A 57671-nucleotide genomic window follows, 5' to 3' on the forward strand; every position below is an offset into this window, starting at 1 on the left:
GGTTCAGGCCGCGCATCCAGGTCTTGCCGTCTGTGGCCAAGGCTCCGGATGAGCGCTGGGCGACAGATTTGTGCCGCGTCTGGACAGGCAAGGACGGATGGGCCTCTCTGGCTCTGGTGATCGACTGCTACAGTCGGGAACTGCTGGGCTGGCATCTAAGCCGCAGCGGCAAGGCCAGAACGGCAGAAAGTGCGCTGGAACAGGCCTTGATCGCCCGCTATGGCTGTTTGGGCAAGGTCAAGCAGCCGTTCTTGCTGCGCTCGGACAATGGGCTGGTGTTCACCAGCCGCAGTTATACGGCGCTAGTCAAAAGCTATGGGCTGCAGCAGGAGTTCATCACGCCGTACAGCCCGGAACAAAACGGCATGGTCGAGCGTGTGATTCGCACGCTCAAAGACCAATGCGTGCACCGCCACCGGTTCGAGACGCTGCAACACGCCAGCCGTGTGATTGGCGACTGGATCCGCTTTTACAACTACCAGCGTCCACATCAGGCGCTGGGCATGAAGACCCCCGCTGAGGCTTATGCTTTAGCAGCCTGATCTGTGCAGAAAGGGCTGGGTCAATACACTTGATACAGACAACTTTTTTACCCATTAGAGAACCCCAATAAGCCCCATGATATGAGTTTGTAACGATACACTTGGCATTCGCTAAATTGACGAAAATATCATTATCATCATCAACGGTTGTTGTGTGACGCATGTTTCCAAAAGCCCTCAACAATTTTGACTTATTGAATCCGCCATTCAAGTGCAAAGCAAAATTTTCCTCACCAAACTCGGTCCCATTTTTAAAATCCATCATTCCATCAAAAACGGGATGCATACAAGACGCACAAGGAACATAAAAAACCTTCTTGTCATCAATAAGAGGGCTTCCCCTCTCCCTGATCCCCAGCAACGTAAACTGGGAAACAAGTGCCTGGAGATCCTGTCGTACATCCATGCCAATACCCCAAGCAATAACAGATTTGGCACTCTTGATCATCTTGTTCAATCGAGGCTTATTTTGCATAAAGAAAATACCGCCACCAATGATCAGACTATCACCAGTTGTAAAATTCGTTGGTTTGTCGCCAATGATATTTTCATCCCATGATATTTTTTGGGAGTCATTGAACTTGAAATAGTGATATGGTCCTGAAATGACATCTCCTCTATTCTTTCTATCATGATGGTGCATGAAATACGTGGTAGGAGTCGCCTTGTCCGTTGTCGCAGGCAAGGGAGAAGAACTGGCTATAGGCTCTGAACCTTCTGTTGCCAACTTCACGCTCAATTCAAGACAATCACCCACCTGAAATTTTTCAGATCTCAAGTAAATTGGAGAAACATTCAAAGCATCATGAAACAAAGCCTTGAGAGTCAGGTATCTCCCCTTTCCCTCGCCATCAACTTGAACGGTAGAAACCACCTTGTATACATCTTTAGTCATTTTCTACCCCTTTCTCGAAACATATATTTAGCAAAAAAATTATTGATCGATGATTTTGAGTCATCGAAAAATTTACCTGGTGTTTTTTTCAATTTCTCCCGCTTCTTCTTGCTCATGAATGGAGCCACCATGTAGGTATATGGCCTCAAAAACCAAGTGGGCTCGTAGTACTGATAAGTTGATAACTTTTGGCCCGTTTTTTTGACATCCATGACCTGCTCTGCAGCAGCATCTGACGTGAGTGCTGATGAAACATCAGTGGATAGGGTTTGTCCCTTTGCTTTGGCCTGTACATCAGATTTTACTGGTACAGTTTTTTTCTCCAACTGTTGTCGTCTGGCAAGATACAGGGATTTCGCATACCGATCAAGCAAAATTGAATTATCACTCAGAGCATAAGAAACAGGAAAATATTTTCTACCCTGATCAGGCAACTTTATACTGGAATATTCAATGCTTTTCAAAATATTTTTCTTGACGCCAGCCACCGTAACAACCTCATTTTCCACAGTAGCAAAACTATAAAAATGATGCAATAAAAAATAGAAAAATTGATGAACTTTATCAGCATCAACAGACACTTCTCCAGAAGACAGCCTGTTTTTTAGATATTCAGCATCTCGGAAAAATTCGTTGACACCCTCTATGGCATAAAAACATTTACCATAATAAAAAACTGGTTTATCGAATGCCATGGAAATTACACCGCAGCCTGAGTTGAACAAGACAACTGCAGAAGCCACTTCCAACAAGTCATTGATATGGCAGTCATCTGCAATGATGACACCTGGGGACTCATATTGCTCCACTGCTAACGGATGGTTTTTGACGACCAGCACCCAGTCCTTGGGCAACATGCTTTCCAGTTTTCGTATTTCTTCCAAGAAAGCTGTGTATGTTCTCTCTCCATCAATATAATATGTAGTAACGGTGTCTGTAGACAACTGCAAAGGACAAAACAATATTTTTTTCTTTTTATTAATTAGTCCAAGCTTAAGACGAAGATGACTAGGTAACAACCTATCGGCTTGAGCCTCCAGAGCCTTGTTGCCGTAACGCAATTCTTCAATAAAGCTGTCTACCTGCTGCTTTCGCTCATGATAGTTCTCTTCATTCTCATAAGAAATATTATCAAACTTCTGATAAGAATCGCTTTCAATACAAAAACCACCCACATCGAAATAGTAGGATTCTGGCAACGCACCTCTTTCCACCACCACTGTCTTGTAACCACAGGACTGTAGTGCACGATACAATTTGAGTTTCCACTCAGTGCCATAAGAATTCCAGAAATAAACCGCCGACACATGCTTCATATTCTGGATAAGTGCTAGAGTATCCTCAAAGGGGATTCTTCTATTATCATCCAGTATACAAACGTTATCCAATTGCCCCAGGACATAGCCGTTAATCAGGTAAGGATTGTTTCCTATGATGACATTGACAGGCTTGTCCGCATCATAATTCGGGAATATTTTCTTTGATTTATACGCCTCCACAGCTTTCGCCTTGGCATATTCAATATTTTTCTTGGTATCTACACGCTCACGCCATTCCAGCTTAGGGTGGTACAAGTGAAATCCATACAACCCCTTTAGTGTGAGATAGTCACCCGTCAAGCGATATAATGAACGCCAACCTTCATAGTCAATAGTCTTGTTTAAATTCCAAGATTTCGTTACATCGAATTGGCGCGGGTAGATACTCTTCTTATCATCATTAAAAACAGACATACGGAAAGCAATATCTCTGTCCTCACCTCCCCAGCCATAAAATCCTTCATCATAACCCCCCACCAAATTGAAAAGTTTTTTTCGGGCTACAAAGAGTGCCGTAGCGGGAGAGTAGGATTCTACGACAATATTAGCGTCGCCACCGCGGGGATCCTCAAACTGAAATGCAGTCAGAATTTCAGGGACAAATGGATCAATAACACCACGATCAAATACCCGCTTGCTAATCTCTTCCTTCAAATAGATTACTGGTATAGTCAGAAAGTTGAAAGGCGTTCTATCTATCAGATCAACTTCAACAGCTATTTTGCTATAAAAGTCCTTCGTGTAGACAATGTCAGCATCCTCCATCACGATCCATTCGCAGGAGGCAGCAGAAATCCCAGAATTTCTGGCACGACTTAGAGAAAAGATCTCACCTGCTGTATCCAATCTTTTATATAGAAATTTATTCTCCTTGCAAAACTCTTGGATTTCATATGAAACCGACAAGGGACTACCGTCATCAATAATAACAGTTTCTACCTGACTCAGATCCATCTGAGTCCTCAGGATCAGTCTCTCCAAATAAAATGAAAAATCATCAGTTCGCAAAGGAATAATGGAAGATATTTTTTTCATGTCCACAATATATATATTTACCACCCTAATTCAAGTCACTGAATTAGAAGAACTTAGCATCAGAATTTAATTCCACCTGCTGCTCTCTTAGCAGCCTTGTTTGGTTTCATATTTTCACTTTGCCATTCACAAATCGAAGACAATCTTCGCCCCAACAGCAATCTGATAAAGAATTTGTGTCAACTCTTTCCAGAACTGTCGCTTCTTGTCATCCACCCTGGGCAATACCAAAATTTGATCACCAGCATTGATTGTACTGTTAAAGCCACTTTGGCCTTTTTGCTGATAGCTGCCATCGCGCTTCGCCACCACCACACGTGCATTGCTGGCCTTTTGAAGATACCCCCCTGCACGACTGATATACTCATCCACACTCATGCCTTGCTGATAGGCCACCGCATTAGGAAATAGCACCTCACCACTCACCAGCACCAAATCATCCTTCCGTGGAATACGGATCACATCGCCATTTTCCAACAGCATCATGTCGCGCTGCTGCGCGTTGGCAATAATCACCTGCCCTAGTGGTTCCACCTTGCGCGCACGCTCAATCCACTGCAAAGTCAAGTCCGCCTCTTCCTTGCGTAGACGCGCCTCTTCCGTGCTGCTGCTACGCGCTGACAACACCGACATTTCCAAATTACGCAAGCTTGTATTCAGCAATTCCTTCTGGCGCAGCTTTACGCTCTGGCGAAACAGTTGCGCATTCTCCAGCTCGGAATTACCGTCCAACGTAACCTGCCCCAACACATCCCCCATACGGGCACCATACGGTAGCACATACTCCTGAGCGCTCAAGTGCTCACCTTCCACCCGTACAGTGATATTACCAATCTTCTTATCGGCCGTGAATTCGATCTCGTCACCATTCCCAACCATTACGCCGCGAGCCTCGGCCAGTGCATAATATTCCACATGGCGTGTGGTTCCCGTATTTCGCGTTACACGTACATGTGTTGCGACTGCCGTCGGTTTCGCCATCTGGGCAATTTCATCCACTGTAGGCTGTAGCTCACGGTAAAACTCAAAGCGCTTGGCGTTCTCAGCCAAGCCCGTTACCTTGACCGTATTCTGTCGCGCCCCCACAAACACCACATCACCATCATGCAGCTGCACCGACCCCATATTGCCGTGCAGCAAGAAATCGTACAAGCTCACACGCGCCCGTACCGTATTACCTCGCTTGACCTGCACATTGAGGTAGGAACCACGCTCTGGATCAATACCACCAGCCTGATCCAAATACTGAAGGACACTGTCCGAACTCGTACCGTTGTACAAGCCAGGACGATGCACGTAACCACTCACAAATACCCGAACCGGCTGTGCCGCTGCCAGACTAGCATAGCTCTGCACATTATTACGGAAGGTACGGTTCAGCGCCGTGCTCACAGTACGCTGCAAATCTTGGTTGCGCACCCCCACCACCCGTATCGGCCCCACATACGGCAGAAAGATATTGCCACGCGGATCTACCGTCAGTGTGGACTCATATTGAAAGGCACCCCAAAGTCGCACCTGCACCTGGTCTCCCACCGACACAATATGGTTGGGATTGAACTGTGCGGCTCCATCACGCGCAAATGCACCAGTAAACAGGTTGCCACCAAACACATCACTGTCCAAGTTGCTTGAATAATCAAACATGGGAGGCATGCCGGCCTGCACCGTAGGTGCAGGCCCATCTTGCGTTACCATGCCTGCCGGCATTTGGGAGGGCGGCACCACCGCACTAGGTGGCACCGCATTCGGTGTAAAAGGCATCGTTGGGTCAAAGGTATTCTGTGCCCCAGCCAGCGAAGCCACCATCAGACTGGCGGCCACGCCAGCAAAGCGCATACGGCGCAGTAATTCGGAAACTCTCATTTTCTGCATCAATCCTTGTGATCCTGAACAATGGCGCGCAACAGCAGGGCCACACCGGCCAACAACCAGATCACCAATACGTAAACCACCATGTTATAGATACGGCGTGGCTCCACTGCCTCCTGCGGATCTAGGGGCGCCTGCACCACTGACAACTGCTTCAGCATGCGGGTAGCTTCAAAGCGTCCTTTCTCCAGTGCCACCAAAGCCGTCTTGTAAACATCCTGAGCAAACGTAGCCTCCATTTCCAGACGCTGGTACTCTTCCACCGTCTGGTTTAGCGAAGCCCCTCGGCTAGAAGCCAGCTTGTTTTTTTCCTGCTTGATTTGACGATCCAGCGCCTGAATTTGCTGTGTCAGCATCACAACACTTGCATGATCCTGTACCAGGTAGGCCATCAAGGCACGGCGCTGGGCTTCCAGTTCGATGCGTTGACCTTCCAATCGTGCTACTACCGCTGAAATATTTTCAGCACTGGCCTGCGGCGAAATCATGCCGTGCTTGTTCTGATATGCCACCAGCTCCTGGCGCGTAAACAGTGCCTGATCATACAGGCGATTCACCTGCTGCTGCAGAAACTCCACCTGACTACCAGCCAACCTCTGAGCTGCCTGGTTCATGAAGATTTCACCTTCCTTCAACAGAAACTCAGCTATCTTTCGTGCCGTATCTGGGTCGTAGGCTTGAGCACGAATCACCAGCACCCCCGTGTAATCATCAAATTCGATGCTCACGCGCTTCAGGAGATATTGGTGAAAGCTTTCGATGGATGCATTCTTGTCAGAAAGTCGGGAAAAAATATCATGCTTGCTACTGCTGTAATGTCCACGCAAGCGCAGCGTTCCATCCATCTTGATCAGCATGTCTTTAGAGCGCAAGAAATCCCGCAACAGCAACTGATCGGCACGCGTACCACTTGCTGTACCGCTCAACAGACTGCTGAAATCCATGCTTTGACCACCCGCCAAATTGGTCCGCTCAATGATGATGTGCGACTCCGATACATAACGATCAGAAGCCCATAAACTCCAATAAAGGATCGATAGCAGTGAAGCCAATACCGCCAACGTCACCAGTTTGTTGCGGCTGATGAGATGGCCGCAACGTTTGATCTGACGCTGCGCTTTTGCCTTGGACGTTAGCGAAGGATTATCAAAATCTGCACCAGCTTCAGACGAGCTAGCATCCGCAGCAGATTGAGACTCAAACTTCGTTTTAACTGTTGTCCCACCGGTCTGCTGAGCAGACATAGGAGCAACTGAGCTGGTATTGTCTACAGGCTTGCTGGCCATTGCTGCAGAAGAGCCTGAGGCAACCGGTTTCTCGGCAGGACTTGTCGCCTTCGCTGTTTCGACAGATTTGCGAGGCGCTGCAGAGGCAGCGGAGGTGGCTTTCGCAGAAACAGCTGCGGGTTTTGTGAGACCGGGCGATTTACTAGCAGCAGGTGTCGGTGCAGCAGACTTGGCAACTTCAGCACCTTTGCTGTCTGCAGTTGCAGTGGATATAGGCTTGACCGGTTCAACGGGCTTGCTGGTTGCCGAAGCAACTGTTTTCACGGAGCCTCCGCTTATTTCACTCGCCTGCTTGTCGGCTGCTTCGCTTTCCACGAGTTTGACCGGAGTCGCTGATGTCGGAACCTCTGAAGACTTTTGCGCCTCAGAAGACACATTAGGCTTTATCACCTCAGGTTGGGTCTTATCGACCGGATCAACCGGTTTGGGATTAACGGAGTCACTCATTTTTTCAAACTTTGCTTATAAGCTTTTAAAGCGTCATCTATACGGTCAAACCAAACAGCCTTGCCCGCATGCATCCAGACTCCAGCAGTACAAAACTGTCGAAGCGTACCTTCACCATGTGACACCATGATGAGGCTCGAACGATCTGCAATGCGTTTGAAGGCATCTGCAGCCTTCTTGCGAAAGGCAGCATCTCCGGTTGCAGTCACTTCATCGGAAATGTAAACGTCAAAGTCAAATGCCAACGACAAGGCAAACTGCAAGCGGGATTTCATACCCGAAGAATAGGTCTTCACCGGCTCATCAAAGCTACTGCCTATTTCGCAAAACTCCTGGATACGCACAATCTTTTCCGGGATCTCGGTTTCGGGGACACCGTGGATCCGGCAGACGAACTTTGCATTCTGCCGCCCACTCAGCGAGCCTTGCAGGCCACCACCAAAACCCATCGGCCAAGATACGCGACAATCCCGGATTACCCTTCCCTTATTGGGATAGTCCACCCCTCCAATGATGCGCAACAGCGTGGACTTGCCGGCTCCGTTACGTCCGACCAAACCCACACTGACATTTCTGGGAATGGTGAATGACACCCCCTGCAGAATCCATTTACCTGCCCCATGTGTGGTCTGATAGCGTTTGTGGACATCATCTACGATGATCATCGTGTTACCAACCTTTGTGCATAGCGCCTATGGAGTACAAGACCACAAAACAGAAGACCCAATGCCCAGAAGTAAAGATACGGAATACTTAGTTCTGGCACCGCATGGTAATACGGAGCAAATCCCAAACGCACGGCCTCAACACCATGAGCCACCGGGTTGTACATCAGCCACTGCCTGTATGGAGGCGGCACCATGGACAACGGAAAAATCACACCTGAAATCAGATACATGGGCATCATCACAAAGCCCAGCACACGTCCTGCCTCCGGCAACAGCTTGCTCAGGGTAGAGGCAAATAACCCATAGCCCAAGCCCAACATCCACATACCAAACAGCGCTTCTACAACTGCCAATGGATCCTGTGGCAACGGCTGAACGCCAAACAGATAGAGCAGCAGCAACATGGTGGCGATCACGAACACCATCAGGAAAGCTTCAACGAACGAGCGGACCAAAACGGTATCAACCGGCTTAACTTGCCTATAAGTAAATAGTGCCTGGTTTGCGCTTAACGCATTGGATGACTGAGTTGCCACTCTATTAAACATAAAGTACGTTAACATGCCGCACGCCACCCACAGTGCGGTATGAATACCACCTACGTGACGTACTCGCACTACCGAAAACAGCACGGTCACATATGACACATGAAATACCGGTTCTGCCAACAGCCAGAACCAGCTGGCTCGTCCACCGAACAGCCGGCTCAGTACCTCGCGCAGGAACAGAGCCTTCCAAACGTGGAAGGTGGATTGCAATGGAGTCATGTCAAGTTGAGCATCGTGGCATCAAACACGCCATCAGGCCCAAGGGCAAATAGCGAAAACCGTGAACATTTCACGACATCAATGTGAAACGGAGATGAAGATGACCTTCATTTTACACTTTTCAGTAACGATGTCCCAGCATGCCGACGACACAAATAACAAACGCAGAGGGAGTCACCAAGTGTGACTCCCTCTGCGTTACGACGCTTTAACCAGAAAATTTCGTTCTTGCGATCAGTAAGTATCGCCCAGCTGACCCAGGATCGCCGGGTTCTCCAGCGTGGAGGTGTCCTGCGTGATTTCCTCACCCTTGGCCAGGCTGCGCAGCAGGCGGCGCATGATCTTGCCGGAACGGGTCTTGGGCAGGTTGTCGCCAAAGCGGATGTCCTTGGGCTTGGCGATCGGGCCGATCTCGTGGGCCACCCAGTCGCGCAGCTCCTTGGCAATGCGCGGAGCGTCTTCGGGAGACGGACGACCCTGCTTCAGCACCACGAAGGCGCAGATGGCTTCGCCGGAGACTTCGTCCGGACGGCCGACCACGGCGGCCTCGGCCACCAGATCGCTCTTGGCCACCAGGCAGGATTCGATTTCCATGGTACCCATGCGGTGACCGGACACGTTCAGCACGTCGTCGATACGGCCGGTGATGCGGAAGTAGCCACGGTCTTCGCTGCGCACGGCACCGTCGCCGGCCAGGTAGTAGCCACCCAGCTCTTCGGGGAAATAGCTCTTCTTGAAACGCTCCGGGTCACCGTACACGGTACGGATCATGCTGGGCCACGGACGCTTGATCACCAGGATACCGCCCGAACCATTGGGCATGTCCTGACCGGCTTCGTCCACGATGGCCACTTGCACACCCGGAATCGGCAGCGTGCAGGAGCCCGGCACCAGCGGCGTGGCGCCCGGCAGCGGGGTCAGCACGTGCGAACCGGTTTCGGTCTGCCAGAAGGTGTCCACGATCGGGCAGCGCTCGCCACCGATGTTCTTGTAGTACCACATCCAGGCTTCGGGGTTGATCGGCTCGCCCACGCTGCCCAGGATACGCAGGCTGGACAGGTCGTACTGGCTGGGGTGCACCTTGGGATCGTTGTCGGACGCCTTGATCAGCGAACGGATGGCCGTGGGTGCAGTGTAGAAGATGGTGACCTTGTGGTCCTGGATCATCTTCCAGAAACGGCCGGCATTGGGGAAGGTAGGCACACCCTCGAACACCACCTGGGTGGCGCCGGCAGCCAGCGGGCCGTAGGCGATGTAGGTGTGGCCGGTAATCCAGCCGATGTCGGCCGTACACCAGAACACGTCATCCGGGCGGATGTCAAAGGTCCAGTGCATGGTCAGGTTGGCACCCAGGATGTAGCCACCGGTGCTGTGCTGCACGCCCTTGGGCGTACCGGTGGAACCGGAGGTGTACAGCACGAACAGCGGGTGCTCGGCCTCGACCGGCACCGGCTCGCACTCGGTGCTCTGGCCTTCCAGCACCTGCGAGAAGGTCTTGTCGCGGCCTTCGACCATGTTGCACTTGGTGGGCGTACGCTCGAACACCAGCACGCTCTTGACGCACTCGGTACCCTTTTCCTTCAGCGCCTCGTCGACAATGGCCTTCAGGGGCAGTTCCTTGCCGCCGCGCATCTGGTAGTTGGCAGTGATCACGCAGACTGCGCCTGCGTCAACGATACGCTCCTGCACGGCCTTGGAAGAGAAGCCGCCGAACACCACGCTGTGGGTTGCGCCAATGCGGGCGCAAGCCTGCATGGCCACCACGCCTTCAATTGTCATCGGCATGTAAATGATGACGCGATCACCCTTTTGCACGCCTTCGGCCTTGAGCGCGTTGGCAAACTGGCTGACACGGGCCAGCAGTTCCTTGTAGGTGATCTTGGTGACTTCACCGCCGTCAGCCTCGAAGATGATGGCGGTCTTGTTTTCGGTGGGAGTGCCGATGTGCTTGTCCAGGCAGTTGGCGGAAGCATTCAGCTCGCCGTCTTCAAACCACTTGAAGAAGGGAGCATTGGACTCGTTCAGGACCTTGGTAAAGGGCTTGTTCCAGACCACATATTCCTTGGCCAGGCGGGCCCAGAAACCCTCGTAGTCTTTTTCGGCCTCGTCGCACAGGGCCTGGTAGGCATCCATGCCCTTGATGCGGGCACCGGCCATGCTGGCCTCGGACGGGGGGAATACGCGGTTTTCAACCAGAACCGATTCGATCGCACCAGATTGTGCTGTCATGCTTGTCTCCTTTGCCTTGGGTTTGCTTTTGGCGGCGCTTTTTTCTGCAGGCCCGCTCAGGAAAAGAATGGTAACACCTGTGAAGTGTCGAGCCCATGACATTTTTCAAGTCGGCGGGCGGGAAAAACCCTAGGGCAAAAAGGACATGTCAGGATCCCGGACAGGCCGACAGACTGACATGGCCTGTGCTGGTCAGGGGCAAGCTGCGCTGGCTACAATTCCTGATCTACCCCGCTGCCACGCGCAGCCGCCTATCTATATCTACAAGGAAAACGACATGACACGCATGGTTCAATGCATCAAGCTGGGCAAGGAAGCCGAAGGCCTGGATCGCGTCCCCTATCCCGGCGAGCTGGGTCAGCGCATTTTCAACAACGTCAGCAAGCAGGCCTGGGCCGAGTGGCTCAGCCACCAGACCATGCTGGTAAATGAAAACCGCCTGAACCTGGCCGATGCGCGCGCCCGCCAGTATCTGGCCCGCCAGATGGAAAACCACTTCTTTGGTTCCGGCGCCGACCAGGCCGCCGGCTATGTGCCGCCGCAAGCCTGATTTCCGCTTTCCGTGCCGCATGCGCTGACGATTCTTGCGCCGGGGCCTGCTGCCCTGCCGCCGTCTGCGCCTGCACCTGCGGATCCGTCGGGCAGTCGCCATCTGGTCTGGATCTGTCCGCATGCCCCCGAGACAGACTGGCTGCAGCAGGCCGGCCAGTCACTGGCGCAAACACCGGAAGAGCGGACGCAGATAGAACAGGCGCTCCGGCAACAGGCCTGGGGCTTGCTGCCAGGCTGGCACCGGCTACCGCTACTGCCAGGCCGGCTGGTGCTGCATCTGGCCATCGGCGATCCCTGGCAGCTGGTGCGCGAAGCCAGCGGCCACTTTGACCACATTTCCCTGTCCACCGACCTGCTGCGGCAAGCCGACGCCAGCCAGCGCGAAGGTCTGGCCGCCGGGCTGAGTGCGCTGGCACGGCATGGCAGCCTGCTGCAGCCCAATCCGCCCTGCTCCGCGTTGCCTGATGACTGGCTGCCGCAACTGCGCTCCCGCGGCTGGGTGCCAGCAGATACAGCAGGCCTGGCTCCCGGCAGCATGCGTTTTGCGCCGCGCTGGCGCGATGCCACGCCGCCGGCGGCTGTAGCGCGTGAAGCCACGGTCATCGGTGCCGGTCTGGCCGGCAGCGCCGTAGCCTACAGCCTGGCCGAGCGTGGCTGGCAGGTCACGGTACTGGATCGCGCCGCCACCCCGGCAGCCGGAGCCTCCGGCCTGCCGGTGGGTCTGGTGGTACCGCACAGCTCGGCCGATGACACCCTGATCTCGCGCGTGATCCGTGCCGGTATCCGCAGCACACTGCAACGCGCGGCAGCCTTGCTGCAGCCTGGCCAGGACTGGGCCGCCACCGGCGTGCTGGAGCACTGCGTGGATGGCAAGAGCAAGCTGCCACGCTCCTGGCAGGCCAACGCCGCCCATCCCCCGGACTGGATCAGCGCCAGCCGCCCCTGGGCCAGTACGGCTACCCCACTACAGCTGCAGCAGGCCTGCCTGCCAGCCGATGCCGTGGCGGTCTGGCACGAGTGCGCGGCCTGGATCAAACCCTGGCGACTGGTGCAGGCGCAGCTGGAACACCCGACCATCCACTTTGTCGGCAACACGGCAGTACACAGCCTGCAACGCCCTGCTGCCGATGCCCCATGGCAATTGCTGGACGACACCGGTCAGATGATCCGGCAGACCGACCTGCTGGTACTGACCGCCGGATTCGAATCACGCCAGCTATTGCAGTCGCTGCAACAGCCTCTGCCACTGAACCCCTTGCGCGGCCAGATCGCCTGGGGTTGGCAGCAGACCTCGCACCTTGGCCTCCCTGCCGTGCCCGTCAATGGCAAAGGCAGTCTGGCCTGCCATGTGCCCTGGCAGCAGTCAGCGCAGGCCGGATCCATCTGGATCACCGGATCTACCTTCTCCCGATCTGACAATACACCTGATGTGCGCGAACAGGAATTTCCCGAGATTTGGCAGAAACTGCAAATGCTGCATCCGGCTGCGGCCGATCAGCTGCAGGCCGATTTCGCTCAGGGCCGGGTACAAGGCTGGGCCGGCGTGCGCGCCACCCTGCCGGATCGCCTGCCTGCGGTAGGTGCGCTGGCGCGCAGCCGTCACGGCCAGCCAGCAGATCTTCTGCAGGGGCTGCAGCTCAGCTGTGGCATGGGCGCGCGCGGACTGAGCCTGTCGGTACTGGCGGGCGAGCTGCTGGCGGCGCAGTTGCACGATGAACCCTGGCCACTGGAAAAACGGCTGGCGCGCCTGCTGGCGGCCAGCCGCTGGCTGGACAAACCGGTCTGACCCGACTTACTGCCGGCCCGTGGAGCCGTAGCCGCCCTCGCCGCGTTCGCTGCTGCCGGAAAACTCCTCTACCAGCGTGAACTGCGGCTGCACCACCGGCACGATCACCATCTGCGCCACGCGCTCCATGGGCTCGATCACGAACGGGCTGTCGGTGCGGTTCCAGAGGCTGACCATCAGCTGGCCCTGGTAGTCACTGTCGATCAGGCCGACCAGATTGCCGAGCACGATGCCGTGCTTGTGGCCCAGGCCAGAGCGCGGCAGCAGCATGGCGGCGTAGCCGGGATCGGCCAGGTGAATCGCCATGCCGGTAGGCACCAGCTGCCAGGCGTTGGGGGCCAGTTCCAGCGGCGCATCGATGCAGGCGCGCAGGTCCAGCCCGGCGCTGCCGGGCGTGGCGTAGGCCGGCATCTGCTGGCGCAGGCGGGCATCGAGGATCTTGAGTTCGACTTGGGGTTGCATGGTCGTCAGGGAATGGACAAAAAGGAAAGCGCCGGCGCACACGCGCCTGCAGCGGCCTGCCTCAGGACTGCTGGTCCTGCAGCAGCCAGTTGCGCAGCGGCGGGATGAACATGGCTGCCACGAATCCGGCCACCGGCAGCGGTTTCAGGTCTTCCGGCAGCACGATCAGCAGGACGACCAGCACCATCATGATGGAGGGCATGCGTGATTTGGTGCGTCGCACAGCCGGCGTTGCCGGTGCCGACACACTTCCTGGTGGAGGCGGTGGCGGCGATGCCGGCGGAGCTGGCGGGAGAGCCGGCAGGCCAGCGGATACCCCCGGCTGGCCACGCTGCATCGCCCACTGCCGCAGGCGCCAGCGCGTGGACGAAGGCCCCATCTGCCCGGCCTGCTGCTGCACATCCTGCAGCAACGCCCGGTTGCTGTCCTGCACCAGCTGCTGCGCATAGCGCTCGAAGTCGCCGTGCGCCGGCGGCTCCCAGGGCTGACCGGCAGCGGGAGTCTGCCCGACGGACAGTTGTTGCAACAGGGACTGGATCGGGTGGGATGCCATGACAAGGGCCAAGGGGGCCGGCTGGACAAACAGCGGGCAATTGAGAGTAAAATAGGGGTTTGCAGCAGGTAAACTGCCGCCCTTCCAGCGCCCATCATACTGCACGGGCGCTCTTTGTATCAGCCGCCCCACGCGCGCGGCACAACCCAGTTACTCATCATGAAAATCGCACAAGAAATCCGCGCCGGCAACGTGATCATGCACGGCAAAGACCCCATGGTTGTCCTGAAGACCGAATACGCCCGTGGCGGCCGTGGTGCGGCTACCGTGCGCATGAAGCTGAAGAGCCTGCTGAACAACTTCGGTACCGAAGTCGTGTTCAAGGCCGACGACAAGATGGACCACATCATCCTGGACAAGAAGGAGTGCACCTACAGCTACTTCGCCGATCCGATGTACGTGTGGATGGATTCCGAGTACAACCAGTACGAAGTCGAAGCCGAGAACATGGGCGACGCCCTGAACTACCTGGAAGAAGGCATGGAAGCCGAAGTCGTGTTCTACGACGGCAAGGCGATCTCCGTGGAGCTGCCGACCAGCGTCGAGCGTGAAATCACCTGGACCGAGCCGGGCGTCAAGGGCGACACTTCCGGCAAGGTGCTGAAGCCGGCCAAGATCGCGACCGACTTTGAAGTGTCCGTGCCGCTGTTCGTGAACCAGGGCGACCGCATCGAAATCGACACCCGCACTGGCGAGTACCGCAAGCGCGTATAAGATGACAGGTGACAGCCGTCACCTAGACATCGTGAACAAAAGGCTTCTCCGGAAGCCTTTTGTCGTTTTGGGCGCCCTGCGCGCCAGCCAAACCCTGAAAGCCGCTTTCGCATGGAACAAACTGTCAACCTGAGCCAGGAACGCCTGGCACGTGCCTGGAACGACCTGCAGACCCTGACCGACCAGGGCACGCTGCTGCATCCGGATTCGAATCGTCTGGCCTTTGCCGATCCGGAATTCCTGCTGCGCCATGAGACCCGCAGCATCCGACTGCAGATCGAGATGCTGAAAACCGAACTGGAACTGGACAAGCGCGAGATTGACCACACCATCGTGGTCTACGGCAGCGCCCGCCTGCCCTCGCCCGAAATGGCGACCCAGGCGCGCCAGGAAGCTGAACGCAGCGGCGACCCGGCGCTGCTGCAGCGCGCCGAGCACATGGCGCGCGGCGCCGAACACTACCAGGCGGCACGCGCCTTTGGCCGGCTGGTGGCCGAATACAGCATCGGCAAGCCGCGCGATACGCATCTGTATATCTGTACTGGCGGCGGTCCCGGCATCATGGAAGCCGCCAACCGCGGCGCCAGCGAAGCCGGCGAACCGACGATCGGCCTGAACATCACGCTGCCGCACGAGCAGTTTTCCAACCCCTACGTGACGCCGGCGCTGAACTTCAAGTTCCACTACTTTGCGCTGCGCAAGATGCATTTCATGATGCGCGCCCTCGGTCTGGTGGTGTTTCCGGGCGGCTTTGGCACGCTGGACGAACTGTTCGAGGTGATGACGCTGGTGCAGACACGCAAGACCAAATCGGTGCCCATCGTGTTGTACGGCAGCCATTACTGGAAGCGTGTGCTGAATCTGGAGGTGCTGGCCGAGGAAGGCATGATCTCTCCGGAAGACCTGAACCTGATCACCCATGTGGACACGCCGGAAGATGCCTGGCGCTGCATCCGCGAGTTCTACCAGCTCAACTGCAACGATGCATCCACACGCTCCGCCATGCATGATGCCGGTTGCGGGGCGCTAGACGACAACGCCATGGCCTGAGCCCCAGCAGCCTGAACCGGCCCTGTGCCGTCAGGGCTGTTGCGATTCGTCTTCCGGCTCATCGGGACCAAGCAAGGCGCTGGTTTGATCCTGTGGCAGGGCTTCGGCCTGGCGCAGCACGCGCTGCATGGCGCGGTTGCGCACTTCGGCCTGATCCAGCGTACGCAGCACGGTCTGCGTCTGGCTCTTGATGCGCGTGAGCACATCGCCAAACTTGCCGAATTCGGTCTTGACGGCGCCCAGCACCTGCCAGACTTCGCTGCTGCGCTGCTCCAACGCCAGCGTGCGAAAGCCCATCTGCAGCGAGTTGAGCATGGCCAGCAGCGTGGTCGGGCCGGCCAGCGTGATGCGGTATTCGCGCTGCAGGCTTTCCACCAGGCCCGGACGGCGCAGCACCTCGGCATACAGGCCTTCGGAAGGCAGGAACAGGATGGCGAAATCGGTGGTGTACGGCGGTCGCACATAGCGTTCGGTAATCGCACGCGCTTCCTGCCGGATGCGGGTTTCCAGCTGGCGTGCGGCTTCGTCTGCCGCTACGGCATCGGCACGCTGCTGCGCTTCCAGCAGGCGTTCGTAATCTTCATTCGGAAATTTGGCGTCAATCGGCAGCCAGACCGACTGGCTGGCATCGCCCCGCCCCGGCAGGCGGATGGCAAAGTCCACGGCATGACGATCATCAGGGTGAATCTGCACCTGGCTGGCGTACTGTTCCGGTGCAAACACCTGTTCCAGCAAGGCACCCAGCTGCGCCTCGCCGAACATGCCGCGCGTCTTCACATTGGTCAGCAGGTGCTTGAGATCGCCCACACCCTGCGCCAGCGCCTGCATCTCGCCCAGGCCGCGCTGCACCATTTCCAGCCGCTCGGCCACCTGGCGAAAGCTCTGGTCCAGCCGTGTGTGCAGGGTGGACTGCAGCTTTTCATCCACGGTCTGGCGCATTTCCTCCAGCTTGCGCGCGTTGCCTTCCTGCAGCTGCTGCAACTGCGCCTCCAGCGTCTGACGCACACCCTGCAGCTGATCGGCACTGGTCTGGTGCACGCGATCCAGCTGCTGGCCCAGGGTCTCCAGCAGGCGCAGTTGCAACTGGCCCAGCTGTTGCGCCATGGCATCAAGCTGCTGGTGCTGGTTGCGCGCCGTTTCGGCGCCCTGCTGCAAGAGACTGTTCTGGAAGCGTGCCAGGGCATCGCCCTGCTCCTGGCGATTGTTGCGACTGGTTTCGGCCAGCTCCTGGCGCAGTTCGCGTTCCAGCCGCTCGTTGCCATGCAGCACCAGGTCGCGCAGGTCATCGAACAGGGATTCGCGCATCTCGTGCAGCGGTTGACGGTTCTGCTGCCGCCACAGCAGCACCAGCAGCAGGATCAGGTTGAGCAGCAGCAGGAGCAGGCCAGCCAGCAGAAAGGGATCGGTATCGGGCATGAATGTGGCGTCAGGACAAACAGATGGGACACAGGCACAGGCCCGCGCAGGGTGAAAATTGGCGACTAGATACAACATGTTGCAAAGCCGCCGCACTTTTTTTGCTGCATTGCACAAAAACCACTTGATCTGCCCCGCAGCATCTCTATAATACGAGTCATGTTGCAGCGCAACATAAAGAACCGATGGATGCTGTGGCGTCGGTTCGGGGCCTACAAGGATTCCAGACAATCAACCGCAGTTCTTCACCTGATAGTGCATTTTTGGAGATACTACTATGCTGACCGCTGAACAAATCGCCGCTGCTCACAAAGCTAACCTGGAAACCCTGTTTGGTCTGACCAACAAGGCTTTCGAAAGCGTTGAGAAGCTGATCGACCTGAACGTGAGCGCTGCCAAGGCCGCCCTGACCGACGCCGCTGAAACCACCCAGGCTGCCATGGCCGTCAAGGACGCCCAGGAGCTGCTGGCCCTGCAGGCTTCCCTGTTCCAGCCCCTGGCCGAGAAGACCGCTGCCTACAGCCGTCACCTGTACGACATCACTTCCGGTACTGCTGCCGAGTTCACCAAGGTGTTCGAAGCACAAACCACCGAAGCCCAGAGCAAGGTGAACGCCGTTGTGGAAAACATGAGCAAGAACGCTCCGGCTGGTTCCGAAGCTGGCGTGGCCATGATGAAGAATGCCGTGTCTGCTGCCAACACCGCTTTCGAATCCGTGCAAAAGGCCGTGAAGCAAGCTTCCGACGTCGCTGAAGCCAACTTCAACGCCATGGCCAACACCGCCGTGAACGCTACCAAGACGGCCGCTGCTGCTGCCAAGAAGCCGGTTACCAAGTAATTCGGCTCCGTCTTACTGAAAAAACGTTAACGCTGTGGACATTCCGCCGGACTGATCCGCAGCACGACACCAGTTGTCTCCTTGTGTCTCGTTCCCCGGTGCAATGCCGGGAGCAGATGCAATTGGCCCCGCCTTGTGCGGGGCTTTTTTTTGGTGCGTCCAGTATGTGCGCACCACAAAAAACCCCGCTATGACGCGGGGTGAATGGTGATTTATTGCCTACGGGGGCAGGTACTTGCCAGATCTGTGATCATTCCCACTCAATCGTAGCCGGCGGCTTGGAGCTCACATCATAAGTCACGCGGTTAATCCCACGCACTTCATTGATGATGCGCCCGCTGACACGCTTGAGCAGGCTGTACGGCAGTTCCGCCCAGTCCGCCGTCATGAAGTCGCTGGTCTGCACCGCACGCAGCGCCACCACATAATCGTAGGTGCGACCATCGCCCATCACGCCCACGCTCTTGACCGGCAGGAACACGGTGAAAGCCTGGCTGGTGAGGTCATACCAGCTCTTGCCGCTATTGGGTTCCACGGTGGAGCGCAGCTCCTCGATGAAGATGGCATCGGCGCGGCGCAGCAGGTCGGCGTATTCGCGCTTGACTTCGCCCAGGATGCGCACACCCAGACCCGGGCCAGGGAACGGGTGACGGTACACCATGTCGTGCGGCAAGCCCAGCGCCACGCCCAGTTCGCGCACTTCGTCCTTGAACAGGTCGCGCAGCGGCTCCAGCAGCTTCAGGCCCAGCTGTTCAGGCAGGCCACCCACGTTGTGATGGCTCTTGATCACCACCGCCTTCTTGCTCTTGGCACCGCCGGATTCGATCACGTCGGGGTAGATGGTGCCCTGGGCCAGGAAAGTGGCACCCTTGTGGCCGCCGCCGCTGGCTTTCAGCTTCTCGGCCTCGGCCTTGAACACGTCCACGAACAGGCGGCCAATGATCTTGCGCTTCTGCTCCGGGTCGGTCACGCCGGCCAGCTCGCCCAGGAACAAGTCGCTGGCGTCCACGCGCACCACCTTGGCGTGCAGCTTGCCCTCGAACATGTCCATCACCATGTCGCCCTCGTTCAGGCGCAACAGGCCATGGTCGACAAACACGCAGGTCAGCTGGTCACCGATGGCGCGGTGGATCAGCGCCGCCGCCACGGAGGAATCGACACCGCCGGACAGGCCCAGGATCACCTCCTCGTCACCCACTTGTTCGCGGATCGCCTGCACGGCTTCCTCGATGTGGTCACGCATCACCCAGTCGGCGCTGGCCTGGCAGATGTCCAGCACGAAGCGGTCCAGCATCGCCCTACCCTGCACCGTGTGCGTCACCTCGGGGTGGAACTGCACGGCGTAGTAGCCACGCTCCTCGTCGGCCATGCCGGCAATCGGGCAGCTCGGGGTGGAGGCCATCAGCTTGAAGCCGGCCGGCAGTTCGGCCACCTTGTCGCCGTGGCTCATCCAGACTTTCAGCATGCCGTGGCCTTCAGGGGTGGTGAAGTCGGCAATGTCCTTCAGCAGGCGCGTGTGGCCATGGGCGCGCACTTCGGCGTAGCCGAATTCGCGCTGGTGACCGCTTTCCACCTTGCCGCCCAGCTGCAGCGCCATGGTCTGCATGCCGTAGCAAATGCCCAGCACCGGCACCCCCAGCTCGAACACGGCATCAGGTGCCTTGTCCGTCGTTTCCTCGTAGGCGCTGGCATGGCTGCCCGACAGGATCACGCCCTTCAGCTTGCCATCAGCGGCGAAAGCGCGCACCCAGTCGCTGCTCACGTCACAGGGATGCACTTCGCAGTACACATGCGCCTCGCGCACGCGTCGCGCGATCAGCTGGGTGACCTGGGAGCCGAAATCGAGAATGAGGATCTTGTCGTGTTGCATGAAAGTGTCCGGTAAATCAAAAAGGGCTGAGCCACCATGTACGGTGTGTCCCAGCCCGTGTCTGCCTCAAGAAGAATCAGTCCGCGCGGTAGTTCGGCGCTTCCTTGGTGATCTGCACATCGTGCACGTGCGATTCGCGGATGCCGGCTGCGGTGATTTCCACGAACTCGGCCTTTTCGCGCATCTCGTCGATGGTGGCACAGCCGCAGTAGCCCATGCTGGCACGCAGGCCGCCGGCCATCTGGTAGATGATGCTCAGCACAGAACCCTTGTAGGGCACGCGGCCTTCGATGCCCTCGGGCACCAGCTTGTCGGTGTTGGGGTTGCCGCTGCTGCTTTCCTGGAAGTAGCGATCCGCGCTGCCCTGCTGCATGGCACCAATGGAGCCCATGCCGCGGTAGCTCTTGTAGCTGCGACCCTGGAACAGGATGACCTCACCCGGGGCTTCTTCGGTACCGGCAAACATGCCGCCCATCATCACGGTGTTGGCACCAGCGGCAATCGCCTTGGCGATATCACCGCTGAAGCGGATGCCGCCGTCTGCGATCAGCGGCACGCCCGTGCCCCTGAGCGCGGTAGCCACACTGTCCACCGCCATGATCTGCGGCACGCCCACGCCGGCAACGATGCGGGTGGTACAGATGGAGCCCGGGCCGATACCGACCTTGACCGCATCCGCGCCCGCCTCGACCAGCGCCCTGGCTGCAGCACCGGTGGCAATATTGCCGCCAATGACCTGGATGTGCGGGTAGTTGTCCTTGACCCAGCGCACGCGCTCCAGCACGCCCTGGCTGTGACCGTGGGCGGTATCCACCACCACGGCATCCACGCCGGCCTGCGACAGCGCCTCGACACGCTCTTCGGTGCCCGGGCCCACGCCCAGGGCGGCACCCACCAGCAGACGACCGTTGTCGTCGCGCGCGGCATTGGGGAAAGAGGTCTGCTTGTTGATGTCCTTCACCAGGATCAGGCCCTTGAGCTCGAAGGCATCATTGACCAGCAGCAGGCGCTCCAGCTTGTGCTCGTGCAGCAAGGCCTTGGCATCGGCCAGGGAAATGCCCTCGTGGGCGGTGACCAGGCGCTCGCGCTGGGTCATGATGTCCTTGACCTGCACATCCAGGCGGGTCTCGAAGCGGATGTCGCGGTTGGTGACGATACCGACCACCTTGCCGCCGTCCAGCACCGGGAAGCCGGACACGCCCAGCTCTTCGGACAGCTGCTTCACTTCCAGCACGGTGGTGGTGGGGGTGATGACCACCGGATCGCGCAGGATGCCGCTTTCGTGGCGCTTGACCTTGGAAACATGCGCCGCCTGCTCCTGGGCTGTCATGTTCTTGTGGATGATGCCGATACCGCCCTCTTGCGCCATGGCGATGGCCAGGCGGGCTTCGGTGACCGTATCCATGGCGGCCGACACGAGCGGGAGGTTGAGCTGGATGTTGCGGGTGAACTGGGTGCGCAGCGAGGTGTCCTTGGGCAGGACTTCGGAGTAGGCGGGCACCAGGAGAATGTCGTCGAACGTAAGGGCTTTGCCGAGCAGGCGCATGGGGGTTTCCTCCAAAAGCAGGATTCTAACGGTTTCGCCGCAAGCCGTCAGCCGGCAGGCATGCAAATACCCACATCGCGTTGCAGCGCACAAACACCAGTGCGCAAGAACAGATTCACGGCTTGGCCAGCGTGTGCCAGTAGACGGCACAACCAGCCGGCATATTGGCACCCTGGCAGTGCTCCTTGCGCAGCACCGGCGGCTGGTTGAAGACATAGCCCTGGTTGACCATGCAGGCAAACTGTTCGCCAATCGCCTGCTGGCCGATGGCAAAGCGGTCGACATAGCCACAGGTTTGCAGCGCCTGCTCGACCTGGGCACGGCTGGCACCGGGCTTGCTCCAGGTGTCGGCAGCCTGGGGTGGATGCCCCTGGCCGGCGGTACCGGCACAGCCGGCCAACAGGACGGCCGTCAGGGCCAGGGTAGCGGCTGGGGCGATGGGAAATCGGGCCATGGTGTGCTCCTGTGGAGTGGGACGAATCTGTCAGTAACCGGGCTTGGCACCGGCACGGCGGCGTGCAAACAGGCCGGCAGCGCCAGCACCCTGCTTCGCAAAGCGCTCGCGCCGCGCCACCTTGGGATCGACCTGCAGCGGACGGCTGAGCTCGATGCGATCCTGCGCACGCAGCACTTGCCCCGGCGTGGCCTTGCGGCCCCAGATGCTGGCGACCAGGCTGTCGTCCTGTGCCTGCAGCCAGGCCTGCACTGCCGGCTGTTGCGCCAGGGCGCTGTCCTGCACTGCCTGCAGCAGGGTGGTGCCTGCGGCCACTTGCAGCGCTTCCGAGTGCACACTGCGTGGCGCTGGCGACCAGGCCAGCTCGACCGGGATCAGGGTGGAATCAGCCATAGACCTTGCGGGCCCGCTGGATGAAGGCATCGACAAAGCTGCCGGCGATCTTGTCGAACACCGGGCCGACCAGGGCTGCCAGGGCGCGGCTGGAGAAGCCGTATTCCATGTCGAAGTGGACACGGCAGGCGCGCTGGCTGCCATCGCCAACCTTGTCGAAGCGCCAGGTGCCCTTGAGCTGCGAGAACGGTCCGCGCACCAGATCGAGCGTGATCTGTTCGTCCGGGATGTGGTGGTTGCGCGTGACAAAACTCTGCTTGAAACCGGCCAGCGCGATGCCGACTTCGGCCACCATGCCATCAGGGGTGCGCTCAAGGACGCGGCCAAAATCGCACCAGGGCATGAATTCCGGGTATTTTTCGACGTCGGACACCAGGGCGAACATTTCGGCCGGGCTGTACCAGATGAGGACGGATTTGTGTACGTTTTTCATGGATTGCAGTTTTCGACCATTGTAAGCATGGCGGAACTTGGCTCAAGGTCGTATGATCTGATACTTTTGACTGGCGCGCATGCGCCCTGCCCGTTTCCCCATCATTGCACATGGCCACCAAGACCAAGAAAGCCCTCCCTGCCCGTATCGCCGAGAACAAGAAAGCCGCGTACAACTACTTCTTTGAAGACAAGTACGAGGCGGGCATGGTGCTGCAAGGCTGGGAAGTGAAGGCGCTGCGCGAAGGCAAGGTGCAGCTGACCGATGGCTATGTGCTGGTGCGTGACGGCGAGCTGTTCCTGCTGGGTTGCCAGATCAACCCGCTCAAGACCGCGTCCACGCACGTCAGCGCCGATGCCGCCCGCATCAAGAAGCTGCTGCTGCACAAGGACGAGATCCGCCGCCTGATCGGCAAGGTGGAGCAGAAAGGCTATACGCTGGTACCACTCAACCTGCACTGGAAGAATGGCCGCGTGAAGTGCGAGATTGCACTGGCCAAGGGCAAGGCCGAGCACGACAAGCGCGACACCATCAAGGAACGCGAAGGCAAGCGCGAGGTGGAACGCGCCATGAAAACCCGCCATCGCTGACCATCACGCGCCAGCTGCCAACCAGCTACAACAACAAGGCCAGGATGTTTGTCATCCTGGCCTGGCATTTTGGCGCAAACTGCCATCGGCCCATCTTCCCGGATGGACCCCGGATACGCCTTACTCCGTGATCTGCGGCAACGCCTCCAGCGCACGCGCCAGTTCGGTTTCGTCGCAGACATCATCCTTCAGCTCACCCGCCAGATAGCGCGTGTAGGCGGCCATGTCAAAGTGGCCGTGGCCGCTCAGGCAGAACAGGATGGTTTCGGACTTGCCTTCGCGCTTGCAGCGCAGTGCTTCCTCGATGGCACCCTTGATCGCGTGGGTAGATTCCGGTGCCGGCACGATGCCTTCATGGCGCGCAAACAGCACGCCGGCAGCAAAACAGTCACCCTGGCCATAGGCCACGGCTTCCATCAGACCCAGCTCCTTCACGTGGCTGACCAGCGGTGCCATGCCGTGGTAGCGCAGCCCGCCGGCGTGGAAACCCGGCGGCGTGAAGCTGCTGCCCAGCGTGTGCATCTTGGTGATGGGCGTCATCTGCGCCGTGTCGCCATAGTCGTAGGCATACTTGCCGCGCGTCAGCGACGGGCAGGCGCTCGGCTCCACACCGACGATGCGCGGCATCGGGCGCTCGCCGCGCAGGCCGCTGCCCAGGAACGGAAAGGCGATACCGGCAAAGTTGCTGCCGCCGCCCGTGCAGCTCAGCACCACATCCGGCCAGGCATCGGCCATTTCCATCTGCTGCATCGCTTCCAGACCGATCACGCTCTGGTGCAGCAGCACGTGGTTGAGCACCGATCCCAGCGTGTACTTGGTGTCCTCATGCTGCGCAGCGATTTCCACCGCCTCGCTGATCGCAATGCCCAGGCTGCCCGGATGATCCGGGCGCTCGGCCAGCACCTGGCGCCCGTACGCGGTCTGCATGCTTGGCGAGGCGATACAGCGCGCGCCATAGGTTTCCATCACGGCACGGCGATACGGCTTCTGGTCGTAGCTGACACGTACCTGGTACACCTCGACGTCCAGATCGAACAGCGATCCGGCATAGGCCAGCGACGTGCCCCATTGCCCGGCACCGGTTTCAGTCGTGACGCGTCGCACACCGGCCTGCTTGTTGTAGAAAGCCTGCGGAATCGCCGAGTTGGGCTTGTGGCTGCCGGCCGGGCTGACGCCCTCGTACTTGTAGAAGATTTTGGCCGGCGTACCCAGCGCCTTTTCCAGCGCGCGGGCGCGGAACAGCGGTGCCGGGCGCCACTGGCGCAGCACGTCACGTACCGGCTCGGGGATTTCCACCTCGCGCTCGGTCGTCATTTCCTGTTCGATCAGCGCCATCGGGAACAGCGGTTCCAGATCTGCAGCCTGCACCGGCTGTTTCGTGCCGGGATGCAGCACCGGCGGCAGCGGCTGCGGCAGGTCGGCCTGGATGTTGTACCAGTGGCGCGGCATCTGCTCTTCGTCGAGCAGGTATTTGAGTTGCTTGCTCATGGAGCTACCCCACTCTTATTTCAGGAACGCCAGCGGGTGCATGGAGACCGGCCAGGGGCTCTCGTAGAACGCATCCACCATCTCGTCGGTCACGTCCTCGATGCGCGGCGGGTTCCACTGCGGGTTGTTGTCCTTGTCGATCACCAGCGCGCGCACGCCTTCGATGATTTCGCTGGAAACCATCTTGCGGCCCATGTGCTGCGGGAAGAAGCAGTGGCGCACCAGGTCACGTTCCATGCGCAGGTCTTCGGCCACCGTCATGTGGCGGCCACGACGGATCTGCTCGAACACCACGTGCAGCAGCAGCGGCGAGCGTTTGCGCAGCGCGGCGGCGCACTTCTGTGCCCACTCGCTACCGGTATCGGCTTCCAGCTTCTGCACGATCGCCTTGAAGCTGTCGGCACCAAAATACTTCTCGGCTTCGGCACGCGCGGCGGCAAAGGCTTCGGTTTCGGCCGGGGTGGCATCCATCTGCTGCTGGAGCCAGCTGCGCACGGCATCGCCGCTGGCAAACGCCTGCTCGCCCAGCGCCTGCCAGACATCGGCCTGGCGGCTGCTGTTCAGGAAATGGTCGCCCAGATCAATGGCGATACCGTCTGCGCCCAGGATATGGTCGCCGGCCAGCGCCAGCCATTCGCCGGTATGGCCCGGGCAACGGCTCAGGAAATAGCCACCGCCCACATCGGGGAACAGGCCGATCAGGGTTTCCGGCATGGCCATGCGGGTGCGCTCGGTCAGGATGCGGTCGGTCGCACCCTGGCTGATGCCCATGCCGCCCCCCATGACGATACCGTCCATGAAGGCGATGTAGGGCTTGCCCAGGAAGTGCGTCAGGTGATTGAGCGCGTACTCTTCGGTAAAGAAATCCTCGATCTCGGGGTTGCCGTGCTCGGCCTGGTCGTGGAAGAAGCGGATATCGCCACCGGCACAGAAAGCACCAAACACGCCCTCCTTGTTGCTGCCGCGGATCGCCACCGCCTGGATCGCCGGGTCAGCCTGCCAGGCCTGCAGGATCTCGTACAGGCTGCGCACCATGGCCAGGCTCAGCGCGTTCAGCGCCTTGGAGCGGTTCAGGGTAATAAAGCCGACGTTGCCGCGGACCTCGCTCAGGACATCGGGCGTGGCCCACTTCCAGTTTGCACTCATGCTGATTGTCTCCATCCTAGAAATTCATTGATTGCCAGCGCCAGCAGCACTACGCTACCACCGATGACCACATTGGGGCCCGGGACTTCTCCAGCACCCCACCAAGTCAGAAGTATGCCAAAAATAATCTCCAGCAAGGCCAGCAGCGACAGCTCGGGCGCACTCAATACGCGTGAAGCGATCACCGCCAGCGCACACGGAATCGCCAGCTGGAACAGTCCGAGCGCCGCCAGCCAGCCCATATCGAGCCAGGAGGCCTGGAATGGCCAGGCAAACGGCAGGCAGACCAGCGCCGACAGAAAACCGCCAATCGCCAGCGCCGGCACCATGTCTCGCGCCTGGATCGGCGGGGGCGCCAGCTCCAGCGCCGGATTCTGGAATTGCGCCACGCTATCGCCCGGCAACTCTGCGCTGACGGCCTCGGTGCGCTCGCTGATCGCCACCGCATGGGCGCGCTGCGACTGCTCCAGACGCAAGGCGGCGAGCCGCTTGCGTTCGCGGTGCATCAGCGTCCATTGCGCACAGCTGCACACCGGCACCAACAGCGCAATCAGCGAGCCGATCAGCTTGCGGTCGTAGCCCAGCGTCAGGTGGGCGGCATAGATGTAGACAATGCCGGCGGCAGCCACCAGTACCGTGATGCGGGTACGGCGAGGCAGTTGCTCTTTCAGGATGAAGTGGCTGACCAGGGCAGTAAACACCGGCCCGAGCGCCGACAGCACCAGCACATTGGCCACCGTGGTAAAGCTCAGCGCCATCATGAAGGCGGTGAACATGCCGGCCCAGCACAGGCCGGACAACCACAGCATCGGCTCATCCCAGGGAATGCGACGCAGGCTGCCAGGGCCGCGTGTCAGCCGCAGGATCAGCAGAATGCAGCCCGCTGCCAGCAGGCTGCGCCAGAACGTCACCTCGACCCCGCTGGCATCCGTGATCTGGCGCGTCATGACACCGGCCGTGGCCCACAGCAGGGTCACCAGCAGCATGACGACAACGGCCCAGCCGTGGCTGAGCCGTGGTCGCAGGACGGCACGCAACAACATGCCGGTTTACCGCATCAGGCGGTTTCGCGGCTGGCGCGCTTACGCTCGTGTTCCTTCAGGTGGCGCTTGCGCAGGCGGATGCTCTTGGGCGTGATCTCGACCAGCTCGTCGTCCTCGATGAACTCCACGCCGTATTCCAGCGTCAGGTCGATCGGCGGCGTGATCTTGATCGCGTCTTCCTTGCCGGAAACGCGGAAGTTGGTCAGCTGCTTGGTACGCGTGGCATTCACCACCAGGTCATTGTCGCGGCTGTGGATGCCGACGATCATGCCTTCGTACACCGGATCGCCGGCGCGCACGAACATGCGGCCACGGTCGTCCAGCTTGCCCAGCGCATAGGTGAAGATTTCGCCATCGTCCATGGAAATCAGCACGCCGTTCTTGCGGCCACCGATTTCGCCCTTGTAGGGCTCGTAACCGTCAAAGATGTTGCTGATCAGGCCGGAACCACGCGTCAGGTTCAGGAATTCGTTGGTGAAACCGATCAGGCCACGCGCCGGAATGCGGTACTCCAGGCGCACGCGGCCACGGCCGTCCGGCTCCATGTTGACCAGTTCGCCCTTGCGCTCGCCCAGCGCCTGCATCACGCCGCCCTGGTGGCCTTCCTCGATATCGGCCGTGACCAGTTCGATCGGCTCGCACTTCTCGCCGTCGATGTCCTGGAACACCACGCGCGGCTTGGACACGGCCAGCTCATAGCCTTCGCGACGCATGTTTTCCAGCAGGATGGTCAGGTGCAGTTCACCACGACCGGAGACTTCGAACACGCCGTCTTCGCCGGTTTCCTTGACGCGCAGCGCCATGTTGCTCTGCAGTTCCTTCTGCAAGCGATCCCAGATCTGGCGGCTGGTGACGAACTTGCCTTCGCGGCCGGCCAGCGGGCTGGTGTTGACACAGAAGTTCATGGTCAGCGTCGGCTCGTCCACCTTCAGCATCTCGACCGGAGCCGGGTTGTCGGGATCGGTCAGCGTCACGCCAATGCCGATGTCCTCGATACCGTTGACCAGCACGATGTCGCCGGGGCCGGCTTCCTTGACCTGCACGCGGTCCAGGCCCTGGAAAGTCAGCACCTGGTTCACGCGACCCTTGTACTGCTTGCCATCCGGGCCTTCCATCACCAGCACATCCTGCGCCGGGCTCAGGCGACCCGAATTGATACGGCCTACGCCGATACGACCGACGAAGGTGGAATAGTCGATGGCCGAGATCTGCAGCTGCAGCGGTGCCTCCGGATCGCCCTCGTGCGGCTGCACATGGCTCAGGATGGTATCGAACAGGGGCGACATGTCGCTGCCCCACTGCTCACCCGGCAAACCCTCTTCCAGCGAAGACCAGCCATTGATGCCGGAGGCATACACCACCGGAAAGTCCAGCTGCTCGTCGGTCGCACCCAGCTTGTCGAACAGGTCGAAGGCGGCGTTGATCACCTTGTCCGGATCGGCACCCGGCTTGTCCACCTTGTTCACCACCACGATCGGGCGCAGGCCCAGGGCCAGCGCCTTCTTGGTCACGAAACGGGTTTGCGGCATCGGGCCTTCCTGGGCATCGATCAGCAGCACCACGCCGTCCACCATGGACAGGGCGCGCTCGACTTCGCCGCCGAAGTCCGCGTGGCCAGGGGTATCCACGACGTTGATGTGGGTGCCCTTCCAGCTCACGGCACAGTTCTTGGCCAGGATGGTGATGCCACGCTCGCGTTCGATGGCGTTGTTGTCCATCACGGAGTCGACCACTTTCTCGTGCTCGGCAAAGGTACCGGAGTGACGCAGCAGCTGGTCCACCATGGTGGTCTTGCCGTGGTCAACGTGGGCGATGATGGCGATATTGCGGATTTGTTGGCTCATGGGATTGCAATAGGTTGGTAAATCGTCGGTAAGGGGTCAGCTGGCGGCATCGCTTGCCTGTGCCAGCATCTGCTGGATGTCCAGCGGGCTCAGCAGCCGCACCGGAATAAGGTGGCCGGCCTGCACATGGGCCGTGCCGAGCAACACCCGGTCGGGCGGCTTGAACGGCGCCGGACAGTCCGGAGCCGGGCCGTAGACCGCCACCAGCGGCATGTCGGGCCAGGAGCCGCGGCGGCGCAGGCCGGTCAGGAAGCGTGCTGCATCTTCTGCGCCCAGCATGACAGGGCTGTGACCCTGCAGCAGGATGTCGACCGGCTGCAGCAGTTGCAGCCGCTGTTCCGGCGGCATCGCCTCCAGCGCTTCCAGCGTGACGCAATGCGTCAGGTCGAACACGCCGGTCTGCACCCGGCGCAGCCCGATCAGGTGCGCACCACAGCCGAGCGCCTGGCCGATGTCCTCGGCCAGCGTGCGGATGTAGCTGCCCTTGCTGACGCTGGCGTGGATGCGGATCACGCTGCCGGCCGGATGCTGCTGCAGGATCTCGTCCGGCACCGGCAGCCGTTCCAGCCGCGACACCGTGATGCGGCGCACCGGACGCTCGACCGTGATGCCGGCACGCGCGTATTCGTACAGCGGCTTGCCGTCCTTCTTCAGGGCGGAATACATCGGGGGCATCTGGTCCTGCTCGCCCAGAAAGCGCTGCAGCACGGCAGCAAGCGCCGCATCGTCGGTCTGCACCGCACACTCGTCCAGCAGCTCGCCTTCGGCATCGCCGGTGGTCGTGGTCTGGCCCAGACGCAGCGTGGCCACATAGGCCTTGTCGGCATCCAGATGCAGCTGGCTGAACTTGGTGGCAGCGCCAAAGCACAGCGGCAGTACACCGGTCGCCAGCGGATCCAGCGTGCCGGTATGGCCGGCCTTTTCGGCACGCAGCAGCCACTTGACCTTTTGCAAGGCCTGGTTGCTGGAGAGTCCGATGGGTTTGTCGAGCAGCACCACCCCGTGGACAGGGCGACGCTGCACCCTGGTCCGTGGAGCAGCCGTCATCTCAATCCTCGTTCTTGGATCGCGAAGACACGGCCTTGGCGATCAGCGCATTCATGTCCGCCGCACGTTCCTGGGTGCGGTCGTAGATGAAATGCAGCGTCGGCACGGTATGAATGTGCAGGCGCTTGAACAGGCCGTTGCGCAGGTGGCCGGCAGCGTGGTTCAGGGCTTCCTGCGTCTGCTCCGGATCACCGGTGAGCACGCTGAAATAGACCTTGGCGTGGGCATAGTCGGGCGTGACTTCCACGCCCTGCAGGGTCACCATGCCGACACGCGGGTCCTTCAGCTCGCGCTGGATCAGCTCGGCCAGATCACGCTGGATCTGGTCGGCCACCTTGTAGCTGCGGTTGGTAGGAGCTTTCTTCTGTGCCATGCGGGATTACAGCGTACGAGCCACTTCCTTGACTTCGAAGAATTCGAGCTGGTCGCCTTCCTTGATGTCGTTGTAGTTCTTGAGCTTGATACCGCACTCGAAGCCTTCCTTGACTTCGCGCACATCGTCCTTCATGCGCTTGAGCGATTCCAGTTCGCCGGAATAGATCACCACGTTGTCGCGCAGCAGGCGGAAGTTGGCATTGCGCGTGACATGGCCGGAAGTGACCATACAGCCGGCCACGGTACCGATCTTGGATGCCACGAACACGGTGCGGATCTCGGCATGGCCGATGATCTCTTCCTTCTTGTCCGGCGTCAGCATGCCGCTCATGGCCGCCTTCACGTCATCCACGGCATCGTAAATGATGTTGTAGTAGTGGATATCGATACCGTTGCCTTCGGCTGCCTTGCGCGCCTGGGCATCGGCACGCACGTTGAAGCCCATGACCACGGCGTTGGAGGCAATCGCCAGGTTGATGTCGGATTCGCTGATGCCACCAACACCGGCATACACCACCTGCACCTTGACTTCGTCGGTAGACAGCTTGAGCAGCGATGCCGCCAGTGCTTCCTGCGAGCCCTGCACGTCGGCCTTGATGATGATGGGCAGGTGCTTGACCTCGCCCGCCTCCATGTTGGCGAACATGTTTTCCAGCTTGGCCGCCTGTTGCTTGGCCAGCTTGGTATCGCGCATCTTGCCGGAGCGGTAGTTGGCGATTTCACGGGCACGACGCTCGTCGGCCAGCACCATGAATTCGTCACCGGCCTGCGGCACTTCGGTCAGACCCTGGATTTCCACCGGGATGGACGGGCCGGCCGACTTGGTCGGCTTGCCGTTTTCGTCGACCATGGCACGCACGCGGCCCCAGGTCTGGCCCGCCAGCACCACATCGCCGGCCTTGATGGTACCGGACTGCACCAGCACGGTGGCCACCGGGCCGCGGCCCTTGTCCAGCTGGGCCTCGATCACCAGGCCCTTGGCCATGGCATCCACCGGAGCCTTCAGCTCCAGCACTTCGGCCTGCAGCAGCACGTGCTCCAGCAGGTCGTCGATGCCCATGCCGGTCTTGCTGGAGACGGCCACGAACGGCGAATCACCACCGAATTCTTCCGGGACCACCTCTTCCGCAACCAGCTCGCCCTTGACGCGATCGATATTGGCTTCGGGCTTGTCGGCCTTGGTCAAGGCCACCACGATCGGGACACCTGCGGCCTTGGCGTGCTTGATCGCCTCGCGCGTCTGCGGCATGACGCCGTCATCGGAGGCACAGACCAGGATCACGATATCGGTCGCCTGGGCACCACGGGCACGCATGGCGGTAAACGCCTCGTGGCCGGGGGTGTCCAGGAAAGTGACGATGCCGCGCTCGGTTTCCACATGGTAGGCACCAATGTGCTGTGTGATGCCGCCGGCCTCGCCCACCGCGACCTTGGCGCGACGGATGTAGTCCAGCAGCGAGGTCTTGCCGTGGTCGACGTGACCCATCACGGTCACCACCGGAGCGCGCGGCAGCAGTTCTGCGGTTTGTGCTTCCACCTCTTCCACGGTGAAGGCTTCCGGATCGTCCAGCGCGGCCTGTACTGCCACGTGGCCCATTTCCTCCACCAGAATCATGGCGGTGTCCTGGTCCAGCGACTGGTTGATGGTGACCATCTGGCCCAGCTTCATCAGCGCCTTGATCACTTCGGAGGCCTTGATCGCCATCTTGTGGGCCAGCTCGGACACCGTGATGGTTTCGGGCACATGGATCTCGAGCTGCTTGAACTCGGCCGGTGCCTGCGGCTGACGATCTTCCTGGTGGCCACGGCGATCGCCGCGACGGCCACGCGGGCCGGAACGCCAGTTGTTGCCACCACGGCTGTTGGCCGTGGTGTCACCGCGCGTCTTGATCTCGCCGCGCTTCTTGTTCTCGCCATCGCCGGCCCAGCTGGAGGACAGCTTGGCCGACTTGACTTCCTTGGTGCCGGCCGGCTTGTCGGCGCTGGCCGTTGCCGCCGGCTTGGCGGCCTTGTCGGCACCTGCCGGCTTGTGCAGCGTTCCCTTGGTCGGCTTGGGTTCTTCCGGCTTCTTGGCCGTCAGCACCTTGGCCGGCGCACTCATCATCGCGCGGATGGCCTCGGCCTCGGCCAGGGCCTTGCGGCGGCGCTCTTCCAGGTCACGGGCACGCGCAGCCTCTTCGTCAGCCTGCGCCTTGCGGGCAGCTTCGGCATCGGCCTTGGCTTTCACCTTGGCCGCCTCGGCGTCGGCACGGGCACGCTCTTCCGCCTGGGCAGCTTCTTCCTGCTCGCGTTCGCGCTGGGCCGCAGCATCACGCGCAGCCGCTGCACGCTCGACGCTCTCGGCGCGGGCCTGCTGGATGGCAGCCACTTCGGCTTCGGCACGGGCACGCGCTTCGGCGCGGGCCTTTTCCGGATCCTGGGCCGCTTCGGCAGCCTGCTCGGCTGCAGCACGTTCGGCGGCAGCGCGGGCTTCGGCTTCCTGACGGGCGCGTTCCTCGGCTTCGCGGCGGGCGCGCTCTTCGGCTTCGCGCTGACGCGCTTCCTCTTCCTCGCGCTGGCGACGCTTCTCAGCCAGTTCTTCTTCCTGGCGACGGATCAACTCGGCCTGTTGCAGCGCCTCTTCCTCGCGGCGACGCAGCTCCAGCTCTTCGGCAGAAGGCTCGGTGGAAGTCACGATTTCGATGTCTTCACGCTTGATCAGGGTGCGCTTCTTGCGCACCTCGACCGGGATGGTACGGGCCTTGCCAGTGGCATCAGCCTGCTTGATCTCGCTGGTGGAGCGGCGCGTCAGCACGATCTTCTTGCGCTCGCCACCAGTGCCGCCACGCAGGTAATCCAGCAGCATGCGCTTGTCGGCTTCGGTCAGGGAATCGCTGGCGCTGGTCTTGGTCACGCCAGCGCTGTTGAGCTGGGACAACAGGGCCTCGGGGCTCTTGTTGAGTTCGGCAGCAAAATCTGCAACGGTGGTATTTGTCATTGTGTTCGTCCCCCTTTCCTTAGCCCTGGTCCTCGTCGAACCAGTGTTCACGGGCCTTCATGATCAGCGCGGTAGCAGCTTCCTCATCCAGTCCGGCGATTTCCACGAGCTCATCGGTGGCCAGGTCGGCCAGCTCGTCGCGCGTATGCACATTGCCTGTGGCCAGCCTGGCCAGCAGTTCCGGCGTCATGCCTTCCAGGTCACGCAGGTCCAGCGCGCTGTCCTGCACGCTTTCTTCCTGGGCGATGGCCATGGTCAGCAGCGCATCCTTGGCGCGGGCACGCAGCTCGTTGACGGTGTCTTCGTCGAAGGCCTCGATTTCCAGCATTTCCTGCAGCGGCACATAAGCCACTTCTTCCAGGCTGGTAAAGCCTTCCTCGATCAGGATGTCGGCGATTTCCTCGTCCACATCCAGCTTGCTCATGAACAGCGCGCGCATTTCCTGCTGCTCGCTGGCCTGCTTTTCGGCCGACTCGGCGGCGTCCATGATGTTGATTTTCCAGCCGGTCAGGTCGGATGCCAGACGCACGTTCTGGCCGCCACGACCAATCGCCACCGCCAGGTTTTCCTCGTCCACCACCACGTCCATGGCGTGCTTTTCCTCATCGACCACGATGGACTGCACGTTGGCCGGGGCCAGTGCGCCAATGACGAACTGGGCCGGATCCTCGCTCCACAGCACGATGTCGACGCGCTCGCCGGCCAGCTCGTTGGTGACGGCGGTCACGCGGCTGCCGCGCACGCCCACGCAGGTACCGATGGGATCGATGCGCTGGTCATGCGCCACCACGGCAATCTTGGCGCGGCTGCCGGGATCACGGGCGCAGGACTTGATTTCCAGCAGACCCTGTTCGATCTCGGGTACTTCCTGACGGAACAGCTCGATCATGAAGGCCGGCGCGGAACGCGACAGCATGATGGGCGCACCGCGCTGGGTGGTGTCCACTTCCATGATCATGGCGCGCAGGCGGTCACCGGCGCGGAAGTTTTCCTTGGGAATGGTTTCGTTGCGGCGCAGACGGCCTTCGACGCGGCCGCTTTCGACAATCAGGTCACCCTTGTCCATGCGCTTGACGGTGCCGCTGAAGATTTTCTCGCCACGGTCCAGGAAATCACGCAGCAGCATGTCGCGCTCGGCGTCACGGATGCGCTGCAGCACCACCTGCTTGGCAGTCATGGCGCCGATGCGACCGATCGGCAGCGATTCGACCTGCTCCTCGATGAAGTCGCCTTCGATGACGTCCGGCACGCGATCCTGCGCGTCCATCAGCAGTTCTTCGGCATCGGGGTTCTGCAGGCCGGCCTCGTTGGGCACCACCAGCCAGCGGCGGAAAGTGTCGTATTCGCCGGTTTCACGGTCGATGGCCACGCGGATGTCCACCTCGCCCTCGTACAGCTTGCGGGTGGCCTGGGCCAGCGCCATCTCGATGGCGCCGAAAACGACATCGCGGTCAACGTTCTTTTCGCGGGCAATGGCCTCGACCAGCATCAGCAGTTCGCGATTCATGGTGTGGTTCTCCGTTTTTTGTTCGATAGGGTTGGGAGCCTGTATCAGGACTCGGAATCAGGGGTGGCAGCATCGGGGGTGGCGCGACGGCGGCCCTTGAAGTCGACCACCGGAGCCAGTCGGGCCTCGCGGATCTCGTCCAGGGTGAAGCCCAGCGCCTGCAGCGGAGCCGGCGCACGCTTCTTGCTCACACGCACGCCGGGCTTGGGCGGCGGCGCATCGCTCCAGACGACCTGCCAGCCGGCATCGGTTTTTTCAAGCGTGCCACGGAACTTCTTGCGGCTGGCGGCAATGCCGGCGCCGTTCTCGCCAATCGGCTCCAGCAGGGTGATGTCCACTTCTTCGCCGAGGAAGCGCTCGAAATCGAGTGCATGGCGCAGCAGGCGGTCGATGCCGGGGGAGGAAACTTCCAGGCGGTGGTAATCGACCGCCTCGACCTCGAACACGTATTGCAGCTGGCGCGAAACGCGCTCGCAATCCTCGATCGTGACGAACTGATCGGGCAGTTCGGCATGCTCGGGCAGCCATGGCAGGTCGATGGTAATGCGCAACACGCCCCCGGCGACACGCTCGATTTCCACGAGGTCCAGCCCCAAGCCCTGTACGGTTTGTTCCACCAATTCCTGCAATGCCACGCGTATATCCTGATCCCTGTGATTAATTGAATGCTGCAAGCCGTTGATTACAAAAGAAAATTCAAGCAGCCTGCAAGTCTTTCCACCAGCTTGGGCAAAAAAAATGGGCGGTTGAAAACCGACCCACATTGCTTTTATGCTCGATGGTGATAAGCGTGTATTATAGACGATCCGCCTGCACGGGACAAGCCCTGCAGCGATAAAATGATGCACAAGGCCTGTCGCAGCCGCGCACGGGCATCCACAATAGCAAAAAAGGACACATCCATGGGTTTTCTGACCGGCAAGAAGCTGCTGATTACCGGCCTCCTCTCCAACCGCTCCATTGCCTACGGCATCGCCAAGGCCTGTCATGAGCAGGGTGCCGAACTGGCATTCAGCTACGTGGGCGAGCGTTTCAAGGACCGCATCACCGAGTTTGCCGCCGAGTTTGGCAGCAATCTGGTGTTCGAGTGCGATGTCGGCAGCGACGAATCCGTGGCCCGCCTGTTCTCCGACCTGAGCCAGACCTGGCCCAAGTTCGACGGTTTCGTGCACAGCATCGGCTTTGCACCGCGCGAGGCCATTGCCGGCAAATTCCTGGACGGCATGACACGCGATAACTTCCAGACCGCCCTGGACATCAGCGCCTACAGCTTCCCGGCCATGACCAAGGCGGCCCTGCCCTACCTGAATGACAAGTCTTCGGTGCTGACCCTGACCTATCTGGGCGCAGTGCGCACCATCCCCAACTACAACACCATGGGCGTGGCCAAGGCCGCCCTGGAGGCTTCCGTGCGCTACATGGCCGAATCGCTCGGCCGCATGGATGACGGCCGCTGCATCCGTGTCAACGGCGTCAGCGCCGGCCCGGTGAAGACACTGGCTGCCAGCGGCATCAAGGACTTCGGCAAGCTGCTGGCCTACATGGCTGCCAACGCCCCGCTGCGCCGCAACGTGACGATCGAGGAAGTCGGCAACGTCTGCGCCTTCCTGCTGTCCGACCTGGCCTCCGGTGTCACCGCCGAGATCAGCTATGTGGACTGCGGCTTCAGCCAGACCGCCGGCCTGGGTTCCGATTACGACAAGGCCTGATCGCTGCAGCCGCTGCTTGCGCAAAAGCGCCCTGACTGTCTGGTCAGGGCGCTTTTTTGATGGGCTGGCGAAAACGGGTGCCATGGTGGCACCCGGCCGCACTCAGAAGTTGCTGGAGAACGGCGAGTGGTGCTGCGTCTGGATCATGTCGTCCATGGTCAGCGGCGGCGTGGCCTGGCTCGGCTCCCCGTCGGCCACGCAGTCGGCGTAGAAGTGGCGTTCGCCGTTGGCGTCCACCTGCTCGACCAGGCCGTGGATATCGGTCTCGAAGCCGGGGCACTTGCGGGCAAATTCACGCGCAAACTTCAGGTAGTCGACGATCTTGCGGTTGAACACCTCACCCGGGATCAGCAGCGGGATGCCGGGCGGGTACGGCGTCAACAGGCCCACCGTGACACGACCTTCCAGCTGGTCGATCGCGACACGCTCGGTGCGACGGCGCGCGATGTGCGCGTAGGCATCGGCCGGTGTCATGGCCGGCGCCAGCTCGGACAGATACATCTCGGTCGTCAGGCGGGCGATGTCGTATTCGGCGTAGAGCGTGTGCACATGCTGGCACAGGTCACGCAGGCCCATGCGCTCGTAGCGGCGATGCGACTGGCAGAACTCCGGCATCACGCGCCACATCGGCTGGTTCTTGTCGTAATCGTCCTTGAACTGCTGCAGCTCGGTCAGCATGGTGTTCCAGCGGCCCTTGGTAATGCCGATGGTGAACATGATGAAGAAGCTGTACAGGCCGGTCTTCTCGACCACCACGCCATGCTCGGCCAGGTACTTGGTGACGATGCTGGCCGGAATGCCGGTTTCGTCAAAGGTGCCGTCCATGCGCAGGCCGGGTGTGACGATGGTGGCCTTGATCGGGTCCAGCATGTTGAAGCCGTCGGCCAGGTCGCCAAAACCGTGCCAGGACTGGTCGCCCGGCTCGCCGCTGCGGATGATCCAGTCATCGGCGCGGCCCATGCCCTCGTCGGCAAAGCTTTCCGGACCCCAGACCTGGAACCACCAGTCGTTGCCAAATTCCTGCTCCACCTTGCGCATGGCACGGCGGAAGTCCAGCGCCTCGGCGATGCTTTCCTCGACCAGGGCGGTGCCGCCCGGCGGCTCCATCATGGCCGCAGCCACGTCACAGCTGGCAATAATGCTGTACTGCGGGCTGGTGGAGGTATGCATCAGGTAGGCTTCGTTGAACAGGTAGCTGTCCAGCTTGCGCTCCTGGCTGTCCTGCACCAGCACATGGCTGGCCTGGCTGATGCCGGCCAGCAGCTTGTGGATCGACTGGGTGGAGTACACCATGGTCCTGGCCGGACGGCCACGCTTGCGGCCCATGGCGTGGAAGGTGCCATAGAACGGATGGAAGGCCGCATGCGGCAGCCAGGCTTCGTCGAAGTGCAGGTTGTCCACGTAGCCGTCTACCATCTGCTTGATGGTTTCGGTGTTGTAGAGCACGCCGTCGTAGGTGGACTGCGTCAGCGTCAGGATGCGCGGCTTGACCGTGTCCGGGTCCACGCCCTTGAGCAGCGGGTTGGCGGCAATCTTGGCGCGAATCGCCTCGGGGCTGAATTCCTCCTGCGGAATCGGGCCGATGATGCCGAAGTTGTTGCGCGTCGGCTTCAGAAACACCGGAATCGCGCCCGTCATGATGATGGCGTGCAGGTTGGACTTGTGGCAGTTGCGGTCTACCACCACCACATCACCTGCAGCCACGGTGTGGTGCCAGACGATCTTGTTGCTGGTACTGGTACCGTTGGTGACAAAGAAACAGTGGTCGGCATTGAAAATGCGCGCGGCATTGCGCTCGGATTCGCCGATGGCGCCGTTGTGGTCCAGCAGCTGACCCAGTTCCTCGACCGCGTTGCAGACGTCGGCGCGCAGCATGTTCTCGCCATAGAACTGGTGGTACATCTGGCCGATGGGCGATTTCAGGAAGGCCACGCCGCCGGAGTGGCCGGGGCAGTGCCAGGAGTAGGAACCATCTTCGGCATAGTCCAGCAGCGCCTTGAAGAACGGCGGCTGGATATATTCCAGATAGGCCTTGGCCTCGCGGATGATGTGGCGCGCCACGAATTCGGGCGTGTCCTCGAACATGTGGATGAAGCCGTGCAACTCGCGCAGGATGTCGTTGGGCAGGTGGCGGCTGGTCTTGGTTTCGCCGTAGACGTAGATCGGCACGTCCTCGTTCTTGCGGCGCACCTCCTCGATGAAGTTGCGCAGGTTCTCGACCGCCAGGCTGACATCGCTCTCGTCGCTGACTTCAGCGAATTCCTCGTCATCGATCGACAGGATGAAGGCACTGGCGCGGCTCTGCTGCTGGGCAAACTGGGTCAGGTCGCCATAGCTGGTCACACCAACCACCTCGAAGCCCTCGCTTTCGATGGCCTCGGCCAGGGCACGGATACCCAGGCCGGAAATGTTCTCGGCGCGGTAGTCTTCATCGATGATGACGATCGGGAAGCGGAATTTCACGGGGGAGTTCTCCTTGGCATGGCAAAACAGGCCGCAAGAACGGCCTGTATCGAATAACCGCCATCATAGTGGCTGCACAGCGAAACAGGTGCAGAAAAATGTCAAAACCCGCCAGGCTGCCGTACTGATGCTGCAGTGCGACAACGTTGCGGGAACCTGTGGCTGCACCGATGATCCAACAAGGTCGTCACAACCATATGACAATAGGGCATGCCCCTGCAGCCCGCAGGTGCACTGCTGCAACCGGAGGACGCAACACGATGGAAACCTCAACCCTGTGGTGGATTGCCGCCGTCCTGCTGCTGGGCGCGGAGCTGCTGAGCGGTACCTTCTTCCTGCTGATGATGGCGCTGGCCGCCGTGGTAGGCGCGCTGATGGCGCATCTGGGACTGGGGCTGCCGGCCCAGCTGGTGGTGGCCGCCCTGTCCGGTACCTTGCTGACCGTCGGCTGGTACCTGCTGCGCAAGCGGCGCAAACAGGCGGCCGATCCCGATCGCAGTGCCACGCGCAACAAGCTGGATATCGGCAGCACCGTCATGGTCGAGGCCTGGCTGCCGGACGGCACGACCCAGGTACAGTACCGTGGTGCACGCTGGCAGGCGGTGGCGGCCAACCCGCAGCAGCCGACAGTGACCGGCCGCCATACCGTCACCGATATCCGCGGCAGCCAGCTGGTACTCAGCCCGGAAGCCTGATCGTCATACGCCCGGGCTATAGTCGCCCTGCCCCCTTTCGCATTTTCCACAAGGAGTTTTCATGGAATACGCCATCATCCTGCTCGTCGTCGCCATCATTTTCATAGCCAAATCGGTCAAGGTGGTGCCGCAGCAGAGTGCCTGGGTGGTAGAGCGCCTGGGCAAATACCATGCCACGCTCAACCCCGGCCTGAACCTCCTGATCCCGTTCATCGACCGCGTTGCCTACAAGCACAGCCTGAAGGAAATCCCGCTGGACGTACCCAGCCAGGTCTGCATCACGCGCGACAACACGCAGCTGCAGGTGGACGGCATCCTGTATTTCCAGGTCACCGACGCGATGCGTGCCAGCTATGGCTCCAGCAACTACATCGTGGCGGTCACCCAGCTGGCGCAGACCTCGCTGCGCAGCGTGATCGGCAAGCTGGAGCTGGACAAGACCTTTGAAGAGCGCGACATGATCAACGCCCAGGTGGTCAATGCGATTGACGAGGCGGCGCTGAACTGGGGCGTCAAGGTGCTGCGCTACGAGATCAAGGACCTGACGCCGCCGGCCGAAATCCTGCGCGCCATGCAGGCGCAGATCACCGCCGAGCGCGAAAAACGCGCCCTGATTGCCTCGTCCGAGGGCAAGAAGCAGGAGCAGATCAACCTGGCCGAAGGCGAACGCGCCGCTTTCATCTCGCGCTCCGAGGGTGAAAAGCAGGCTGCCATCAACGCCGCCCAGGGCGAAGCCGTTTCCATCCAGGCGGTGGCCGATGCCACTGCCGATGCCATCGAGCGCATTGCCGCCGCCATCCGCCAGCCCGGTGGCGACCAGGCCGTACAGCTCAAGGTGGCCGAGCGCGCCGTGGATGCCTACGGCAAGCTGGCCTCCGAAGCCCGCACCACGCTGGTGGTGCCGTCCAACATGACGGAAATGTCCTCGCTGATCGCCTCGGCCATGAAGGTGGTGCAGGCCCAACAGGGTGACAAGGCCTGAGGCACAAATTTTTTGCGTCAACCTTTGCCGCAGGGCAGAAGTAGTGCTAGAATCCCAGTTTACACGGAGAGATGGATGAGCGGTTTAAGTCGCACGCCTGGAAAGCGTGTGTAGGTTAATAGCCTACCGAGGGTTCGAATCCCTCTCTCTCCGCCAGATACAAAAGCCCCGATGACTTGCAAGAGCATCGGGGCTTTTCTTTGGTTTTTTACCTGGCGGCTCGCAGGCCAGTCTCAGGCCGCCAGCCGCTCCCAGCTCAGATGGCGCGGATCACGCCACTCGCCCTGCAGCTCCTGCCAGGGCTGTTGCGCCTGCGGTGCCGCGGCACTGCGACGCAGGCGCTCGAACAAGGCGAGCGATTCCTGTTCGAAGTCGAAGATGGGTACGGGAATGGCGGGATGAAAACGTGGTGCGGACATGAAAAACTCCTTTTAGCGTTTGGTCTGACTACGGGTGGCAAGTCGGGATAAATCACCCGGGCCGTTTCCCGCCAGACGGCGGACGGGAGGCCAGCTCCGCTATACCGGAAACACCATGCAGAAAGCCCTCGGGCCACAGGCCGGAGGGCTTTCTGTTCCGGCTTGGTTGCCATTGCTGGCCACATCTGCTTGGCAATACCACCTTGCCCCGGGAGGCAGGTTGGTGCGGGCAAGATGCCCGACTCCTGATGTATATGGCTTCATTATGCCGGGCGCCGCAGCAGCGTCAAGTCCGTGCAAACCCGCAGGCATCGCATTGCGGCGACAATCGCCCCATTCCTCCATCCGTACACAGGAGCCCTGCCATGAGCGACATCACCATCTACCACAACCCCCGATGCAGCAGTTCGCGCAACACCCTGGGCCTGATCCGCAACAGCGGCGCAGAACCGGTCATCGTCGAATACCTGAAGACGCCGCTGACGGCTGCCGAGCTGCAGGCCCTGCTGCAGCGCATGGGCTCCCATGTGCGCGACATCCTGCGCGAGAAGGAATCGGTGTACCAGGAGCTGGACCTGGGCAACGCCAAGTGGAGCGATGCCGATCTGCTGGGCTTTGTCGAACAGCACCCGATCCTGATGAACCGCCCCATCGTGGCCACGCCCAAGGGCGTGCGCCTGTGCCGCCCCTGCGAGCAGGTGCTGGAGATCCTGCCGCAAGCACAGCAAGGCCCGTTCACCAAGGAAAACGGCGAAGTCGTGCAGCCCTGAGCCGGCTTACAGCTCGATCACGTTCAGCTGCGGGCCCAGCACCTGCTGCGCCAGCGGCACCAGATGCGCATGGTGCGTCAGGAACAGCACCTGGCGCTGGCGCGACAGCTCGCCCAGCACCTGCAGGCCGGCGGCGGTGCGTGCATCGTCAAAGTTGATGAACACATCGTCGGCAATCAGCGGCAGCACCCGGGCGGACGGCCCGTGCTGCAGCTCCAGTGCGGCCAGTCGCAGCGCCAGATAAAGCTGGTCACGCGTGCCTTCGCTCAGGCCGGACACATCCACCTGCTGGCCGTTGGCGCGCACGCCGCGCAGCTCCGACTTGTTCTTGTCCAGCTCCACGATCAGGCGCTCGAACGCGCCCAGTGTCAGCGTGCGGAACATGGCGGAAGCGCGCTGCAGCATCGGCCCCTGATGGCGCTCGCGGTACTGCCCGGTGGCCCACTGCAACAGCTGGCCCGCCAACTCCAGCTGCAGCCAGCCCCGCATGGCCTCGGCCATATCCGTGATCGCCTCCTGGCGACGTGCCTCTGCCACAGCGGCATCCTGCTGTCCGGCATGGCTCTGCAGACCGGCCTCCAGCGTGCCCGCCTGCCGGCCCAGCTCCGACAGCTGGCCGCGCACGTTCTCGTAATCATCCTGCGCCTGCTGCAAGTGCAACGGCAGACTGTCCAGCTCCTGCGCGGCAACTTCTGCCCGCAGCTGCTCCAGGTTCAGGCCACCGGCATGGCGCAGCAGTTCTTCGCGATCACGTTCACAGCGTTGACGCTGGGCCTGCTGCGCCGTGAAGCGGCTCACTACCTGTGCCAGCAGCGTCATGTCGGACACACCGGCGGCGGCGTAAAGCGGTTGCAGACGCGCCTGCAACTGTGACTGGCGCACCCGAACCTGTTCCAGCTGCCGATGCTGTTCGGCGCACTGGGCTTGCAGCCGCTGCTGCGTCGCCTGCTGCTCGCGCGCCTGCTGCAGGCGCTGGAACAGCTCGCGTGCCATGCCATCGGCGGCCAGGCCGGACAGCTCCGGTGCCAACGGCTGCAACGCCTGCGCCTGCTGTGCCAGGGCATCCAGGTCAGCCTGCATGGTGCCAATGCGCTCGCTGACCAGCTGCTGCATGGTTTGCAGCCGGTTTTGCATATCCATGGATATGTCCAGATAACGCTCTATCTGATCCTGATCAGGAATGGATCCTTTATATCCAGCATCTGCACAGGCTACTTTCCACTGCTGCTGCCAGTCTTCCCAGGCTGTCCGGGCCTGCTCCTGCTCCAGCACGGTTGTCTGTTGCGACACCGCCAGCTGCTGCAACTCGCGCTGCAGACGCTGGCGCTCCCCCTGGCTGCGCTCCCAGGCGGCACTGCGTTGCTGCGCCTGTTGCAGGCAGGCCGGCAAGGATAGGCCCTGCGCTTCTCCACCAAGTGCCTGTTGCAGTTGCGTGCGGCTGCTGTCGAGGGATTGCTGCAGCACCTGCGCCTGCAACTCCTGTTCTTCCAGATCCGTGAGCAGTTTCAGGATCTGCTCCCGCTGCTGCAACCAGGCGCTGGCCTGATCCAGCGTCAGCGCCGGCATGCCGGCAGCCTGGCACAAGGCCTGCCAGTCCTGCTGCAGCTGCACCTGACGCTGTGCCAGTGCCTGCAACTCCTGCTGGCGCTGACGGATGAGCTGCTGCTGTTTTTCCTGCTGCAGCTGCAGGCTCAGGCGATCAGCTTCGTGCTGCGCCGTGGCCATGCGGGTATCGGCCAGCGTATCGGCTGTGCGTACCGATTCGGCATAGGTGTCGGCCTGGGACAGCCGCTGGCTCGGCGTTTGCAGCAACTGCTGCCAGAGGGCATCACGCGCATCACGCGCCGCCTGCACCTGCCCGTGCGATACCGGCTGGTGCGTGCGCACCAGCTGCTCCAGCGTCAGATGGCGGCTGTCCACCTCCTGTTGCAGGCCAAGCAAGGTCTGTTCCAGCTGGCGCTGCTCGCGCACATCATCCCGCTGTTGCTGTTGCAGCTGCTCGATGCGCACCTGGGTTGGCGGCAGCATGCTGCGCAGGGCTTGCGGCGATTCCGGAGCATGTGGCAGCGCCTGCAGCGCGTTGTCAATCTGCTGTTGCAGCTGTTGCAGCCGCAGCGACAGCTGCTGCTGGCGCGTGACGGCATCACCCAGCGCCAGCGCCTGTTGCATGGCTGCGTGCAGTTCGGCGCTGACGGGCTGGAGCGTCAACGCGTCCAGCTCCTGCTGCGCCTGTTGCTGGCGTTGCTGCAGCTGGGAGCAGGCCTTGTTGGCCACCGTCAGCGCATTGGCGATGCCGGAGGCACGCTTGAGCAGTTGCTGCAGGCGCAATCGCACCGGCATGCCGGGCAGGCTTTGTGCAATCGCCTCGGTGCTCAGGCCGCTCCAGCCCAGGTCGCTGGCCAGTTCCTGCAGGCGCTGTTCCTGCTGCCGGTATTCCTGGCGGCGCAGCGGCAGATCGCGTGCGTGGTCACGGTAGCGCTTGCTGTTGTCCTGCAGCGCCTCGATCTGCTCGGCAGCCTGCAGCAAGGCCTGTGGCAGCACGATACCGGCCAGCTGCCGCTCCAGTTCCGCACAGCTGTGTTGCAGACGTTGCTGCTCGGCATCGAGCAGGGCCTGGTCCTGTTGTGCCTGCTGCAGGGTGCTGGCGGCATCTCCGGGCAGGTCCGGTGCCACGCCTTGCGCCAGCAGTGCGTCCAACACCTGCTGCTGTTCATCCAGCAGTTGCAGCGCCGGCGCGGCCTGCCGGATACGGCGCAGGCGCTGGATCTGCTGCTCCAGCTGCTGCATGCGCTCGCGTGCCTGTTGCAGTTGCTGCTGCGTTTGCTGCAGCTCGCCCTGCTGTTTCTTCCAGTCGCTGCTGCGCAGCGTGTGCTCCTTGAGCACTTGCGTGGCGGTCTTGAAGGCGTCTTGCGCCTGGTAGAAGACGCGGTTGCTGGACTTGCGCGGCGCCCACAGCGTATCGGCCTCCTGCTGCAGGCCCTGCACCAGCTGGCCCAGGTGCTGCAGGCCGGCGGCCGACTGGAACAGCAGCTGCCCCAGCTGACCGGATGCGTTCAGCATGTCGGCGCTGCCCTGTACCAGGGTGTCGTGATCAAGCGCCTGCATGCGCTCGAAGGCCTGCAGGTCCAGCCCGGCCAGCCAATCGGCCAATGCGGCATCGGCAATCACGCGGTCATCTTGCGGATCACGCAGCGTCTTGCTGTTGGCCTTGATGCGGTCAAACGCCAGCTGCTCGCTGCCGCGCTGCAGGACGCCGCCGAGCCGCAGATCCGGCTTGGGGTGCAGAAAATCCAGCGGTGTACGCGCCGGAATGCCGTAGAGCCAATCGGCAATCGCCTTGCGCAAGGTGGATTTGCCGGCTTCGTTCGGACCAACCACCAGATGGATGTCGCAGGCCGCTTCCGGCAGCCGGATCTGGCGATCGGTGAATTTGCCGTAGCGGATCAGGTTCAATTCGCGGATACGCATCAGCTCTGCCCTCCTGCATCATCCTGCTGCAGGCGTGCCTGCAGCAACTCTGCCGATGGCGTCAGCCAGGCGGGCAATGCTGCAGCGGTATCGGCAAGCAGGGCAGCCAGATCAGGCTCCTGTTGCAACACCTCATTCGGTACCTTGCCCAGCGCCTGCTGCACCATGTCGGCGCGCTGTTTCAGCCAGTCGGGGTCCTGCGCCGCCACCTGCATCAACTGGTCCAGCTCCTGCAGCGTGTCCTGCCAGTCGGCATCGTCCAGAGCCTGGCGCTCCAGCGGCGAACTGGCCAGTTGCACCTTCTCGATCCAGAGCCGGTCGGCATCCAGTGCCACCGCCTGCCCAATCACCTCCTGGCGCAACTGGGACTGACGCGCCAGCAACGCAGCGTGCGCCGCTGTAGCGCCCTGCAGCCGCACACGCACCGCCGCCGGATGCCCGTCCGGCAAGGCCGCCAGCAGCTGCTGCAGGGACTGTCCGACCAGACGCACGGCCTGCTCGAAGGTATCCGCTTCCGCCACGGAGACCTCCAGCACAGCCCAGCGCAGCACATCCAGCTCCAGCGGCTGCACCTGCGTGATGCGATCGTCATCGGCATGCACCAGCAAGGCACCGCGCGCGCCGGTTTCACGCACATGGCGGCCCTGCAGATTGCCCGGGAAGGCGATGGTGCAATCGGGATACGCCCAGAGCTGCTGCTCGTGGACATGGCCGAGCGCCCAGTACTGGTAGCCACGTGCCTGCAATTCAGCCAGCGAGCACGGCGCATAGCGCGCATGGGCGCTGTAGCCCTCCAGCGCCGTGTGCAACACGCCGATATTCAGCCAACCCGGTACCGCTGCGGGATAGCCTGGCAGCAGGTTGTCCAGCGTCTCGCGCGTGCGGAAGCTGTGGCCGTGCAGCGCGACGCGCAAGGCATCGATGCGGAAAGTCTGCGCCTTGCGGCTGGTGAAGACATGGACGTTTTCCGGCAGCACCAGCCGGCTGGTCATGTCGCTGTCGGCATCGTGGTTGCCATGCAGCAGATAGATCGGAATGCCGGCCTGCTGCAAGCGTCCCATCTGCCGCACAAAGAACAGGCCGGTATTGAAATCCTTCCAGCCGCCGTCGTACAGGTCACCCGCAATCACCAGGAAATCGACCTGCTCCGCCAGTGCGGTATCGATCAGGCGCACAAAGGCCGAGCGCGTGGCCGTGCGCAGACGCTCCGCCGGGGCGTCCGGGTAGGCCGACAGACCGCACAGCGGGCTGTCCAGGTGGATATCGGCGGCGTGGAGAAACTTCATGGGCAGACTGGAGAAAGGTGTTGCAGGCATTGTAGTGGCCGCCCTGCAACAGCCCCCGGCGGCAAGCTTGCACGTTCCCGGTGGGTCACGGGAATGACATGCACCCGTCACCGGCCTTACACGCCTGCCGCTTACCTTAACGGTCATGAAACACGCCCGTTCCATCTTTCTTTCTGACATCCATCTGGGCACGAAAGCGTGCCAGGCGGAACGACTGCTGGAGTTCCTGGAGGAGCATACGGCAGACAACATCTACCTGATCGGGGATGTGATCGACTTCTGGAGCATGAGCCGGAGCATGCACTGGTCCAAGGCCCAGAACCAGGTGGTACAGAAGCTGCTGCAACGCGCCCGCACCGATACCCGCGTGATCCTGATTCCCGGCAATCACGACGAAATGCTGCGGGACTACTGCGGCACCGTGTTTCTGGAAATCAAGGTGGTGCACCAACTCGTCCACCAGACCGCCAACGGCCGCCGCTACCTGCTGATCCATGGCGACCAGTTCGATCAGGTCACGCAGCACCACAAGTGGGTGGCGCACATGGGCGACCAGGCCTACAACTGGCTGGTGCGCATGAACATGTGGCTGTCGTGGGCGCGCCGCAAGCTGGGGATCAGCGGCTACTGGTCGCTGGCCGGCTACGCCAAGCGCAAGGTGAAAAAGGCGCTCAACTTCATCTTCGACTTCGAGGAATGCGCCGTCCAGTATGCGCGTGAACACCAGGTGGACGGCATCATCTGCGGCCATATCCACTGGGCCACCATCCGCGACATCAAGGGCATGGAATACGTCAACTGCGGCGACTGGGTCGATTCCTGCACCGCCATCGTTGAAGACCATGACGGCTCGCTGGAGCTGATTGCCTGGCACCAGGGCACTCCGGCACAGGTGCCGGACGAAGCCATGGGGAACGCCATCAAGGCCTGACAGAACATGCGTGTCCTGATGGCGTCCGATGTGTATTTTCCGCGCATCAACGGCGTTTCCACCTCCATCGATACCTTTCGGCGCACCCTGGGCAACTTCGGCGTGGAGTTGCGCCTGGTGGTGCCCTCGTACCAGGGCGAAGCCGATACGCCGGACATCCTGCGCGTTGCCGGCCGCCCGGTGCCGCGCGATCCGGAAGACCGTCTGCTGCACTGGCGCGCCATGCGCCAGACCTGCCTGCAGGCCGCCAGCGATTGCGATCTGGTGCATGTGCAAACGCCCTTCGTGGCACATTACGCCGGCCTGCGCGCAGCACGCAAGCGCGGTCTGCCGGTGATCGCCACCTACCACACGCTGTTCGAGGAATACCTGCAGCACTATGCCCCGCTGCTGCCGGCTGGCTGGCTGAAGCGGCAGGCGCGCGGTTTTTCGCGACGCCAGTGCAATGCCCTGGATGCGGTGGTGGTGCCTTCCAGCGCCATGCAACAGCGGCTGCTGGACTATGGCGTGACCACACCGATCCATGTGCTGCCCACCGGCATCCCGCTGGGCAATTTTGCCGATGGCCATGGCAACCAGTTCCGGCAAAAACACGGCATCGCCCCGGCACGCCCGATGGCTTTGTTCGTGGGACGTGTGGCACACGAAAAGAATATCGGCTTCCTGCTCGATGCCCTGCCCCCTGCACTCGAAACCTGCCCGGAACTGCTGCTGGTGATTGCCGGCGAAGGCCCGGCGCGCGCCGACCTGCAACAGCAGGTGGTGCAACGCGGCCTGCAGCAGTCGGTGCAATTCATCGGCTACATGGATCGCGTCCAGGAACTGCCGTCCTGCTACGCCGCTGCCGATGTGTTCGCCTTTGCCTCCACCACCGAAACCCAGGGCCTGGTGCTGCTGGAAGCGATGGCGGCCGGCACCCCGGCGGTGGCCCTGGCGGCCATGGGTACCATCGATATCCTGTCTCCGGGCCGCGGCGCCATCGCGCCACCAGCCTACGCGCGCGCCTACGGCCAGGCCCTGGCGGACTTGCTGCAGGACCGCCCGCGCCTGTTCCGTCTCAGCCAGGAAGCCGCGGCCTACGCCGCTGAATGGTCGGACAGCGCCATGGCGTGCCGCTTGTCCCGGCTGTACCACGAGCTTGCCCTCTGAGCCACGGACGATTGCCGCCCGCCACCGCGCATGCCAGAATGGCCTGCCATGCATACCCCTGACCTGTTTGCCGATGAGCGCCCGGATGCCGGCCTGCGCGAGCCGCTGGGCGCGCAGGCCGTGGTGCTGCGCGCTTATGCCCTGCCGATGCTGCCGGGCCTGTGGCACACGCTGCAGCAGCTGACCGCAGCATCGCCATTCCGCATCATGCAGACGGCCGGCGGGCGCCACATGTCAGCCGCCCTGTCCAGCTGCGGCAGCCTGGGCTGGGTCTCCGACACATTCGGCTATCGCTACGCCGCGCGTGATCCGCACACGGGTCAGCCCTGGCCCGCCATGCCACAGGAACTGCTGCAACTGGGACGGCAGGCAGCCGCCGAAGCCGGCTTTGCCGCGTTCACGCCGGATACCTGCCTGATCAACCGGTATCTGCCCGGTGCCCGCATGGGCCTGCACCAGGATCGGCATGAGCGCGACTTTCGCCAGCCGATTGTCTCGGTCTCGCTCGGGCTGCCAGCCGTTTTCCAGTTTGGCGGGCTGACGCGCGATGCTGCCGTGCAGCGTGTGCCGCTGTTCCATGGCGATGTGGTGGTCTGGGGCGGTGTGGACCGCATGCGTTTTCATGGCGTGCTGCCGGTCAAGCCGGGACAGCATCCGCTGCTGGGAGCGCAACGCATCAACCTGACCTTGCGCCAGGCCGGTTGATCATGCCCCGGGCCGCCAGCCTGCACGCTGCAGCAAAACCGTAGCCGGAAAATACAAAAGCCCGATGCACATGGTGCACCGGGCTTGTATTTGGAGCGGGAAACGAGGCTCGAACTCGCGACCTCAACCTTGGCAAGGTTGCGCTCTACCAACTGAGCTATTCCCGCAGAAGCTGTCATTATATGACGATTTCTGGCGTTTTTGCAAGTTACCGGAAAATTCCTGAAATTTTTTCCGATCTGCTTCGTGTTACCGAAACCTTGCATGCCGCTGACAGCGCACTGTGTTTGCTGTCAGAAGCTGCGCATTGTACACAGGTTTTGGCGGTTTTTACGCTTCCTTGTGCACAATCAGCACGGAACGCGATGCATGCGACACGACGCGTTGCGCCACGCTGCCCAGCATCAGCTTTTCCACGCCCTTGCGGCCGTGCGAACCCATGATGATCAGGTCCGCGCCCACCTGGTCGGCCACGTCGATGATGCCCTTCCAGACGGCATAGGCGTCCACCGTCACGGCCTCGACCGTTACGCCCTGATCGGCAAAGCGCTGCTTGACTTCATTCAGCACGCGCTCGGCTTCCTCGTTCACGGCGGACAGGTATTGCGTCTGGCCAAAGGCAAAATCCGGGCCGGCGCTGGCAAACGGATACGGATCCAGCACGTACACGGTCGTGATCTTGGTGCCGGGGAAGGCGCGGCCCATGGCGATGGCCTTGTCAACGGCCAGGCTGGCGGTATCGGAGCCATCGATAGGCAAGAGGATATGGTTGAACATGGTGGTCTCCTTTCTGATGGCCGGGCAATCGGCCTGCCCTGCCGGTTTGCTGATGTCGATGGGCACCTGCAGGCACCCGCTCTCTGACAGTGTACCGCGCCCAGCACCCGGCACCCCTGTCGGGAACAGGGAATCGGCAGGCAGTTGCGCAGGCTGGCGGATAAAATGGCGTTTTCAGAGGAGAAAGCGTGTGAGCACACTGGCATGGAGCGATGATCTGGCATTGGGTATCGAGCAGATGGACCAGACGCATCAGGAATTTGTGGCGTTGCGCGCCGCCGTGGAAGCCGCTACCGATGAACAGCTGCTGCAGCGCTGGAAGGATCTGATCGACCATACCCAGATCCACTTCGACAACGAGGACAAGTGGATGCGCGACACCAACTTTGCCGCCAGCAACTGCCACACCACACACCACAAGGCGGTGCTGGACGTGATGCGCGAAGGCCTGAACTATGGCCTCAAGGGCCATTTCGTGGTGGTGCGCAAGATGAACGCCGAACTCGCCACCTGGTTCCCGCAGCACGCCGACACCATGGATGCCGCCCTGTCCGACTACCTCAAGCGCATCGGCTACGACACCGTGACCGGCCACATTGCCCATCCACAAACCATGCCCGAGCAGCAGATCCACGGCTGCAGCGGCAGTACCGATACCGATCTGACGGCTGGCGAGCAGCCGGCCGCCTGCGGCCACTGAGCGACACGGCCCCATCGCCATGTACGCGTCCTGGGAATGGATTCCACTGCTGCTGGCCCTGGGGATTGCCCTGTTCCTGCGTCCCTGGCGCATGCTGCGCCGCACCGAGTTGCTGACACCGCTGCTGGCCAGTCTGGTGATCGTGCCCTGGATCTGGGCCATGCCGCGGCTGCACACCATGCCGCTGCAGCTGACTCTGACCTTTTCCGGCATCATCCTGCTGACACTGGGCTGGCCGCTGGCGGTGCCGGTGTTCTGCCTGATTGCCCTGCTGTCCGGCCTGCTGGCCCCGGCGCCGGTCGAGCAGCTGATGGCCGATGCCTTCTGGCTGGGCGTACTACCTGCCACGTTTGCCATGCTGCTGGGCGCCCTGGTGCGACGCTATCTGGGCCCGAACATCTTTGTCTATACGCTGGGGCGCGGTTTTTTTACCACCGTGGCCAGCGTGTTTGCCGCCGCCCTGCTCAGTGAATGGGCCGGCTACAGCCTGCCCAATACCGATCCCGCCCTCACCACCATTGCCCACTGGCTGATTGCCTGGGGCGATGGCTTCATGACCGGGCTGCTATCGGCGATTTTTGTCGCCTTCCGCCCGCTGTGGCTGGCAACCTGGTCGGACGAACTCTATCTGAGGTCTTCATGAGCACATCTTCTGCCCACGGCTGCATCACGCAGGTGCCGGGCCTGCTGGCCGGCCACTGGACCTCGACGCAACGGCCCACCGGCTGCAGCGTGGTGATCGCACCGCAGGGAGCGGTTGCCGCCGTGGATGTGCGCGGTGCCGCGCCTGGCACGCGCGAAACCGATCTGCTGGCTCCCGGCCACCTGGTGGACAAGGTGCATGCGGTGATGCTGGGTGGTGGCAGCGCCTGGGGCCTGGATGCCGCCAGCGGCGTGGTGCGCTGGCTGGAGCAGCAAGGCATCGGCATGGATGTCGGCTTTGGCAACCCGCTGCCGCTGGTCCCGGCCGCCGTGCTGTTTGACCTGCCGGTGGGCGATGCCCGGATCCGGCCCGATGCCGATGGCGGTTTCGCCGCCTGTGCGGCTGCCGGCAACAGCCTGCTGGCCTGCGGCAATGTGGGCGCCGGTGCCGGCGCCACCGTGGGCAAGCTGTTCGGCAGCGATCACGCCATGAAGGGTGGCATCGGCAGTGCCAGCGTACAGCTGCAGGGCGTGACCGTGGGCGCACTGGTCGCCTGCAATGCCGTGGGCGATGTGCTGGATCCGCATACCGGCCAGCTACTGGCCGGTGCCCGTACTGCAGCCGATACGCTCACACTGCGCGATACCCAACGCGCCCTGCTGCAAGGCGATGCCCCGCGCTTTGCCCTGCCAGGAGCGAATACCACCATCGGCATCATCGCCACCGATGCCGCATTGTCCCGCACCGAACTGCAACGGCTGACCGTGGCCGGCCATGATGGACTGGCACGCTGCATCCGCCCGGTACACACCATGCTGGATGGTGACACGCTGTTTGCGCTGTCAACCGGACAGACATCGCGGCAGCCCGACCTGATCACGCTCTCCGCCATGGCGGCCGAAGCGGTGCAACTGGCGGTGCTGTGCGCCGTGCGTGCGGCGCAGACGCTGCGTGTGGGGGACTTGTGGCTGCCGGCTGCGTCTGAACTGCAGGCCTGAGCGCCTTCACGCGTCACTCAGCGCGCGGTACACAGGTTTTCGCAGGGAATGCCGTCGCCATCACGATCCAGCCGCGTGATGCCGCACTGGGTCAGGTAATGGCGCGCTTCGGCGCAGCTGCTCATCTGGTTGCAGAAACGCTTGCTGCCGCACTGGCTACCCTGCCCCGCGCCCATGAGCGACAGCAGCCGCCTGCTGGGTACTGGCGCATCCAGCACGATGCTGCCCTGTGCTGCGGAACGGATGCCCTTGCGGTAATCGGCCGGGTAAATCGCGCCCGGCTGGCTCCACAGGCCCAGGGTTTCACTGCGTGCCTGCGCCTCCAGCTGCAGATAGCCGGGATCGACCAGATACTGCCGATAGGCCCAGGCATGGCCCTGGCGTACCAGTTGCCGGTTGACGTTCACGCCCTGTATCTGCACGGTCGCCAGCACCCGGCCATAGCGATCCTTGCCAGCCTGCTGCAACACGACCTGCCGGCCCGCCACCAGATCCGCCAGCGCGCGGCGTGAAGCATGGCTGAACGGCTGGCCGCGCTCCGGAGCGTCGATCTGATGCAGGCGCACGCGCAGGTTCTGCTTGCTGGCGGTGAGACAGTTGAGGGTGTCGCCGTCGGCGACGTTGACGACGCGGCAGCTGATATCGGCCGCATGGACAGTCGAAGGCAGCGCTGCTGTCCACAGGACCGCCGCAACAGGCAACAGCAGGAATCGGCGCAACAAGCTCATGTGAAGATGTGGCGTACAAGCGGATATGCCAATCTGGCCATTTCCGGAGAAAATTATCCCCGGCTTCCCCCCGGGATGTCCCCAAAAGAAAACGGCGCGTAGCCAGGTACGCGCCGTTATTCAGGAATTTCTGGGGTGGCTGATGGGGCTCGAACCCACGACAACAGGAATCACAATCCTGGACTCTACCAACTGAGCTACAGCCACCAGAAAGAGAAAATTATAGCAGTAATTCCCCATTCATGCGCGCATGACGGGAAATTTCTTTATCAACCGGCTACCGGCGTGGCAATCGCAGCGGGCTTCGGCACCTTGATCTCGACCTTGAGCAGCTTCTTCAGCGTCTCGAAGTAGGCCATCAGCTGCGCCTCGTTCAGCGCGCGCGACAGCTGCGGTTGCTGCTGCTTGCGCAGTTCGCTCGTGGCAGGATCTGCCGGCAGCACCTGGTTCACGCGCACGATGGCATAGCCCTGGTTGCCCAGATCCACGCCTTCGAAGGCCGGCAGCTTGCCGGTCTTGGCGCGCATGGCCGCATCGACCACCGGCGGCACCAGGGTGGACTGCACACGCGAGACGACAACGGTTTCACCCATGTCACCAGCAGCGGCCGGGTTGGCCTGCCAATCCTTCAGCTTGGCCAGGGCATCGGCCTTGGCCAGGGCGGCGGCCCGGTCCTGCACATAGGCTTGCGTTACCGCCGGCTTGATGTCGGCCAGCGCCTGCTGGCCTGCGGCATGGTATTCGACCAGACGGCCGGCTACCAGCTCGTTGCTGCCGACTTCAATCGTCTGGGTATTCTGCTTCTTGCTGATGGAATCGGCGGCAAACAGCGCCTGCAGGAAATTGCGGTTGGCCAGCGGGCCCTGGGTGCCCGGAGCCGGCGTGCGATGCACGTTGCTGGCGGTCTGCAGCTGCAGACCCAGTTCGGCAGCCAGTGTCTTCAGCTCGGCCGGATTGCGGAACACGCCGTCGCTGAAACGCTCGGCCAGTTCACCAAACTTCTGCTGCGCCATCTGCTGCTTCAGCTCGGTTTCGATGGCGGCCTTGTGCGCCTCGAAACCCTGCTGGGCGGCTCCCTGCACATCGGTCAGCTGGATGATGTGGTAACCAAAATCGGTTTGCACCAGATCACTGATCTGGCCTTTTTCCATGCCGAACAGCTTGTCCAGGAAGGCCTGGGGCAAGCCAGCGGTATTGCGACCGATCATGCCCAGATCACCACCGTTCGTGGCCGTGGTGGCATCCTGCGATTGGGTCCGTGCCAGTTCGGCAAACCTGGCCGGATCCTGGCGCAGCTGGGCCAGCAGCGCTTCGGCGTGCTTGCGCGCGGCATCACGCGTGGCCTGGTCGGCACCGGCGGGCACCGTGATCAGGATATGGCTGGCGCGGCGCTGACCGGCATCGGCAAAGCGCTCCTTGTTCTGCTCGTAGTAGTTGCGCATGTCCTGATCGGACACGGTGATGGTGCGCTCCACGGCCGGCATGTCCAGTACCGCGTATTCCACGGTGGCCTGCTCGGTGGTGCGGAAACGCTCCTTGTGGGCATCATAGAAAGCCTGTACGGCGGCATCATTGACCGGCACCTGGCTGACGTAACGGGCCGGATCAAAGCCGGCCAGCTGGATTTCGCGGCGCTCGAAGAAGGGGTTCAGCACCAGATTGGCGCTGTTCTCAGGCATCCAGCCGCCAGCGGCGATCACGCCTTCCAGCACCTGCTGTTGCGACAGGCGGGTACGCACCATGGCCTCGTAGCCGGCGGGCGTCAGGTTCTGTGTGGCCAGCAGCTGCTTGTAGCGTTCCTCGTCCAGCTTGCCATCGGGGCCGCGCAGGCCGGCGATGGCGGGATCGTTGAGCAGTTCACGCGCCAGACGCTGGTCGCTGACGAACAGCTTCAGCTTGCTGGCTGCGGCAAACAGCACGCGCTCCTGCACCATCGATTCGAGTGTGGCGTATTTGGCCTGGGGCGAATCGAGCAGCGCGCTGTCAAGACCCGGCTGGCTGGCGCGCAGGCGGTCGGCCTCGCTGCGGTGGGCTTCATCCCACTCGGCCTGGGTGATTTTCTGGCCGTCCACGACAGCCACGGTCGCGTGTGAGGCATCGTTCATGCGCTGATAGTTCTCGAAGCCGAAAAACACGAACGAAGGAATGATGAGCGCAAACAGCAGCACCATCATCCACTTGGTGTGCTTGCGAATGAATTCAAACATGCAAGGGAATCCTGTTGGCTGGCAGATGCCAGCAGAAGCAGCGACGCAAAGGCGCCGGCAGGCAGGGAAGACGGGCCGGAGGGAGCAGGCCCGGAGACTCAGCGGAAGATTTTACTTCAATGTGCCGCAGCGCTGCCGGCACTGCCCTCGCCCATTGGCAGGCAGACGCACACCTCCAGCCCGCCCAGCGGACTGTCGTGCAGCTGCAGCCGCCAGTCATGCAGCTCGGCAACCCGCGCCACGATCGCCAGCCCCAGGCCGGCCCCCTGCCCGGCACCCTGACGGAAGAAGTGCTCGAACACGCGCTCGCGCAGTTCCGGTGCAATACCCGGCCCGCTATCCTGGAAACGCAGCCGGATGCCATCGGACTGGCGCTCCAGCACGACCTGGATCTGCCCGCCTGGCGGTGTATGGCGAATCGCGTTGGCCACCAGGTTCTCGACCAGGCTGTGCAGGCCCTGCTCGTCGGCATGGATGACAAAACGCTCCCCCGGCTGTACCTGCAGCGTCAGCTCCTGATCGCGCTGCAGGCTGAGCGTGATCAACTCGGCCAGCTCCTGGCGCAGAAAGGCCGCCAGATCCAGCGCCACGCGCTGCAGGCGCACCAGGCCGGGCTCCAGCCGTGCCAGCAGCAGCAGCTGTTCCGACAGGTGGGTCGCACGCACCACGTTGCGATCGATCTGCCGAATAGCGGCTTCGCGGTCGGCCGGATCGGGGGCATGCAGGGCGTTGTGGGCCTGGACATGCAGCACCGCCAGCGGCGTGCGCAGCTCATGGGCCGCATAGGACAGAAAGCGGCGCTCGCGTTCGCGCGCCTCGGTCACCTGCCCGAGCAGGCCGTTGAGCGACTGCAGCACGGCTTGCAGCTCGGCCGGTGCTGCACGCAGCTGCACCGGTTCCAGCTGCTGCGGACCCCGCTGACGCAGCGACCCCGCCAGCTGTTCCAGCGGCCGCAGTCCCCAACCCACCACCAGCCAGACCAGCAACAGCAGCAAGGGGATGCCGAGCAGCTCCACCCACAGACTGCGGCTGGCGATACGCGTGGCGAGCTCGCTGCGCACATCGGCACGATCACCCACCAGCACCCAGCTGCCGCGTGCCGGATCGTGGTGCAGGTAAATGCGCCAGTCCCAATCGTCCTGGCGCACCTCGTAGTAACCGGGCAGCAGTCCGGGCAACAGCGTCTGCCCGTCCGTCTCCGGTGAGGCCTGCGGGCTGGCATGCAGGGCCCCGCTTTCGCGCAGCTGGCGCAAGCTGTCCAGCTGCTGCACCGGGGCTGATGGCGAAGCCAGGATCAGGCTGCCATCGGCCCGGAACACGACAAAAGCCAGTTTGCTTTCATATTCATGCACATAGTGGCGGAAGGCGGGAGACTGTTCGCTCAGGGTCGCGGCCTGTCGCAGCGCCTGTTGCACCGCGGCGCCCTCTTGCGGCGTCATGGCGGGATGCGCCAGCACGGCCAGCATGCGCGCCGATTGCGTCAGCTGGGCATCGAACACTTCCTCGATTTCGATGCGGGCATCGGCATAGCTGCGCCAGCTCATGACACTCAGCGCCACGGTGAGCAGGATCAGGAGCGCACCGAGAATGCGGCTGCGGATGGATCGCATCATGCCGGATCGATGCGATAGCCCACGCCACGCACGGTGCGGATCAGCTCCGGGTAGAGCTTTCGGCGCAGGTGGTGGATATGCACTTCGAGCGCATTGCTTTCGGCGGCGCTTTCGCTCCAGCCATACAGCACTTCCTCGAGCCGGTCACGCGTGAGAACGCGACCCGGCTGCGACATCAGCTGGTGCAGCAGCAGGAATTCCTTGCGCTGCAGCGTGACCACCTCTCCCCGGCAGCTGACTTCCTGGCTGACCGGATCGAGCCGCACGCCGCCATGTTCCAGCAC

Annotated in this window: 49 protein-coding genes, 3 tRNA genes, 1 pseudogene and 1 riboswitch (1 of these 54 running past the window's edge); of the genes and pseudogenes, 18 read left to right on the top strand and 35 right to left on the bottom strand. The window is 61.4% G+C overall.

The window, feature by feature from the left end:
• Positions 1-542: IS3 family transposase (locus C513_RS0100005; RefSeq protein WP_018713975.1), on the top strand; the 542-nt coding region annotated here is incomplete at its 5' end.
• Positions 543-585: 43 nt separating this feature from the next.
• On the opposite strand, the pseudogene C513_RS14710 reads toward C513_RS0100005, so the two are convergent.
• The 7 genes and pseudogenes from C513_RS14710 to acs form a co-directional block, all read right to left on the bottom strand.
• Positions 586-1437: pseudogene (locus C513_RS14710) on the bottom strand (glycosyltransferase family protein); the annotation flags it as partial.
• Positions 1434-3791: a capsular polysaccharide export protein, LipB/KpsS family gene (locus C513_RS13780; RefSeq protein ID WP_076342685.1), complete on the bottom strand. Its 2358-nt coding sequence runs from the start codon at positions 3789-3791 to the stop codon at positions 1434-1436. The pseudogene C513_RS14710 and the gene C513_RS13780, both read right to left, overlap by 4 nt.
• 126 nt (positions 3792-3917) lie before the next feature.
• Entirely contained in the window at positions 3918-5666 is a 1749-nt protein-coding gene (locus C513_RS0100010; RefSeq protein ID WP_018713976.1) for a polysaccharide biosynthesis/export family protein, read from the bottom strand.
• Positions 5666-7396: a hypothetical protein gene (locus C513_RS14535; protein ID WP_245552776.1), complete on the bottom strand. Its 1731-nt coding sequence runs from the start codon at positions 7394-7396 to the stop codon at positions 5666-5668. The genes C513_RS0100010 and C513_RS14535 overlap by 1 nt, the downstream gene beginning before the upstream one ends.
• Positions 7393-8061, bottom strand: coding sequence for an ABC transporter ATP-binding protein (locus C513_RS0100020; RefSeq protein WP_018713978.1), 669 nt, complete (start codon positions 8059-8061; stop codon positions 7393-7395). Before C513_RS0100020 ends, C513_RS14535 begins: the two co-directional genes overlap by 4 nt.
• On the bottom strand, positions 8058-8831 hold the full coding sequence (locus tag C513_RS0100025; RefSeq protein WP_018713979.1) for an ABC transporter permease: 774 nt from the start codon (positions 8829-8831) through the stop codon (positions 8058-8060). Before C513_RS0100025 ends, C513_RS0100020 begins: the two co-directional genes overlap by 4 nt.
• Positions 8832-9065: 234 nt before the next feature.
• Entirely contained in the window at positions 9066-11060 is a 1995-nt protein-coding gene (acs, locus tag C513_RS0100030; protein ID WP_018713980.1) for an acetate--CoA ligase, read from the bottom strand.
• A gap of 277 nt (positions 11061-11337) precedes the next feature.
• Here acs and C513_RS0100035 point away from each other — a divergent pair, with 277 nt between their 5' ends.
• Both C513_RS0100035 and mnmC1 read left to right on the top strand, forming a co-directional pair.
• On the top strand, positions 11338-11610 hold the full coding sequence (locus C513_RS0100035) for an oxidative damage protection protein (RefSeq protein ID WP_018713981.1): 273 nt from the start codon (positions 11338-11340) through the stop codon (positions 11608-11610).
• Positions 11611-11622: 12 nt separating this feature from the next.
• Positions 11623-13398, top strand: a complete 1776-nt coding sequence (gene mnmC1, locus C513_RS12295) for an FAD-dependent 5-carboxymethylaminomethyl-2-thiouridine(34) oxidoreductase MnmC1 (protein WP_018713982.1) — start codon at positions 11623-11625, stop codon at positions 13396-13398.
• Positions 13399-13404: 6 nt separating this feature from the next.
• Here mnmC1 and dut read toward each other — a convergent pair whose 3' ends face one another.
• Both dut and C513_RS0100055 read right to left on the bottom strand, forming a co-directional pair.
• Positions 13405-13860: a dUTP diphosphatase gene (dut, locus tag C513_RS0100050; RefSeq protein ID WP_033394730.1), complete on the bottom strand. Its 456-nt coding sequence runs from the start codon at positions 13858-13860 to the stop codon at positions 13405-13407.
• A gap of 61 nt (positions 13861-13921) precedes the next feature.
• Positions 13922-14413 (bottom strand): hypothetical protein, encoded by a 492-nt coding sequence (locus C513_RS0100055; RefSeq protein ID WP_018713984.1) that lies wholly within the window; start codon positions 14411-14413, stop codon positions 13922-13924.
• A gap of 159 nt (positions 14414-14572) precedes the next feature.
• On the opposite strand from C513_RS0100055, the gene efp reads away from it, so the two are divergent.
• Together efp and C513_RS0100065 are read left to right on the top strand one after the other, a co-directional pair.
• On the top strand, positions 14573-15127 hold the full coding sequence (gene efp / locus C513_RS0100060) for an elongation factor P (RefSeq protein WP_018713985.1): 555 nt from the start codon (positions 14573-14575) through the stop codon (positions 15125-15127).
• A gap of 111 nt (positions 15128-15238) precedes the next feature.
• The gene (locus tag C513_RS0100065) at positions 15239-16177 is read left to right on the top strand and encodes an LOG family protein (RefSeq protein WP_018713986.1); all 939 of its coding nucleotides are present in this window, start codon (positions 15239-15241) and stop codon (positions 16175-16177) included.
• Between the two features lie 30 nt (positions 16178-16207).
• Here the strand turns inward: C513_RS0100065 and C513_RS0100070 are convergent, their stop codons facing one another.
• The gene (locus C513_RS0100070) at positions 16208-17593 is read right to left on the bottom strand and encodes a DNA recombination protein RmuC (RefSeq protein ID WP_018713987.1); all 1386 of its coding nucleotides are present in this window, start codon (positions 17591-17593) and stop codon (positions 16208-16210) included.
• A gap of 277 nt (positions 17594-17870) precedes the next feature.
• Between C513_RS0100070 and C513_RS0100075 the strand changes: the two genes are divergently transcribed.
• The gene (locus tag C513_RS0100075) at positions 17871-18431 is read left to right on the top strand and encodes a phasin family protein (RefSeq protein WP_018713988.1); all 561 of its coding nucleotides are present in this window, start codon (positions 17871-17873) and stop codon (positions 18429-18431) included.
• 250 nt (positions 18432-18681) lie between these two features.
• On the opposite strand, the gene guaA is transcribed toward C513_RS0100075, so the two are convergent.
• From guaA to C513_RS0100100, 5 genes are all read right to left on the bottom strand, one after another.
• On the bottom strand, positions 18682-20301 hold the full coding sequence (gene guaA / locus C513_RS0100080) for a glutamine-hydrolyzing GMP synthase (RefSeq protein ID WP_018713989.1): 1620 nt from the start codon (positions 20299-20301) through the stop codon (positions 18682-18684).
• A gap of 76 nt (positions 20302-20377) precedes the next feature.
• Positions 20378-21847, bottom strand: coding sequence for an IMP dehydrogenase (gene guaB / locus C513_RS0100085; protein ID WP_018713990.1), 1470 nt, complete (start codon positions 21845-21847; stop codon positions 20378-20380).
• A gap of 115 nt (positions 21848-21962) precedes the next feature.
• A complete protein-coding gene (locus C513_RS0100090; RefSeq protein ID WP_018713991.1) occupies positions 21963-22301 on the bottom strand; it encodes a hypothetical protein in 339 nt (112 codons plus the stop codon).
• 30 nt (positions 22302-22331) lie between these two features.
• Complete coding sequence (locus C513_RS0100095) at positions 22332-22694, bottom strand: RnfH family protein (RefSeq protein ID WP_018713992.1); 363 nt, start codon at positions 22692-22694, stop codon at positions 22332-22334.
• On the bottom strand, positions 22687-23127 hold the full coding sequence (locus tag C513_RS0100100) for a type II toxin-antitoxin system RatA family toxin (RefSeq protein ID WP_018713993.1): 441 nt from the start codon (positions 23125-23127) through the stop codon (positions 22687-22689). The genes C513_RS0100095 and C513_RS0100100 overlap by 8 nt, the downstream gene beginning before the upstream one ends.
• Positions 23128-23237: 110 nt before the next feature.
• Between C513_RS0100100 and smpB the strand changes: the two genes are divergently transcribed.
• Positions 23238-23717, top strand: coding sequence for an SsrA-binding protein SmpB (gene smpB, locus C513_RS0100105; RefSeq protein WP_018713994.1), 480 nt, complete (start codon positions 23238-23240; stop codon positions 23715-23717).
• 120 nt (positions 23718-23837) lie between these two features.
• Here the strand turns inward: smpB and C513_RS0100110 are convergent, their stop codons facing one another.
• From C513_RS0100110 to rimP, 9 genes are read right to left on the bottom strand one after another with little or no spacing between them, the layout of a single operon-like run.
• Entirely contained in the window at positions 23838-25205 is a 1368-nt protein-coding gene (locus tag C513_RS0100110) for a TrpB-like pyridoxal phosphate-dependent enzyme (RefSeq protein ID WP_018713995.1), read from the bottom strand.
• Between the two features lie 15 nt (positions 25206-25220).
• A complete protein-coding gene (locus tag C513_RS0100115; protein ID WP_018713996.1) occupies positions 25221-26351 on the bottom strand; it encodes an enoyl-CoA hydratase/isomerase family protein in 1131 nt (376 codons plus the stop codon).
• The gene (locus C513_RS0100120) at positions 26348-27394 is read right to left on the bottom strand and encodes a DMT family transporter (RefSeq protein ID WP_033394731.1); all 1047 of its coding nucleotides are present in this window, start codon (positions 27392-27394) and stop codon (positions 26348-26350) included. The genes C513_RS0100115 and C513_RS0100120 overlap by 4 nt, the downstream gene beginning before the upstream one ends.
• A 14-nt stretch (positions 27395-27408) precedes the next feature.
• Positions 27409-29238: a translational GTPase TypA gene (gene typA / locus C513_RS0100125; protein WP_018713998.1), complete on the bottom strand. Its 1830-nt coding sequence runs from the start codon at positions 29236-29238 to the stop codon at positions 27409-27411.
• Between the two features lie 36 nt (positions 29239-29274).
• Positions 29275-30285 (bottom strand): tRNA pseudouridine(55) synthase TruB, encoded by a 1011-nt coding sequence (gene truB, locus C513_RS0100130; RefSeq protein WP_033394732.1) that lies wholly within the window; start codon positions 30283-30285, stop codon positions 29275-29277.
• A 1-nt stretch (position 30286) separates the two neighbouring features.
• Positions 30287-30658: a 30S ribosome-binding factor RbfA gene (gene rbfA, locus C513_RS0100135; RefSeq protein WP_018714000.1), complete on the bottom strand. Its 372-nt coding sequence runs from the start codon at positions 30656-30658 to the stop codon at positions 30287-30289.
• Positions 30659-30664: 6 nt separating this feature from the next.
• On the bottom strand, positions 30665-33637 hold the full coding sequence (infB, locus tag C513_RS0100140) for a translation initiation factor IF-2 (RefSeq protein ID WP_018714001.1): 2973 nt from the start codon (positions 33635-33637) through the stop codon (positions 30665-30667).
• A 19-nt stretch (positions 33638-33656) separates the two neighbouring features.
• Positions 33657-35144, bottom strand: coding sequence for a transcription termination factor NusA (nusA, locus tag C513_RS0100145; protein WP_018714002.1), 1488 nt, complete (start codon positions 35142-35144; stop codon positions 33657-33659).
• Between the two features lie 44 nt (positions 35145-35188).
• Positions 35189-35779, bottom strand: a complete 591-nt coding sequence (gene rimP, locus C513_RS0100150) for a ribosome maturation factor RimP (RefSeq protein WP_018714003.1) — start codon at positions 35777-35779, stop codon at positions 35189-35191.
• 267 nt (positions 35780-36046) lie between these two features.
• On the opposite strand from rimP, the gene fabI reads away from it, so the two are divergent.
• The gene (fabI, locus tag C513_RS0100155) at positions 36047-36853 is read left to right on the top strand and encodes an enoyl-ACP reductase FabI (protein WP_018714004.1); all 807 of its coding nucleotides are present in this window, start codon (positions 36047-36049) and stop codon (positions 36851-36853) included.
• Positions 36854-36955: 102 nt separating this feature from the next.
• Here the strand turns inward: fabI and C513_RS0100160 are convergent, their stop codons facing one another.
• Entirely contained in the window at positions 36956-39316 is a 2361-nt protein-coding gene (locus C513_RS0100160) for an arginine/lysine/ornithine decarboxylase (RefSeq protein ID WP_018714005.1), read from the bottom strand.
• Positions 39317-39576: 260 nt separating this feature from the next.
• On the opposite strand from C513_RS0100160, the gene C513_RS0100165 reads away from it, so the two are divergent.
• The 3 genes from C513_RS0100165 to C513_RS0100175 all read left to right on the top strand — a co-directional run bounded on the left by C513_RS0100165 (position 39577) and on the right by C513_RS0100175 (position 41149).
• Complete coding sequence (locus tag C513_RS0100165; protein WP_018714006.1) at positions 39577-40011, top strand: NfeD family protein; 435 nt, start codon at positions 39577-39579, stop codon at positions 40009-40011.
• A gap of 61 nt (positions 40012-40072) precedes the next feature.
• Positions 40073-40993 (top strand): SPFH domain-containing protein, encoded by a 921-nt coding sequence (locus tag C513_RS0100170; protein WP_018714007.1) that lies wholly within the window; start codon positions 40073-40075, stop codon positions 40991-40993.
• A gap of 65 nt (positions 40994-41058) precedes the next feature.
• A tRNA-Ser gene (locus tag C513_RS0100175) sits at positions 41059-41149 on the top strand.
• Positions 41150-41226: 77 nt separating this feature from the next.
• On the opposite strand, the gene C513_RS0100180 is transcribed toward C513_RS0100175, so the two are convergent.
• Complete coding sequence (locus tag C513_RS0100180; RefSeq protein ID WP_018714008.1) at positions 41227-41412, bottom strand: hypothetical protein; 186 nt, start codon at positions 41410-41412, stop codon at positions 41227-41229.
• A 152-nt stretch (positions 41413-41564) separates the two neighbouring features.
• Positions 41565-41669, bottom strand: a riboswitch (SAM-I-IV-variant riboswitch).
• A gap of 108 nt (positions 41670-41777) precedes the next feature.
• On the opposite strand from C513_RS0100180, the gene arsC reads away from it, so the two are divergent.
• Positions 41778-42182 carry an arsenate reductase (glutaredoxin) gene (gene arsC, locus C513_RS0100185; RefSeq protein ID WP_018714009.1) on the top strand — a complete coding sequence of 135 codons (405 nt, stop codon included), beginning with the start codon at positions 41778-41780 and terminating at the stop codon, positions 42180-42182.
• 6 nt (positions 42183-42188) lie between these two features.
• Here the strand turns inward: arsC and C513_RS0100190 are convergent, their stop codons facing one another.
• Together C513_RS0100190 and C513_RS0100195 are read right to left on the bottom strand one after the other, a co-directional pair.
• Positions 42189-45650, bottom strand: a complete 3462-nt coding sequence (locus C513_RS0100190) for an ATP-binding protein (protein WP_018714010.1) — start codon at positions 45648-45650, stop codon at positions 42189-42191.
• Positions 45650-46936: a metallophosphoesterase family protein gene (locus C513_RS0100195; RefSeq protein WP_018714011.1), complete on the bottom strand. Its 1287-nt coding sequence runs from the start codon at positions 46934-46936 to the stop codon at positions 45650-45652. Before C513_RS0100195 ends, C513_RS0100190 begins: the two co-directional genes overlap by 1 nt.
• Before the next feature lie 145 nt (positions 46937-47081).
• On the opposite strand from C513_RS0100195, the gene C513_RS12300 reads away from it, so the two are divergent.
• From C513_RS12300 to alkB, 3 genes are read left to right on the top strand one after another with little or no spacing between them, the layout of a single operon-like run.
• Positions 47082-47867, top strand: a complete 786-nt coding sequence (locus tag C513_RS12300) for a UDP-2,3-diacylglucosamine diphosphatase (RefSeq protein WP_018714012.1) — start codon at positions 47082-47084, stop codon at positions 47865-47867.
• A gap of 6 nt (positions 47868-47873) precedes the next feature.
• Positions 47874-49016 (top strand): glycosyltransferase, encoded by a 1143-nt coding sequence (locus C513_RS12305; protein ID WP_018714013.1) that lies wholly within the window; start codon positions 47874-47876, stop codon positions 49014-49016.
• Between the two features lie 48 nt (positions 49017-49064).
• Entirely contained in the window at positions 49065-49721 is a 657-nt protein-coding gene (gene alkB / locus C513_RS0100210) for a DNA oxidative demethylase AlkB (protein WP_018714014.1), read from the top strand.
• 91 nt (positions 49722-49812) lie between these two features.
• On the opposite strand, the gene C513_RS0100215 is transcribed toward alkB, so the two are convergent.
• Both C513_RS0100215 and C513_RS0100220 read right to left on the bottom strand, forming a co-directional pair.
• Positions 49813-49888: transfer RNA gene (locus C513_RS0100215), tRNA-Gly, on the bottom strand.
• Between the two features lie 163 nt (positions 49889-50051).
• Positions 50052-50498 (bottom strand): universal stress protein, encoded by a 447-nt coding sequence (locus tag C513_RS0100220; protein ID WP_018714015.1) that lies wholly within the window; start codon positions 50496-50498, stop codon positions 50052-50054.
• Between the two features lie 190 nt (positions 50499-50688).
• Between C513_RS0100220 and C513_RS0100225 the strand changes: the two genes are divergently transcribed.
• Genes C513_RS0100225 through C513_RS0100235 form a run of 3 tightly spaced genes read left to right on the top strand, consistent with a single transcriptional unit; the run spans position 50689 to position 52839 of the window.
• Positions 50689-51198 (top strand): hemerythrin domain-containing protein, encoded by a 510-nt coding sequence (locus C513_RS0100225; RefSeq protein WP_018714016.1) that lies wholly within the window; start codon positions 50689-50691, stop codon positions 51196-51198.
• A 19-nt stretch (positions 51199-51217) separates the two neighbouring features.
• Positions 51218-51841, top strand: coding sequence for an energy-coupling factor ABC transporter permease (locus C513_RS0100230; RefSeq protein WP_018714017.1), 624 nt, complete (start codon positions 51218-51220; stop codon positions 51839-51841).
• On the top strand, positions 51838-52839 hold the full coding sequence (locus tag C513_RS0100235) for a P1 family peptidase (RefSeq protein ID WP_018714018.1): 1002 nt from the start codon (positions 51838-51840) through the stop codon (positions 52837-52839). Before C513_RS0100230 ends, C513_RS0100235 begins: the two co-directional genes overlap by 4 nt.
• Positions 52840-52856: 17 nt before the next feature.
• On the opposite strand, the gene C513_RS0100240 is transcribed toward C513_RS0100235, so the two are convergent.
• The 5 genes from C513_RS0100240 to C513_RS0100260 form a co-directional block, all read right to left on the bottom strand.
• The gene (locus C513_RS0100240) at positions 52857-53567 is read right to left on the bottom strand and encodes a thermonuclease family protein (protein ID WP_018714019.1); all 711 of its coding nucleotides are present in this window, start codon (positions 53565-53567) and stop codon (positions 52857-52859) included.
• Between the two features lie 131 nt (positions 53568-53698).
• Positions 53699-53774: transfer RNA gene (locus tag C513_RS0100245), tRNA-His, on the bottom strand.
• 62 nt (positions 53775-53836) lie between these two features.
• Positions 53837-55774 (bottom strand): SurA N-terminal domain-containing protein, encoded by a 1938-nt coding sequence (locus C513_RS0100250; protein ID WP_018714020.1) that lies wholly within the window; start codon positions 55772-55774, stop codon positions 53837-53839.
• Positions 55775-55890: 116 nt separating this feature from the next.
• Positions 55891-57387: a HAMP domain-containing histidine kinase gene (locus tag C513_RS0100255; protein WP_018714021.1), complete on the bottom strand. Its 1497-nt coding sequence runs from the start codon at positions 57385-57387 to the stop codon at positions 55891-55893.
• On the bottom strand, positions 57384-57671 hold the final stretch of the coding sequence (locus C513_RS0100260; protein WP_018714022.1) for a response regulator. The gene runs 375 nt beyond the window's last position; 288 of the gene's 663 nt are visible here — the last part of the coding sequence; its start codon lies beyond the right edge, outside the window; it ends in the stop codon at positions 57384-57386. Before C513_RS0100260 ends, C513_RS0100255 begins: the two co-directional genes overlap by 4 nt.

The sequence above is a fragment of the Allobrachymonas chironomi DSM 19884 genome (assembly GCF_000374625.1).
GTDB lineage: Bacteria > Pseudomonadota > Gammaproteobacteria > Burkholderiales > Burkholderiaceae_C > Brachymonas > Brachymonas chironomi.

Bases quoted from the DNA above. Each gene is read 5' to 3' on its own strand.
- arsC (WP_018714009.1), top strand. From the start codon at position 41,778: ATGAGCGACATCACCATCTACCACAACCCCCGATGCAGCAGTTCGCGC.
- C513_RS0100090 (WP_018713991.1), bottom strand. From the start codon at position 22,301: ATGGCCCGATTTCCCATCGCCCCAGCCGCTACCCTGGCCCTGACGGCC.
- C513_RS0100190 (WP_018714010.1), bottom strand. From the start codon at position 45,650: ATGCGTATCCGCGAATTGAACCTGATCCGCTACGGCAAATTCACCGAT.
- C513_RS0100065 (WP_018713986.1), top strand. From the start codon at position 15,239: ATGGAACAAACTGTCAACCTGAGCCAGGAACGCCTGGCACGTGCCTGG.
- C513_RS0100240 (WP_018714019.1), bottom strand. From the start codon at position 53,567: ATGAGCTTGTTGCGCCGATTCCTGCTGTTGCCTGTTGCGGCGGTCCTG.
- C513_RS14535 (WP_245552776.1), bottom strand. From the start codon at position 7,396: ATGAGTGACTCCGTTAATCCCAAACCGGTTGATCCGGTCGATAAGACC.
- C513_RS0100115 (WP_018713996.1), bottom strand. From the start codon at position 26,351: ATGAGTGCAAACTGGAAGTGGGCCACGCCCGATGTCCTGAGCGAGGTC.
- C513_RS0100255 (WP_018714021.1), bottom strand. From the start codon at position 57,387: ATGATGCGATCCATCCGCAGCCGCATTCTCGGTGCGCTCCTGATCCTG.
- smpB (WP_018713994.1), top strand. From the start codon at position 23,238: ATGGCCACCAAGACCAAGAAAGCCCTCCCTGCCCGTATCGCCGAGAAC.
- efp (WP_018713985.1), top strand. From the start codon at position 14,573: ATGAAAATCGCACAAGAAATCCGCGCCGGCAACGTGATCATGCACGGC.
- C513_RS0100250 (WP_018714020.1), bottom strand. From the start codon at position 55,774: ATGTTTGAATTCATTCGCAAGCACACCAAGTGGATGATGGTGCTGCTG.
- C513_RS0100010 (WP_018713976.1), bottom strand. From the start codon at position 5,666: ATGCAGAAAATGAGAGTTTCCGAATTACTGCGCCGTATGCGCTTTGCT.
- C513_RS0100100 (WP_018713993.1), bottom strand. From the start codon at position 23,127: ATGAAAAACGTACACAAATCCGTCCTCATCTGGTACAGCCCGGCCGAA.
- guaB (WP_018713990.1), bottom strand. From the start codon at position 21,847: ATGCGCCTGCTCGGCAAAGCCCTTACGTTCGACGACATTCTCCTGGTG.
- acs (WP_018713980.1), bottom strand. From the start codon at position 11,060: ATGACAGCACAATCTGGTGCGATCGAATCGGTTCTGGTTGAAAACCGC.
- C513_RS0100055 (WP_018713984.1), bottom strand. From the start codon at position 14,413: ATGGCATCCCACCCGATCCAGTCCCTGTTGCAACAACTGTCCGTCGGG.
- rbfA (WP_018714000.1), bottom strand. From the start codon at position 30,658: ATGGCACAGAAGAAAGCTCCTACCAACCGCAGCTACAAGGTGGCCGAC.
- alkB (WP_018714014.1), top strand. From the start codon at position 49,065: ATGCATACCCCTGACCTGTTTGCCGATGAGCGCCCGGATGCCGGCCTG.
- nusA (WP_018714002.1), bottom strand. From the start codon at position 35,144: ATGAATCGCGAACTGCTGATGCTGGTCGAGGCCATTGCCCGCGAAAAG.
- C513_RS0100170 (WP_018714007.1), top strand. From the start codon at position 40,073: ATGGAATACGCCATCATCCTGCTCGTCGTCGCCATCATTTTCATAGCC.
- dut (WP_033394730.1), bottom strand. From the start codon at position 13,860: ATGCAACCCCAAGTCGAACTCAAGATCCTCGATGCCCGCCTGCGCCAG.
- C513_RS0100235 (WP_018714018.1), top strand. From the start codon at position 51,838: ATGAGCACATCTTCTGCCCACGGCTGCATCACGCAGGTGCCGGGCCTG.
- C513_RS0100230 (WP_018714017.1), top strand. From the start codon at position 51,218: ATGTACGCGTCCTGGGAATGGATTCCACTGCTGCTGGCCCTGGGGATT.
- typA (WP_018713998.1), bottom strand. From the start codon at position 29,238: ATGAGCCAACAAATCCGCAATATCGCCATCATCGCCCACGTTGACCAC.
- C513_RS0100120 (WP_033394731.1), bottom strand. From the start codon at position 27,394: ATGTTGTTGCGTGCCGTCCTGCGACCACGGCTCAGCCACGGCTGGGCC.
- guaA (WP_018713989.1), bottom strand. From the start codon at position 20,301: ATGCAACACGACAAGATCCTCATTCTCGATTTCGGCTCCCAGGTCACC.
- infB (WP_018714001.1), bottom strand. From the start codon at position 33,637: ATGACAAATACCACCGTTGCAGATTTTGCTGCCGAACTCAACAAGAGC.
- C513_RS12300 (WP_018714012.1), top strand. From the start codon at position 47,082: ATGAAACACGCCCGTTCCATCTTTCTTTCTGACATCCATCTGGGCACG.
- C513_RS0100180 (WP_018714008.1), bottom strand. From the start codon at position 41,412: ATGTCCGCACCACGTTTTCATCCCGCCATTCCCGTACCCATCTTCGAC.
- C513_RS0100035 (WP_018713981.1), top strand. From the start codon at position 11,338: ATGACACGCATGGTTCAATGCATCAAGCTGGGCAAGGAAGCCGAAGGC.
- C513_RS0100195 (WP_018714011.1), bottom strand. From the start codon at position 46,936: ATGAAGTTTCTCCACGCCGCCGATATCCACCTGGACAGCCCGCTGTGC.
- C513_RS0100110 (WP_018713995.1), bottom strand. From the start codon at position 25,205: ATGAGCAAGCAACTCAAATACCTGCTCGACGAAGAGCAGATGCCGCGC.
- C513_RS0100165 (WP_018714006.1), top strand. From the start codon at position 39,577: ATGGAAACCTCAACCCTGTGGTGGATTGCCGCCGTCCTGCTGCTGGGC.
- C513_RS0100220 (WP_018714015.1), bottom strand. From the start codon at position 50,498: ATGTTCAACCATATCCTCTTGCCTATCGATGGCTCCGATACCGCCAGC.
- C513_RS0100075 (WP_018713988.1), top strand. From the start codon at position 17,871: ATGCTGACCGCTGAACAAATCGCCGCTGCTCACAAAGCTAACCTGGAA.
- fabI (WP_018714004.1), top strand. From the start codon at position 36,047: ATGGGTTTTCTGACCGGCAAGAAGCTGCTGATTACCGGCCTCCTCTCC.
- C513_RS0100020 (WP_018713978.1), bottom strand. From the start codon at position 8,061: ATGATCATCGTAGATGATGTCCACAAACGCTATCAGACCACACATGGG.
- truB (WP_033394732.1), bottom strand. From the start codon at position 30,285: ATGACGGCTGCTCCACGGACCAGGGTGCAGCGTCGCCCTGTCCACGGG.
- C513_RS0100070 (WP_018713987.1), bottom strand. From the start codon at position 17,593: ATGCCCGATACCGATCCCTTTCTGCTGGCTGGCCTGCTCCTGCTGCTG.
- C513_RS13780 (WP_076342685.1), bottom strand. From the start codon at position 3,791: ATGAAAAAAATATCTTCCATTATTCCTTTGCGAACTGATGATTTTTCA.
- C513_RS0100095 (WP_018713992.1), bottom strand. From the start codon at position 22,694: ATGGCTGATTCCACCCTGATCCCGGTCGAGCTGGCCTGGTCGCCAGCG.
- C513_RS12305 (WP_018714013.1), top strand. From the start codon at position 47,874: ATGCGTGTCCTGATGGCGTCCGATGTGTATTTTCCGCGCATCAACGGC.
- C513_RS0100025 (WP_018713979.1), bottom strand. From the start codon at position 8,831: ATGACTCCATTGCAATCCACCTTCCACGTTTGGAAGGCTCTGTTCCTG.